Raw genomic sequence first — 57,058 nt, forward strand, 5'->3', positions numbered from 1 at the left:
TGGCGGAGATTTCCTTGGTGGTGCTGAGGATCTCGACGCTGGTCTGCGCCTGCTCGATGCCGGTCGCTTCCTGCTGCTTGGCGGAGGCGGCGATTTCGGTGGCCGAGGTGGTGACCTGGATGCCGGCCTTCTGCACGTTGTTGAGCAGCGCGCGCAGGTTCTCGAACATGCGGTCCAGGCCATGCGCCAGCTGGCCGATGGCGTCGCTGCCGGCCACCTCGATCTTGCCGGTCAAATCGCCGGCGGCGGCCTTGGAGACCACGCCGAGCAGCGAGTCGACCTTGGACTTGAGCAGGTTGGTGGCGGCTTGCTCGTTGGCCTGGCTATCCTGGATCGATTGGGCCATGCGATTGAACTCCGTCGTCACCCGGCCCAGTTCATCGGCCGACAACACCGCCGCCCGTGCCGACTGTTCGCCGGCGGCGATACGGCCCACCGCGTGCGTCAGGTTGTTCAAGGGCGTCAGCAGCGTCCTGGCCAGCAGCAGGCCGATCACGACGGACAGCACCACGCACAAGCTGCCGCCCAGGATCAGCACCAGGGTCATGAGCTGCTGCAAATCGGCCGAGGTGCGCGTGCGGCTGTCGAGCAGCCGGGCTTCCTCCGCGGTGGCTTCGTCGATCAGGGCGCGGATGGCGCCGATGCTGCGGGCGCCGTTGCGCAGCTCCACGCCATGCCCCAGCTGGTCGGCCGCATCGGCGCTCAGTCCCAACGCGCGGCGCTTGTCGAGCAGCGGATGGTAGACCTGCGCCAGCCAGTCCTTGACCAGCGTTTGCAGCCGGCGCAGGCGTTCCTGCTGCGCGGGGTTGTCCGAGGTGAGCGTCAGCAGTTTCTGAAGCCGGTGCTCCAGACTGGTCTCGGCATCGGCGCTGACGGAGAGCAGCTTGTCGTCGCCGCTGAGCACATAGCCGCGTTCCGCCGACTGCAGTTCCAGCACCGCGATCGAGGTGCGGTCGGCTTCGCGCAGCACTTCCAGCGTGTGCTTGTCCCACTGGCTGGCGTCGGACAGTTTGTTGAAATTGGTGTAGGCCATGGCCAGCAAGGCCAGGATGATGAGGACGACGGCGCCGAAGCCGGCGGCGAGTTTCGTCTTGATACCCAGATTTTTGAACATATGCGCTCCACGATGGGCTAGCTGTGGGAGCAATGTATCATTTTGTCGCCCGTCGTGGAGGACAAAAAAAAGGACCGCCAGCTAAGTTGGCGATCCCTTGGTTCCTACCTGTCGTGTTTACTGGCCGCGCTTCAGGCGCGCGTTGGCGGCGATGCGCATGCGCAGCGCGTTCAGCTTGATGAAGCCACCGGCGTCGGCCTGGTTGTAGGCGCCGCCGTCTTCGTCGAAGGTGGCGATGGTCATGTCAAACAGCGAGTCGGTCTTGGAGTCGCGCGAGACGACGATCACATTGCCCTTGTACAGTTTGACGCGCACCCAGCCGTTGACGGTCGCTTGCGTATGGTCGATCAGCGTCTGGATGGCGACGCGCTCCGGCGCCCACCAGTAGCCGTTGTAGATCATCGATGCGTAGCGCGGCATCAGGTCGTCCTTCAGGTGGGCCACTTCGCGGTCCAGCGTGATCGACTCGATGGCGCGGTGCGCCTTGAGCATGATGGTGCCGCCGGGGGTTTCGTAGCAGCCGCGCGACTTCATGCCGACGTAGCGGTTTTCCACCAGGTCCAGGCGGCCGATGCCATGCTTGCCGCCCAGGCGATTGAGTTCGGTCAGCACGGTGGCCGGCGACATGCGCACGCCGTTCAGGGCGACGATGTCGCCTTTTTCGTATTCGATGTCCAGGTATTCCGCCTGGTCCGGCGCCGCCTCAGGGCTGACGCTCCAGCGCCACATGGTTTCCTCGGCTTCGGCGCTCGGGTTTTCCAGGTGGCGGCCTTCGAAGGAGATGTGCAGCAGGTTGGCGTCCATCGAGTAGGGCGCGCCGCCGTTCTTGTGCTTCATATCGATGTCGATGCCGGCGTCTTCCGCGTACTTCAGCAGTTTTTCGCGCGACAGCAGGTCCCATTCGCGCCATGGCGCGATGATCTTCACGCCTGGCTTCAGCGCGTAGGCGCCCAGTTCGAAGCGCACCTGGTCGTTGCCCTTGCCGGTGGCGCCGTGCGAGATGGCGTCGGCGCCGGTCTCGTTGGCGATCTCGATCAGGCGCTTGGCGATCAGCGGACGGGCGATCGAAGTGCCCAGCAGGTATTCGCCTTCGTACACGGTGTTGGCGCGGAACATGGGGAACACGAAATCGCGCACGAATTCCTCGCGCACGTCGTCGATGTAGATGTTCTCAGGCTTGATGCCGAACTTGATCGCCTTGGCGCGCGCCGGCTCCAGTTCTTCGCCCTGGCCCAGATCGGCCGTGAAGGTGACGATCTCGCACTGGTAGTTATCCTGCAGCCATTTGAGGATGACGGAGGTATCGAGGCCGCCCGAGTAGGCGAGGACTACTTTTTTAATATCGCTCATGCTAGTTCCAATTGGTGGGTAGTGTTAGGTGTTGGTGGCGACGCGGCCGATCAGCAGGTACTCGATCAGCGCCTTCTGGATGTGCAGGCGGTTCTCCGCCTCGTCCCAGACCACCGACTGCGGGCCGTCGATGACGTCGGCCGAGACTTCCTCGCCGCGGTGGGCCGGCAGGCAGTGCATGAACAGCGCATCCGGCGCGGCGCGCGACATCTTGGCGCTGTCGACGATCCAGCCGTCGAAGGCTTTCAGGCGGGCGGCGTTTTCTTCCTCATAGCCCATGCTGGTCCAGACGTCGGTGTTGACCAGATGCGCGCCCTGGCAGGCGTCGGACGGGTTCTCGAAGAAGGTGTAGCGGTCGGTCGAGACCAGCGACATGTCCATGTCGTAGCCCTTGGGCGTGGACACGTTGACGTGGAAGCCGAACACCTCGGCCGCCTGCAGCCAGGAGTACAGCATGTTGTTGGCGTCGCCCACCCAGGCCACGGTCTTGCCGGTGATCGGCCCGCGGTGCTCGTAGTAGGTGAAGATGTCGGCGAACACCTGGCATGGATGGTGTTCGTTGGTCAGGCCATTAATCACCGGCACGCGCGAATTGGCGGCGAAACGTTCGATGATGTCCTGGCCGAAGGTACGCACCATGATGATGTCGCACATGCGGCTCATGACCTGGCCGGCGTCTTCCACCGGTTCGCCGCGGCCCAGTTGCGAGTCGCGCGTGTTCAGGTAGATCGCGGCGCCGCCCAGCTGGTGCATGCCGGCCTCGAAGGAGAGGCGGGTGCGGGTCGAGTTCTTCTCGAACACCATGACCAGGGTGCGGTCGATCAGCGGGTGATAGATCTCGTAGTTTTTGAACTTCCGTTTGATCAGGTGCGCGCGTTCGATGACGTATTCGTACTCGTCCAAGGTGAAGTCGGAAAACTGCAGGTAATGCTTGATCGGTTTTTGGATAGACATATTAACAACTGACAGGAGAGCAGGGCGTGGGGCGAGGTGCCTGGCCGGCTTAGCCGAACAATTATAAAGGCAATTCGGAAGATAGGGCGGATCGCCGCAGAATCTCCTGTCTATACAGGTATTGCGGCCCCGCCGTTGCTAAGTGTAGATCTGGCTGGCCGCCGCCGTCTGGTGTTCGGGCGCCGTCACAGGCAGGTCGAGCGCAAAGACGGTGCCGTCGCGCGAACTCTGGACGCTGATATGGCCGCCCAGTAGCGAAGTGATAATGTTGTAGCTGATCGACAGTCCCAGCCCGCTGCCGCCCTGTCCCAGCTTGGTGGTGAAGAAGGGATCGAAGATGCGCGACATGTGTTCCGGCGCGATGCCGCCGCCGTTGTCGCGGAAGGTGATCAGCACCCGGCCCTCGGTCGGCGTGGCCGCGTGCAGCCACATGCCGCCGCTGCGCTCGCGCGCGAAGGCGTGCAGCAGCGCGTTGTTGATGAAGTTGGCGATGACCTGGCCGAACGGCCCCGGATAGCTGTCCATCGCGATCAGTTCCGGCACCTCGATCTCGATGCGGTGGTTGGCGGCGCGGATGCGGTTCATCATCGTCGCGATCACCTCGTGCGACACCTGCTGCAGGTTGAACTCGCGGCGCTGCTCGGTGGTGCGGTCGACCGCCACCTGCTTGAAGCTGTTGACCAGGTCGGCCGCGCTGGTCAGGCCGCGCATCACCAGCTCGTGCGCCTTGCGGGCGTCGGCCAGGTAGGCGGCCAGCTCGGAGCGGCGCAGGCCGGCGCCGTTGACCTGCGTTTCCAGCTCCTCGGTTTTTTGGATCAACGTGCTGGCGATCAGCAGGCTGTTGCCGATCGGCGTATTCAGTTCGTGCGCCACGCCGGCCATCAGGGAGCCCAGCGCCGCCAGCTTCTCCTGCGACACCAGCTGGGTTTGCGCGTCCTTCAGCTGGCGGTAGGCTTCGGCGTTGTCGAGCGCGATGGCGCCGTAGGCGCACAGCGTGCGGAAGATCAGCCGTTCCCGTTCGCCGTAGGCGCGCGCGTGCATGGCCTGCACCGTCATCACGCCCAGCGCGCGTTCGCCCACCAGCAGCGGCGCGTACAGCGCGCTGACCATCAGCTGGGTGCCGGGCGCCAGGAAGATGTCGTCCGGTCCCGCCTCCTCGACATAGATCTCGCGCCGCTCGCGCACGCAGCGCGCCGAGTTGGCGCGCGGGTTGTCGATGGCGATGGTGTTGGTCGGCAGCGCGTGGCCGTTCTCGATGCCGAAGGCGCGGCTGACGGTTTCGCCGCCGGCGTCGCACAGGTAGATGGCGAAGCTGTTGGCCGGCAGCAGGCCCTGGACGTGACGGGTCAGCGCCTGGAACACGGCGGCGGCGTCGAGGTGGGTGGTGACCTCCTGGCCGATGGCCGACAGGCGCTCCAGCGTGGCGCTGGTCTGCTGCAGCACTTCGGCGCGGCGTGCTTCGGAGGCCGCCAGTTCGCGATGGTGGTAGCCTTCGGCGCGCGCGTGTTCGGTCTGGTGGTGCACCTGCATGGCGATGGCGCGGTTGGTGGCTTCCTGGCTGTGGGTCTTCTGGCGCGCGGCGGCCGCCGCCTGCGCCGAGGCGTAGGCCTTGGCGTAGTCGCCGACCCGCGCGTATTCGCGTCCCAGCGCGTCGTGCAGGTCGCCGGGCAGGGTGTAGCCGTCGATGGCGGACGCCACGTCGAGCGCCAGGTGCAGATAGTGCAGCGTGGCGTTTTGCTCGGTCATGCCGGCCGGCGGCGGCAGCGCATGGCGTTCGTGGATCACCGACAGCACGCGCAGCGCGGCGACGTGGTTGTCGCGGTTGGCCTGCTCGGCCGCCAGTTCCACCGCGCGTTCGGCCATCTGCAGCGCTTCCTGCGGACGGTCGAGGAAGCACAGCGCGTGCGCCTGGCCGCGCCGCGCGATCGATTGGAAGTCGGCCTGGCCCAGCGCGTCGGCGCGGCCCGCCATGCGGTGGAAGGCGTTCAGCGCGCCCGGGTAGTCGGCCTTGTCCAGCGCCAGGTCGCCCAGGTAGGACAGCGCATGCGCGTAGCTGCGCGCGCCCGGCAGCGGCGTCATGATCTGCAGGGCTTCGTGCAGCAGTTCCTCGGTGGCGTCGAGGCGGCCCAGGCGGCGCATGGTTTCGGCGGTGTGCATCAGGCAGGCGCCGATGCTGCGCGGCCAGCCGGTGGGACGCGCCAGATCGAGCGCGCTTTGCATCCATTCCAGCGCCGAGTGGTGGTCGTTGAGGATGGTGAAATTGAGGCCGATGTTGATCGCGGCGGTGACGGCCACGCGCACCTGGCCCGTCTCGAGCGCCGTTTCGTAGCAGTGGATGTAGTGGCGCGCGGCGGCGCCGTGGTCGCTGTGCTGGCTGGCCGACAGGCCGAAGAAATCGTACACCCAGGCCGCCACGCCAGGATGTTGCGGCGCCTGGTCGGCGGCGAAGCGCTGGCCCCAGCGGTGCTCGGCCGAGCGCTGGTCTTGCAGCACCGCCCAGCGGGCGATGGCCGCTTCGGCGATATCGGCGCGTTGTTCGTCGCCGGCCTGGCGGGCGGCGGCGGCCATCAGTTCCAGTTCGCTCTCGCCGGCGCGGTGGTCGCCGCGGTCGATGGCGATCCAGGCGCGCAGCCAGTGGGCGTCGGCGCAGCCCTGGTGGTCGCCCAGTTGGCACAGTTGTTCGTAGGCTTGTTCGGCCAGCACGGCGGCGTCATCGAGTTCGCCGGCCAGCCAGATGGCTTCGGCCTGCACCAGCAGCAGGCGGGCCGACACCAGGTGCATGTCGTCCTGCGACAGCGAGGTGGCGGGCAGCAGTTGGCGGCCCTCGGTGGCCAGGGCGACGGCGCGCACGGTGTCGCGCTGGCGCAGGTGCCAGGCCAGCGGCACCAGCACCGGCAAACGCGCAGGACCGCGCAGTGGCAGCAGGGCCGCTTCCCAGTGCGCTACGTCGTCGTCGACCGCAAACATGTCCATCGCTATCCTCGGGCCGGATTAATTGCCTTGGGGAATTATAGTCCTCAAATGCACGTTGTGCGTGAGCTACTACAATTGTTTTTTTTAGTAGAGGGTTTGCGACGATTCATGCAACAGCTGGCCGTACAAGGTGTGGCGCATTTTGGCAATCTTGCCTTCGGCCACGGCGGTCAGGATCGCGCATTGCGGCTCGATCAGGTGGCGGCAGTTGTAGAACTTGCACTGGCCCAGGTAGGGTTCGAAGTCGACGAAGGCGCGCTCCAGCATGCCTTCGCTCAGGTGGTACAGGCCGAACTCCTGGAAGCCGGGCGAGTCGATGATGGAAGAATCCGGTCCGAGTTCCGGCAGCTGGTACAGGCGGGTGAAGGTGGTGGTGTGCTTGCCGGTGTCGAGCGCGGCCGAGATTTCGCGCACGGCGATGTCGGCGTCCGGCACCAGCAGGTTGATCAGCGAGGACTTGCCCATGCCGGACTGGCCGATCAGGATCGACGACTGGCCGGCCAGCAGCGGCTTGAGCACGGCCAGCGCTTCGTCGGGCTTGGCCTTGGCCGACACCTCGTGCACCGGGTAGCCCAGCGAGGCGTACGGTTGCAGGCGCTCGCGGGTGCGCGCCAGCGATTCGGTGACGTCGGTCTTGTTGAGGATCAGGCGGGCGGTGATGCCGGCCGCCTCGGCCGCCACTAGCGAACGCGACACCAGGTCGTCGGCGAAGCCGGGCTCGGTGGCGACGACGATGAACAGCTGCGTCAGGTTGGCCGCCAGCAGCTTGGACTTGTACTGGTCCGAGCGGTAGAGCAGGGTCTTGCGTTCCTCGATCTGGTCGATCACGCCCTGGTCGGGCGAGGTCAGCGTGATGCGCACCTGGTCGCCGACGGCGACGTTGGTCTTCTTGCCGCGCGTGACGCATTGCAGCTTGACGCCGTCCGCCTCGGCCAGATAGTGGCGGCCGTGGGCGGCGATGATGATGGCGCTCAGTTGCGTATGGGTTTGGTTGCTCATTGCTTGACCGCCGTCGAGTGGAACAGCACGCCGGCCTTGGCCGCGCAGATGAAGTCGTTGTTCGACAGGCCGCCCTGGCCGTTGTTGACCGAGTGGGTGTCGTAGCGGACGATGCAGTTTTTATAAGTCACGGTCATTTCCGGGTGATGGTCTTCCGCGTGGCTCAGGTAGGCCAGCGCGTTGACGAAGGCCATGGTGCGATAGTAATTGGTGAAGCCGAAGGTGCGGACCAGCTTGCCGTTTTCCAGCGACCAGCCCGGCAGCAGCGCGACCAGGCGCGCGGCCTCGTCGGCGCTGAGCGCGTCCTTGGCCGGATGGCAGTTGCGGTTCAGCAGGTCGGCGTGGGTGGCGATCATGCGGCCGCCGCGTGCAGGTGACGGATGCGCACGCTGGCCGGCGGGTGCGAGTCGTAGAAGGCCGAGTGCAGCGGATCCGGCGTCAGGGTCGAGGCGTTGTCCTCGTACATCTTGACCAGCGCCGAGACCAGGTCGCGGGCGTCGGTGTGCCGGGCGGCGAAGGCGTCGGCTTCGAACTCGTGCTTGCGCGAGCTGATCGAGGTCAGCGGTCCGAACAGGAAGGTGAACACCGGCAGCACCAGCATGAACAGCAGCAGCACCATGGCGTCGTTGCCCTGGCCCGGCAGCAGCAGCGGATCGACGCCCAGGCCGGTGTAGAACCACAGCTGGTTCTTCAGGTAGCCCAGCAGCGCCAGGAAGGCCAGCGACAGCGCGAACATCATGCCGATGCGCTTGATGATGTGCTTGAGCTTGAAGTGGCCCAGCTCGTGCGCCAGCACCGCCTCGATCTCCTGCGGTTGCAGGCGCGACAGCAGGGTGTCGAAGAACACGATGCGCTTGTTGGCGCCGAAGCCGGAGAAGTAGGCGTTGCCGTGGGCGCTGCGCTTGGAGCCGTCCATCACGAACAGGCCCTTGGAGGCGAAGCCGACGCGGCTCATCAGGCCTTCGATGCGGGCTTTCAGCGACTGGTCTTCCAGCGGCGTGAACTTGTTGAACAGCGGCGCGATCACGGTCGGGAACAGCACCATCATCAACAGCTGGAAGCCGCTCCACACCAGCCAGGCGTACAGCCACCACAGGTTGCCGGATTTTTCCATCAGGGTCAGCATGACCCACACCAGCGGCAGGCCGATGGCCGCGCCCAGCAGCAGGCCCTTGACCATGTCGGCGAAGAACAGGCCGGGTGTCATCTTGTTGAAGCCGAAGCGCTGCTCCAGGCCGAACTGCTTGTAGTAGTCGAACGGCAGGTCGATGATGCCGGACACGGCGGCGAAGGCCGCCAGCAGCGCCAGCTGGTAGAGCATGCCGGGGCCGGTCAGCCTGAAGATCTCGACCGACAGCCATTGCAGGCCGCCCAGCAAGGTGAAGCCGACCAGCACCACGGTGTTGACCAGCAAGGTGAACAGGCCGAACTTGGTGCGGGCGACGGTGTAGTCGGCCGCCTTCTGGTGGGCGGCAAGGGGGATTTTCTCGGCGAATTCGGCCGGCACGGCGCTGCGGTGGGCCAGCACATGGCGGATATGGCGCGAGGCGAGCCAGAAGCGCACGATCAGCGTCAAAATGATGAAAGATACAAACAAAATCGAAAACGCGAGTGAATACATTCTATGCCTGTGAGAAAATGGCGGATTCGGATTAATGAAGCCAAGAGAGAATTATGTCACAAGCTAACGAATTGCCAGAAGGTTCCGCACCCGAGGCCATCACCCCGCGCCAGAATGAATTCAACCTGGTCTGGGTCGATATGGAAATGACCGGTCTGGAGCCGGACACCGACCGTATCATCGAAGTCGCCGTGGTGATCACCGACATGCACCTGAATGTGCTGGCCGAAGGCCCGGTGTTCGCGATCCACCAGAGCGACGAGACGCTGGACAAGATGGACGCCTGGAACAAGGGCACGCACGGCCGTTCGGGCCTGATCGAGCGCGTCAAGGCGTCGACCGTGACCGATGCGCAGGCGGAAGAGGAACTGATCAAGTTCATGAAGCAGTGGGTGCCGAAGGGCAAAGCGCCGATGTGCGGCAACACCATCGGCCAGGACCGCCGCTTCATGGTGCGCTACATGCCGAAGCTGGAAGCCTACTTCCACTACCGGAATATCGACGTGTCCACGCTCAAGGAGCTGTGCAAGCGCTGGAAACCGGAAATCGTCGGCGGCTTCAAGAAGCATCAGAAGCACACGGCGATGGCCGACATCATCGAGTCGATCGACGAGCTGAAATACTACCGCGAGCATTTCATCAAGCTGTAAGCTGCGCGCATCACCGAAACAGGTTCCGTCGAACCTGTTTTTTTTCGCCTGCGGGAAAAATCATGAGTAAATTGAAACTTGTTTTGATAACGGCGGCGTTGGCCGCCTCGGCTTCGGCCGGCGCGGTGAATTTCGGCGTCAAGGATTGGGAAATCGGCTGCGACAACACGCGCCGCTGCGAGGCGGCCGGTTTCCAGACCGACGAGTCGGAAAGCGCGCCGGTGGCCTTGTGGCTGGGGCGCGATGCCGGCGCCGCCGCCGCGCTGGAGGCCAAGCTGATCGTGGTCACCCCCGACGACAAGGACGCCGGCCCGCTGACCATCACCGTCGGCAAGCTGGCGCTGGGCGGCTTGAAGTCGGAAGCCGTGCTGACGGCGGAGCAGCTCGCGCGCCTGATGCCGCAGTTGCAGAACGCCGAGACGGCCAAGGTGTCGGACGGCAAGCATCAGTGGCTGCTGTCGCTGGCCGGCCTGAGGGCGGTCTTGCTGAAGATGGACGACCTGCAGGGGCGGGTGGGCACCGTCACCGCGCTGGTCAGGCCCGGCACGCGGCCGGCCAGCGCGGTGTTGCCGCCGCTGGCGCCGCCGACCGTGCGGGCGCTGGCGTTGCCGCCCGCGCAAAAGGGCGACGACCAGCTGCTGGCCGCCATCGTCAAGGTCATCGGCCTCGACGCTTGCGGCGCGGACCTCAAGGACTCGAACGCCGACCAGAGCATCTACCGCCTGCCTGGCGGGAAGATGTTGCTGGTGCTCGAGTGCGACCGCGCCGCCTATCAATCCTCCTACGGGCTGTGGATCGCGCGCGACAAGCCGCCTTACGACCCCAAGCCCGTGGATCCGGCGGGCATGGAGGGCGGCGGCGTGATGAACGCCTCGTTTGAAGATGGCAAGTTGAACAGCTATGCCAAGGGCCGGGGCATCTTCGACTGCGGCGGCTTCTGGAACTGGGTGTGGACGGCGCAGGGCTTCCAGCTGGTGGACATGGCCCAGTCCAATCTGTGCCGTGGCGTGCCTGGCGGCGTCCCGCTGCGCGAATGGGTGGCCACGGTGGTCAAGTGATGCCGCACGCCTATCGCGCGCGCGGTTTTTCTTTTTGGCATTACAATTCTGCAAATGTTAAAATAGCAACCTCCTTGCAGGAATTCCCATGTCTGATCTGATCGAACCCGGCGTCACCGAACCAACTCCCGTGCTCACCCCGCCGCCGCCCAAGCGTCGCAAGTGGAGCCGCTACGTGCTTTACACGCTGGCGGTGCTGGGCGTGCTGATGATCGCGCTGCTGGTGGCGGCGGTCATCAAGGCCAACTCGGAGCCGCAGCTGATCAAGATCGACGAGGCGGCCTCCATCGACGAGGCGATGACGCGCACCTACGGCAAATATTCGGCGGAGAAAAAGGGCTGGGTGTATGTGGACGAGTCCAACGAGCCCTTCCTGGTGCGGGTGATCCAGCAGGCGCGCATCGAGGCGGTGGGGGCGAGCGACGAGCTGTTCTTCGCCGCCAGCGGTGTGTCGCTGAAAGGCAATGGCCGGAATTTCTACGGCGTGTTCCAGATCCGTCCCGACACCAAACCCGGCGGCGGACTGGTCGAGATCAGCTCGGCGTTCCGTTACGAGAGTGATGTGCCGGTAACGCCGGAGAAGGTGCGCTTTGAAGCCTTGTCCGAGCGCACCTGGGGCTGGGTGTTGAAGGTGCAGACGGGCACCCGGCCGGTTTCCGAGCAGGTCATGGTCAGCAACGTGATGCTGGCGCCGCACGGCGAGGAGATCGCCTTGCTGGCCCGCTTCAAGGCGTCGGTGGACGCCGAGCCGGGCGATTGCGCCCAGGCCAATGCCGACCACGAGACCTGGCGCAAGGCGGTGGAAGCGATGGGCAGCCAGGAGCAGACCACCACCGAGCCGGCAGCGCAAGAAGCCGAGACGATGGACGATACCGAACCGATGCGCTGCGAGCACAGCCGCTGGACCTACCGCACCGCCGACGTCATCGGCCCGCAACCGGGGCCGTTGACGGTCAGCGTCAAGGGCACGCAATACGGCGCGCCGTTGGAGGCGAAGACCTGGAAGCTGATGTTCGACAGCAAAGCCTTCGTCTACAACATCCCCGAAGAACTGACGGTCGAGTAAGGAAATGTATCCTGAGACGATAAAAGCTAGCCCTGACGTCAGGTCATTCCCACGCCGGCGCCGTTGATCTGGCGCATCTATCCGGCAGTTTATTTTACCTACATCCTGCTCCGGTGTGAGCTTGTGAGCTGCTCGGCAGCTACCCTATCATTTTATCGATGTTGGCAGTATTTACTATGCCAATGTTCTGCAACGTGCCAGTAGTGGTTCAGTTTGAAACGACGAATGTTGCAAATAGAAAAACACTATTGAGCGATGTCCTCTACAAGAAAAGTTTGTGTTGCGCCGGCCAGCAATATATGCAATTGTTGATTCAGCGCAACCAACCTTTGGAGCGGCAGTGCCATCCGGAATATTGACAGGACACTCTATCAAGATGGCGGTGCTTCCTGCCGATCATACTTATGTCACTAGCAGTGCCGGCCATGTCTGGTCGTGTTTTGGCCGTAGTGCTGGCGGTGTGCTGATTTGTAGCGGAGTAGGAAATGTTGATAGAGCTGATTGTTTATCAAATCCTCAATCCCAAGCTGGAATAGTCTATGGGGTTACAGGGGTTTGCCATCAGACAGCCAACAGAATTCTTTACCCTGCAGGGCAGACTGTTTCCGCAGCGCGTGGATATCGATGATCAGTGTTTACATATGGAATTTACGGGAAGGACTCTGCAACACGCAGCAACTACTCTCCGCTCCACAATCCTTGGCCAGAGCTTGCCGCTTGTAATGGACACGTCCATCCTTAAAGATGGAGTATATTGAAATGAGAGCCCTTGAGATTTTTGATCTACGAATTGCTGCAATACATGGACTAGGCGGTGCTGGAGGTGATGTCATGGACGTGCGACACGAAGAATTCATGGCGATGGCGGATGCTTTTCTTGGCCACCGTTTTGACCGCGCGAAGTTGGCTAAGGTCGAGTTATTGCAGCTTGCTTTGCATGAGGCTCAGGCCGACTTACACAAGGCGTTGGAAGCTCATAGAATCGATCGCACTCGCTATGTGGACGAAGTGAACAAGATTCACAGCTTCATCGCGCGGCAATGCGAGGTAATCCTTGGTGCATCGGATTTCGTCAAGCTATTTGGCGCAACGCCTGCGGAAATTGGCGGTCATATCGACAAGGAAGTATTCTTGGCGCAAGCCTAGAAATTCGTCTCTACCATCTGCAAGATTTCCTTCAATTTCCAGGCATAATCTGCAATGCTGGCTTCCATAGTCGGCGTTATCCGCTGCGCGTTGTGGATGTTACAGAAGTTGTAGAGCATAAAGTGCTTGCTGACGGCGTACATGTGGTTTTCCAGCTACTTGCCGAATGCATTTGTCAGGCGCGTGAAGCGAGACATGTTTGTGCACATAGTCTCAGGCGTCATGCTTCCACGGCGGCAGGCAGTTCGTCATGGCGCGGGGCGACTAGCGGCAGGTGCAGCGCGAAGGTGGTGCCGCCGCCGACCTGGCTGGTGGCGCGGATTTTCCCGCCCAGCAGGCCGGTCACGATGTTGTGGCTGATGTTGAGCCCCAGCCCCGAACAGCCCGCGCCCAGCTTGGTGGTGAAGAAGGGATCGTAGATGCGGCCGAGGTGCTCCGGCGCGATGCCCACGCCGTCATCGCTGACGCGCAGCTCAAGCCAGCCATCCTCGGCCGCGCTGGCGGCGATCGTGATGGTGCCGTTGCTGCGTCCTGCAAAGCCATGCACGATGGCGTTGTTGATCAGGTTGATTAGCACCTGGCCGATCGGCCCGGGATAGCTATCCATCGCCAGTGCTTCCGGCACGGCCTGCTCGATGACGTAGGCGGTCTTGTTAATCGTCGGTAGCAGCGCCTTGATGTTTTCCGCGACCACCTCCGCCAGATGGAAGTGGCGCCGCTGCGAGCTGGTCTGGTCGACCGCCACCTGCTTGAAGCTGGTCACCAGGTCCGCCGAGCGGGCGATGTTGCGCACCACCAGCTCGGTGATCTGGGTCATGTCGCTGATGTAGGCTTCGGTGGTGCTGCGCGTCAGGCCGGTGCGGTAGTCGCTGGCGAACTGGCGCGTTTTGTCGGTCAGCACCGTGGCTGCCAGCAGGCCATTGCCGATCGGCGTATTCAACTCATGCGCGACGCCCGCCACCAGCGAGCCCAGCGCCGCCAGTTTCTCGCTGTTGACCAATTCCTCCTGCGCGATCCGCAAGGTGTCGATGGCCCTCGCCAAATCCTTGTTGGACGTGACCAGGTCGGCCGTGCGTTCGGCCACGCGGCGTTCCAGCGATTCGTTCAGTTGTCGGGTGGCGGTCTGCTCCACTTGCAGCTGGCGATACAGCTGCTCATTCTCCGCCACCGAAGCCTTGATGTTGGCGATCATTTCATTGAGCTTGTTGGTCAGCAGGTGCAGCTCGTGGTGGCCGCGGTCGTTCAGCACGAACACGCGGTCGCCCAGGTTGTCAATGTTCAGCTGGCCGACGAACTCGCTCAACTGGCGCAGCGGCTGGCCCAGGTAGCGCCGCACCACGAACAGGAAGATGAACCACAAGGCGCAGGTCTTGATGACCGAGTTGACCAGGATGAGGAAGAAGCCGTACTCGACCTGCTTGATGATGATGCGCTGGTTCGAATACACGGTCCAGGTGCCGATCACGCGCGCCTGGCCGTTCTCGTCGTTGTAGATGATGGGGAAGTCCTGGCTGAAGATTTCCGCGAACAAGCCGACACTGGCCGGCTCCGGTTTCAGATGGCCATCGGCTTCTGCGTGCACTTTGACGCCGCCGTCGAGCACGGTGCCGACGGCGCGCACCAGCTTGCCGTGATCGTCGGCCACTTTGATGCCGGCCACCACCGGCAGCTCGTTCATGCCGGTCAGGATGCCGCGCAGGATGTCGTCGTTGAAGCGCCACATGGCGTCGGCGATGCCGGGGCCGAAGGTTTGCTGCATCGCGCGGATCTCAAGCACCAGGCGTTCCTTGGTGTGCTTGTATTCGGCCGCCAGCTGCACCAGCGTGACCACCACGGTCACGATGAAGTAGCAGCAGAAAATAATCCGCAACAGGCGCGCGGCGATGGAGTCGCCGGACAACAGCGGTGCGGCGGGCGGACCGCCGCCTTTACCCGAAGGCGATTGTAGACCGAGCTTGGCTGGTACCGCTTGCACATGGCCTCCGTTGGCGACTTAAAACCAGATGGCCTCAATCGCCTTGTAGCGGCCATTGTCCCGAATGATCGTGTAACCGCGGTTGAATTGAGCGAGATATTTGGCGCCGTCCGCCCCCGTTTTGCTGAAGGCGATGAACAGGCCGGGCGTGGCGACCGTGCCCACCAGCTTGAACTTGCCGCCGAATTCCGCCGCCTCCTTGAGGAACAGGGCTTTCGCGATGCGTTCTTCCGCGGCCATGTATTGGATGCGCCTGGCCAGCAGCATCCTGAATCCCTGCACGTTCTTGTCGACGATGCGGCGCACGATTTTGTTGTTCAGGTCGAACTCGTCGCCGTATTCATAGCCGCGCTCGACGCCCACGGTCTTGCCTTCCAGTTGACGGGCGGTCAAGCCGCTTTCCGGCGAGTCGCTCAGCGCGTAGACGTTCATGTGGGTGGTGAACAGCGGATGTGTGTGCCACAGGAAGCTGCCGCCTATCATGGCGTTGGGGACGGCGTCGAAGCAGCCGACCAGGCGGCCGCGCTTGGTGTCGTCCAGGCAGCGGGCGTAGGGCAGCACTTCGAAGTTGACCGTGACGCCGACGGCGGCAAAGGCCTCGCGGATCACGTCGACCGCGAAGCCGCGCGCGCTGCGCTCCACCGCCGACGAATACGGCGCCCAGTCGTCTTCCGCGCCCAGCGTGATGGTTTCGGCCGAGGCCGAGGCCAGACCGCAGGCCAGGACGAGGCAGCAAAGCAGGTATTTCATACATCCCTCCGGCCGGCGCGCGTCGACGACATGCAACTCCCTAATTGATAGCACCAATTCACTATAGCAGGGTTGTTTTGCTGACGGGAACGAAGTTTTTGCGCCGGACAGGAATGTTAAAAATACGCCACAGATTGTGGCGTCAGCTCAGCATAAATCCCAGGTCGGCCTGCGGGAAACTCGCCAATTCATTCTTGAAGACCTGGTTCTGCAGCATGTCCGCATCGGCGCCGAACCAGCGGCCCAGCGTGGCGCCGTATTGCTGGTTGGAGAACTGCGGTATCCACGCGCCGCGTCCGGTGGCGTCGTCCTTGCCGCCCAGCGTGAAGTCGGGGAACTGGCCGTACAGCCCGCCCTTGACCGCCGCGCCGACCACCAGGTGGTGATTGCCCCAGGCGTGATCGGTGCCGCCGCTGTTGGGCTGCAAGGTGCGGCCGAATTCGGACATCGTGAAGCTGGTCACCTGCTGGGCGGCGTGGATCTCCGCCAGCGCCAGCTGGAACGCGGCCAGCGCCTGCGATACCTGGCGCAGCATGTCGAACTGCTGGTAGGCCTGGCCGCCGTGGGTGTCGAAGCCGCCCTGCGAGACGAAGTACACCTGCCGTCCCGGCCCTTGCTGCGAGCGGATGCGGATCAGCTGCGCGACCGTCTTCAGTTGCTGGCCCAGCGAGGTGCCGGGGAACACGGTGGACAGCGGTGCGCCGGCATTGGCGTTCTTCAGATCGGCCACCAGGTCCATGCCGTTCAGCAGCGCCTTGTTGGCGGCGCCGGCGATCAGGTTGGGATGTTGCGCCGAGAGGATTTGCACCAGCGCCGCGCGCCGCGCGTCGGCTTCCTTCTGCGGCCAGAAATTCATGCCGGCGAGATCGAGCTGGCCGTTGCCCGGCAGCAGATTGCCGTGGGTGCTGGCGCCCTCGACAAATAGGCCGCCGGCGCCGACCGCGATCGCGTCCAGGTGGCCGCCGGTGCCGAGCACATCGAGCAGACGTCCGCCCCAGCCGGTGGCGGCGGAGGAGGGCGTGCCGGCCTGGTTCTGGATGGTCTGGTCCGGATGCGAGAACAGCTGCGACGGCACACCGGCGCCGGCCAGGTATTGCGCCTTGCTCAGCGGCTGGCGCAGATTGCCGACGTTGAGGATGGCGGCCACCTGGCCTTGTCCATACAGCGCGTCCAGCTCCGGCATGCCGTAGTGGAAGCCGAACGCTTGCGTCACCGGATTCGCGGTCGCCTGCACGGTGGCGCTGCGCGCGGCCAGCAGCGTCTTGGCCGCGCTCGACAAGGCCAGGCCGTGGCTGGCGCGGATGGCGTTGTATTGCGCGTAGCGGGTGCTGTCGAGCGGCACGATCATATTGTTGCCGTCATTGCCGCCGAACATGTAGAGGCAGACCAGCGCCTTGTAGTCGGTGACGGCGGCGCTGGCCGGCGTGGCCACGCCGGCCAGGCCCAGTGCGGAGAGCGCGCCCATCAAGCCGGTCTGCGCGCTGGCGCCGAGGAAGCGGCGGCGGGAGTGTGAATGCTGGTTCATGGTCGTGTCCTTATTGTGCGACGGCGAATTCGGCGCTGATGGCGGCCAGGTAGAGCGCGGTGATGGCGCGCTGGCGCGGGTCGGCGGAGGCATTGACGGCCGTGGCTATCGCCTGCCGCGCGGTGGCCGACATGCGGCCCGCCAGCAAGGTGGCGTCGACCAGGTTGATCAAGGTGGTGGCGTTGCCGGCCGCGCTGACAAACGGCGTGATGTCGACGGTGACCATGCCCTTGTATTCGCCGGAGATGAACTTGTACAGGAAGTTGGCGCGCGCCACGGCCAGGCTGGGCGCGTACAGCTGGAACTCGGGGCCGTAGTATTGCGGCGAGCCGGGCAGGCGCGTCATCGGCGAGTAGAAGTTGAACACGCTGGGCGCGGCGGTGATCTTCTGGCCCAGCAGGAAGTAGTCCCAGAACAGGTTGGTCGGATCGGTGACGCTGGCGCCCAGCGTGCGGAACAGGCCGATCGATTGCAGCATCGGGTCCTTCAGGTGGCCTTGCGCGGCGCCAGGGTGGTCCTGGCGCGCTTCGGGATCGGTCAGCACGGCGGTCAGCGTGGCTTGCAGGTCGCCGCGTCCGGCCGCGCCGTAGGCGAACACGTCGGCCACGCGGGTGATGTAGGCGGGGCTGGGGTTGCTGGTGACGAAGGCGCGTATCAGCCGCGTGGCGATGAAGGGCGGCAGGTTGGGATGCTGGAACAGGTTCTGCATCACGCCGTCCATGTCCTGCGTGGCGGTCTGGCCGGCCGGCAGCACGGCGCCCAGCAGCAGCGTCTTGCCGCCTTTGTCGTGGAACTTGTCGCGCGCTTGCAGCGGGCCGGTGAAGCTTTCCCAGTTGATGCCGGTGGCGCTGCTGCCCGCATAGGTCCAGCCGCTCAGGGCGCGCGCGAAATCGCTGATGCGGGCCTGGTCGTAGGTGGGGATGGGATCGCCGTTGCGGTCGGTCTGCACGCTGCCGTCCTGGTTCAGCAGGACCGGGCCCAGCGTGAACAACTGCATCACTTCGCGCGCGTAGTTTTCGTTTGGCGACGGCGTGATGCTGTTGCCGAGGTCGAGGTATTTGCCCATCGACGGATTGAGCGTCATCTCGCGCAGCAGCGTGTTGAAGTTGCCGAAGGCGTTGTTGGAGATGGTGGTCAGCCAAGGCTGGATTTCATTGGCGTAGGGGTTCTTGTCGGCGGAGACGACGAACAGTTGCGACAGCGCGAAGATCATGCGCTGGCGCAGCTGGTCCGGGCCGGAGGCCATGTTTTTGTACCAGGTGTTTTGCAGCAGCTTCATGTCGGTGGTGACGGGGACGGCGCTGGCCGGCATCGCGAATTGCTGCTTGAGCCAGGCGGCCTGGCCGTTGGCCTTGATCGCGGCCACGTCGGCAGGCGTGGCGCCGAAGGTGGCTTGCTCCAACAGGCGCACGGCGCTGATCTTGGCGGCGTCCGGTGCGGGTTGCTGGCCGATCGGCGGCGGGACTGGCGCCGGTGCCGGTGTTGGCGTTGGCGTTGGCGTTGGCGTTGGCGCAGGCGTGGGCGTTGGGCTCGGCGTCGGTTCAGGTGTGGGCTTTGGGCTCGGTGTCGGCGTGGCCGCCTTCTTCAAGGTCAGCGTGGTGCTGGCCGACAGGTTCGCGCCCAGCTTGGCATCCTTGGTGGTGGTGCCGGTGATCGTGATGGTGACATTGGCCGGCAGCACAGACGGCGCGATGTACTCGCCGTTCTGCGAATTGAGCTTGCCGTAGGTGGCATTGCCGCCGGGGACGCCATTGACGGCGAAATTCATGTAGACGCCCTGGCCATCGACCCTGCCGAGGAACCAGACCTTGCTGCCCAGCGCGACAGGACCCTTGGCGGTGCTCTCCACTGTGGCGGTGGCGGCCCACACCGAGCCGCTCAGGCTCAGCAGGCAGGCCACCGGCCAGATACGTGTTGGTAAAAATGACATCGACTTCTCCCATTGTTATTTTCAGGCGACGGATGTCATCTGGCAACATCTGTGCCAGCCGCTAAGTGCTTGATTTGGAGAGGGAGTCGACAAAATTTGCCAATGGCGGACAAAAAATGTCAGGCGGATGCTGACAATTTGCGTCAGCCGGGCAACTTAAGGTTTTGCTTTCCGGAAGTTTTCTTGTAACTTTTTATAATTACCAATGTTATAATTAAAATGCTTTTATGAAAATATATTTTAACAAGTAATTATTTGATAAAAGGAATACACCATGATGAAAATACTTGTCAAAGTCGCCGTCGTCACCGGACTGTTGGCGGCAGGTGGCGCCCACGCGGCCGCCGATTTGATCGTCAACGGCAGCTTTGAGAATTTGGGCTTCGGTCAATCTGTGGCCGACCATCAAGCGGAGAACTTCAGCAAAATCGAGGGCTGGTTCAGTCAGACCCACGGCATCGAAGTGCAAAATAACGTCTACGGAATGGGCGCCGACGGTCATAACGTCGTCGAACTTGATACCAACCAGAACAGCTCGATGTCACAGCTGGTCACCGGCACCCAGGAAAACCAGAGCTACAACCTGAGCTTTGTCCTGCAAGACCGCCCCGGCGTCGATGCCGCGTCGCAAGGCATGCAGGTGCTGTGGGATGGCGAGGTTGTCGGCACCTACGGCGCCGGCTACAGCACGTGGACCAAGCAGACGCTGACCGTCAACGGCAGCATGTTCGGCGCAGACTTGCTGACCTTCAAGGCCGTCGGCAGATCCGATTCGCTGGGTACCTTTTTGGACAATGTCTCGCTGACCTCGGCTGTGCCGGAACCAGAAACCTATGGCATGCTGCTGGCCGGCTTGGGCATGATAGCTTTCATCGCTCGTCGCCGCAAAGCCTCAAACTAATCGCGTCACGCGCCCATGTAACAATGCCCGGTTGACCCGGGCATTGTTTATGGTTCATGCAGGGGAGGGGCTTACTCCGCCGAATCCGCGCCGTGGCACTTCTTGTACTTCTTGCCGCTGCCGCAAGGGCAGTCGTCGTTGCGGCCGACTTTAGGTTCTTCGCGCACCAGGGTGGTCACGGCCGGCTTGCGGCGCGGTACCCAGAACTTGTAGATGGCCGGCAGGTTCGCTTCCAGTTCCTGGCCCAGCTTGTGCGCCTTGACCGGATCTTCCACCAGCGGCAGTTCCTCTTCCTCGATCTCGTCGGCGCCCAGCAGGTAGATCGGCTTCATCAGTTCCTGGATGTCCGATTCCCAGATCTCGTCCCACGAACCCGGACGCAGCTCCATGCCTTCCCAGAAGCCCCAGCACCAGGCTTCGGCGTCGATCAGGGTCTGGCCTTCGTGCTCGTGCTCGACGAACAGCGGTTCGAATTCCTTCGGCGCCACTTCGAACGTCACCAGCACTTCGTTCATGAAGCGCATGATCAGGTTGAGGATGCGTTCCTCTTCCTTGTCGTTCTTGAATTTCGGGACGTCGGTGTCTTCCTGGCCCCACACGCGTTTCAGCCACTCCACCGGCATGATGGGTTCCGGGCCGATGGCGATGGCGGTCAGATAGCCGTGCAGCATATCCATCGTCATGGCATCTTCAGGGCTGCGGTCGGACAACAGGAAGTTGTCTAATTCGTCGAATTCTTTTTCGCTCAGTGGCTGGTCGAGTTGCATGGCTTGCTCTTTTTATTGGATTGAAGCCGACAGTATACACGCCGCGCCCCGTACAATGCGGGGATGAACCAAGATCATTTCGACGACGAAGAAGAAGACGCCCGCGCCGCGGCCCTGGCCGCCAGCATGGCCGACCCGCTCACCGGGGCGGCCGACAGCCAGCAGGAACAGGCGCCGCATCCTTATTCGGCGCTCAATCCCGAGTGCGTGCTCGATGCGCTCGACAGCATCGGCCTGCGCGGCGACGGCCGCCTGCTGGGACTGAACAGTTATGAAAACCGGGTCTACCAGGTCGGCATCGAGGACGACAAGCCGCTGGTGGTGAAGTTTTACCGTCCCGGCCGCTGGAGCGACGCGGCCATCCTGGAAGAACACGCTTTCACCGATGAACTGGCCGCGCGCGAGATCCCGGTGGTGCCGGCGCTGGCGCTGGGACCGGACCGGGCCACGCTGCATCATTTCAACGGCTTCCGCTTTGCCGTGTTCACCCGCCACGGCGGCCGCGCGCCCGAGCTGAGCGATCCGTCGGTGCTGGAGTGGACCGGGCGTTTCATCGCCCGCATTCACGCCGTCGGCGCGATCAAGCCGTATCGGGAGCGGCCGGCGATCGATATCGCCACCTTCGGCGTCGAGCCTTGCGAGTTCTTGCAGGGCAGCCAGTTCATTCCGGCCGATTTGCGTGAGGCTTACGCCAGCGTCGCGGCGCAGGCGCTGGACGGCGTGCGCCGCAGCTACGAGCGCGCCGGCGAGCTGCCGCAGCTGCGCCTGCACGGCGATTGCCACGGCGGCAATGTTCTGTGGACCGACGCCGGCCCGCACTTCGTCGACTTCGACGACAGCCGCATGGGCCCGGCGATCCAGGATCTGTGGATGATGCTGTCCGGCGAACGCGCCGACCAGGTGCGCCAGATGTGCGACATCCTGGCCGGCTACGAGGACTTCTGTGAGTTCGATCCGCGCCAGCTGCATCTGGTCGAGGCGCTGCGCACCTTGCGGCTGATCCATTACTCGGCCTGGCTGGCGCGGCGCTGGGACGATCCGGCCTTCCCGGTGGCTTTCCCGTGGTTTAACACCCAGCGCTACTGGCAGGACCGCATCCTGGAGCTGAAGGAGCAGATCTCGCTGATGGACGAGCCGCCGCTGCCGATCTAGCGAATTGACGGGTTTTTCCCGCTCTCCTTGCGGTTCGGTTCGCCAGCTCCTTGCATGATAATGAGACCTTAGAAGTCCCGGTTGGTGCCGGGACATATCGTCTAGCGAGAACCCTCATGCAAGCACAACTGGCCAAACAAGACAGCGCACAAGACAGCGTCACACGGCTCCCCATGATGTCGCTGCTTGAATCGGACGAACCGACCCACACTCCGCGCGCCGCGATGGAAATGAAGGCGATCCAGGAAGCGATCGCCCGCGTCGAAGCCGACGCCAAGGCCGCCTGCGCCGCCGAGAACCGCGCCCACGCCGAAGCCCGCGCCCGCTCGTTGGCCGAGGACCGCGCCGCGATGGACGCCGCCGCCGCCGCCGTCGCACTGCAAAATGCGCAAGCGTCGGAAGAGGCGATCGCCGCCAACCGCGAGCGCCTCGAATCGCTGCGCGCCGCCGCCCAGGCCAGCGTGGCCCGCCTGGACGCCGTCAAGCAAGAGACCGCCGAACTGCGCGCCCGGGTCGAAGCCGACACCCAGATCCGCGTGGCCGCCGAACAGCGCGCCAAGGCCGAGAGCGAAAGCCGCAAGCGCGCGCACGAACAGATCGCCGCCGAATCCGAACTGGCCGAGCAAGCCTCGCGCGCCGCCGAGGAACTGGCGACCCAGACCGAACAAGCCCGCCTGCAAGCGGTGGAGCGCGTGGCCGCCGTGCAGGCCGCCAAGGAAGAAGTGGTCGGCATCGCCTCCGCCGATGCGCGTGTGGCGACCATGGCGCGCGAACGCGAACGCCACGCCTACGCCGCCCGCCAGACCGCACAGATGCTGGTGCAGGCCGAAGCCGAAGCGCTGGACCTGACCGTGCAGCGCGAACGCGCCGACCAGATCGCGTTGGAATCGGCCTTCAACCGCGCCGCCGCCGAAGTGCGCGCGCTGGAAGAAGCCCGCGCGCTGGCGCACCTGGAGCAGGAGCGCGAGCAGATCGCGCTGGCCAAGGCCGAGTCCGAGCGCAGCGCCGCGCAGTCGCTGCATCTGCGCCTGCAAACCGAAAAAGAAATCCGCGACGCCGCGATCCAGCGCGAACGCCTTGAGATGGTGGCCGCCGCCAGCGCCCAGGCGCGCCGCGACGCCGACGCCAGCATCCTGGCCGCGACCGAAGCGCGTATCGAAGTGGACAGCCAGCTGCGCGCCGTGGCGCTGGCCCGTGTGCAGGCCGAGCAGGAAGCCGAACTGAAGACCCACACCAAGGTCGAAGCCGAGGCGCTGGCGCTGGAGCAAGCCAAGCTGCGCCAGGCCGCCGATGAAGCCGCCGCCGAAGCCGCCCACGCCGACAGCCTGGAACAACAGCGCGCCGCCGAGCTGGCCGAACAACGCGCCGCCTTGTCGCGCGCCGCCGCCGAGCTGGGCGCCAGCCAGAACGCCGCCGAACAGCAGGAAGTCGCCATGCTGGCGCTGCACGTCGAAGCGCAGAACCACGCCAACGCCGTCGCCACGCAAAAGGCAGAGCAGGCGCAGGCATTGCTGCAAGCCGAACAGGCCCGCGCCGCCGCCGAGCAGCAAGCCATCGCCGCGCTGAAGGAAAAGCTCGATGCCGAGCAGGACGCCAGCGACGCCGCGCAACACCGCATCGCCGCCGAGCGCGCGCAGACCGAGGCCTATCGCCAGCAGCAGGAAGCCGAGCAGCGCCTGGCCGCCGCCGCCGAAAAAGAAGCCGAAGCCGCGCGCCTGATGGCCGCGCAGGTGTCGCTGGAAGCCGAACAGAAAGCCATCGCCGGACAGGCCTTGGCGGCGCAGGCGCGCCTGGCGGTCGAGCTGGGCGTGGTGCATGCCGAGCGCGCCCGCGTCGAGCAGGAGAAGGCCGCCACCGCCGAAGCGCTGTTGCTGGCCGAACGTGAATTCATCGAAACCGAACGTCAATCGCTGGCGCTGATCGACCAGAAGCTGACCCAGCAACGCCTGACCACCGCCTCGGAAATCCGCGCATCGAAAGCGATCGCCGGCCGCCTGGAAGCGGAACGCAATGTGGCCACCTGCGCACGCCAGCGCGCCGACGCCGAGCAGGCCGAAGCCGATGCCATGCAGCAGCGCGAGCTGGCCGAACAAGCCACCGTGCAAGCCGTGGCCGACAAGGCTGCAGCACAACGGGCCTTGCTGGAAACCGCCCAGGCGCACGCCGCGATGCAGCGCAAGGTGGCCGACACCACCGCCGCGATGACCGCCGCCAAACAGAAATTGCTGGAACTGGAAACCCGCCGTCACGCCGCCGCGCAAAAAGCGCTGGCGGCGGTGCAGGCCAAGGTGGCCGTGGCCGCCGGCGAGTGCAAGCAAGCGGAAGAGGGCGCAGTCGTCGCCACGCTGGACGCCGCCCGCGCCCGCAAGGAAGCAGCCCGCCTGGCCCCGCCAGCCGAAGCCGGCCAAGCCGTCTGGCGCGCCCGCTAAAATCCGGGATTAGTAGCTGTAGCCGAGGCCGACCAGCAGCAGGTCGGCGTCGCGGTGGTAGTCGGTGACGACGCGGTTCAGCGACAGCGTGCCGACGACCCGCTTGCTGAAGTGGTAGCGGCTCGCGACCGACACCAAGCCCGCCTTGTGCGAACGCGTGCCCGGCACGTCATGCACTTCCAAGGCCAGGTATGGCCCCACACCCATCCCCAACTCCACTTCGCGGTTCAATGAACGGATCAGCCACAGCTGCGTCGCCACGCCGCTGCGGTGCGTGGGGGCCGAGGTGCCTTCCCTGAGCCCGGTCACGGTCCAGTCCACATAGCGCCCGATCGCGCGCCGGTATTCGATGCTGGTGGCCTTGGAACGCTCCGACTCCAGGCTGTTGACGATGCTTTGTCCGGCCAGCACCGTCACCGTGTCGTCGGTCGAGGTGCCGCCGTCCAGGTGCAGCTTGTCGCCGCGCACGCTGTCGAAGCGGTAGCCGACACCCACTAGCAGCGACGTGGTCGGATCCTTGGCGCCGGTCGGGATGACGCGGTTCAGCTGCACCTGCGTGTACCAGCGGTTGGGGTGGTGCCAGGTGGCCTGCACGCTGTAGATGGGCGCCCAGCCGTGGTCGTTGACGTAGGCCTCGCCGCCGCCACTCGGACGGGACGTGTCGAAGTAGAAGTACTGGCCCACGCCCACGCCCCAGGACAGGCCCTGTTCGTTGATGTGCGAGCGCAGCCACAGCTGGCCGGATACGCCATCTCGGTGGTGGTTGGTCGGGTGGCCTTCGTTCAGGTAGCCCAGGCTCAGGGCCAGGTAGTCGCCGACCGGCTGGGCGTAGTTGACGCCGACCGCGAACGAGTTCTGGTTGCTGCCGCTGACGCGCAAGGCGCCGCCTTGCATCGACAGGTCCTGGCCATGGGCGGCGGTCGCCAACAGGGCGGCGAGCAGGAGGGGGAGACGTTTGGACATAGGTGGTTTCGGTTTCTGTCAGGAATACTGTTGAGATTACCGGAAACTCAGGATGTGCCGCGCCATGTTGCTGGCGCGGCAATAATCACGGCTGAATTTGAACCTTGGTGATGTAGTACTCGGTCTCGCCGAAGCACTGGCTGGGCACGCCCTTGTGCTGGGCGTAGCTCAACACCACGCGCTTGCCGGTGGCCGCCATCAGCTGCTGGGCGACGGCGTCGTCGCGCACGCTGAATTCGAATTTCTCGGGGATGGCGCCAGGCATCGAGGTCAGCAGGATCTCGCCTTCCCAGGTCTTGCAGACCCAGCCCCGGCTGGAGAATTTCTGCAGGTAGCCGGCCCGCTCGCCGTCCGAGTAGGACACGTGCAGCATGACCCAGGTGTAGGCCATGAAGATCAGCAGGGCGGCAACCAGCAGGCCGACGAGGTAGAGCGTTACGCGTTTGGAAGTGGTCATGGATCGCTTGGGTTGAGTGCAATGTTTTTAATCTTATCACGCGGCCAGCCGGCGTTTGTAGCGTATCGATGACCACAGCGCCACCGCGATGAACGCCACCCCGGACAAACCGGTGAACCATTCCGGGATGTGGTATTTGACGCTGGCCAGCATGATCAGCGCCAGGATGCCGATGGCGTAGTGGGCGCCGTGTTCCAGGTAGACGTACTCGTCCAGCGTACCCTTGTGCACCAGGAACACCGTCAGCGAGCGCACGAACATGGCGCCGATGGCCAGCCCCAGCATGATGATGACGACGTCGCTGGTGATGGCGAAGGCGCCGATCACGCCGTCAAAGCTGAACGAGGCGTCCAGCACCTCCAGGTAGAGGAAGCCGCCGAAGCTGCCGCGCGCCACCGTCGCCACCACCGCGCCGACGCCGGCCTCGGTGATGTCGTCATCGTCCTCCGGCGGGTCTTCTTCCAGCAGCGTGCTGATCCAGCCGACCGCCAGATACACCGCCACGCCGACCACGCCGGCCGTCAGCACCGTGTACTTTTCCGCCACCGGCACCAGGCCGACGCAGGCGAACACCGCGCCCAGCGTCACCAGCACGGCCAAGGTCTCGGTGCCGTGCTGGCCCAGTTTCTTTTCCATCCAGCCCAGCCAGTGCAGCTCTTTTTCCTCGTCGAACAGGAAGTTCAGGAACACCAGCAGCAGGAAGGCGCCGCCGAAGGCCGCCACCTGGGCATGGGCGCCGGTCAGGTGGCGGGCGTATTCGGCCGGGTTGGCGGTGGCCATGCGCCACACGTCCATCAGCCCCAGGCCGGTGGCCAGCGAGACGATCAGCAGCGGAAACAGCAGCCGCATGCCGAACACCGCCACGACGATGCCGACCGTCAGGAACAGCTTTTGCCAGAAAGTGTCCCAGTGCCGCAGCACCGAGGCGTTGACCACCGCGTTGTCGAAGGACAGCGACACTTCCATCACGCCCAGCACGGCGGCCACCCACACCGCCTGCAGCAGGCCGGTGGCGCCGCCGTGCGCGTAGCCCCACCAGGCGGCCAGCGCCATCAGGACGAAGGTGATGGCAAATGAGATTCTGAAGTGTTGCATCGTTATATTTATTGAAAGGGAACAATGGCCTGAATTTTATATTACTTGCTTCCGTCGCTGTGGGGCCATCTGCGATAATTGCGGCACAAAAATGCAAAGGAACCACCGATGGACATCGCTTACCTCGTCACCCCGCTGATTACCTGGATCACGGTCGGGCCGCTCAAGTTTCTGATTAATAGCGCCAAGGCGCGCAAATGGGCGTTCAACCTGGTCGGCAACGGCGGCTTTCCCAGCAATCACAGCGCCGTGGTGTCCAGCATGGCGACCCTGATCGCGCTGCGCGAGGGCATCGGCCATCCGGCGTTCGGCGTGGCGGTCACGCTGTGCTTCATCGTCATCATCGACGCCAACAGCCTGCGCCAGCACGTCGGCAAGCAGGCGGCGGCGATCAACCGGCTGGCCAAGGAAGACGGCGGCCACACCTGGCTGCGCGAGCGCATGGGCCACACGCTGGTGGAAATCGGCGGCGGCCTGTGCACCGGCATCGCCATCGCCCACGCCATCCACGCCATCTTCGGCCGCGGCTGATCCGGCGGGTTGCCGGTGCGCCGTCCTGGCGTGCCGGTTCTTCTGTTCTTTTGGCCGCTCCCGGCTATCCTGAGATTTCACCGTTTATCCCAGCATTTGGCAATTCAGCCACGATTTTTGCCGTCCAGTCGCACGTCGATTGACCGATACCGGACAGTCGGAGATACTCTGCGCCCTGTAGTCTGGCTAAAATTTTAATAAGTAGTCGAGCACCCACGTGCCACTTTCTCGGAGAACTGTATGTTGCGCAAAACCCTTCTAGCTCTCGCCGTCGCTTCAGCCCTGGTTGCCTGCGGCAAGTCCTCCAAGGAGCCTGAAAAGGCAGGCGCCAGCGCCTCGGCCACCGCGTCCAAGGACGGCAAGGATGGCAAGTCCGCCCCCCCGGCCGTGCTGTCGCTGGCCCCGGAAGACATGCTGACCATCGAAACCAACGCGCTGGCCTCCGGTCCGGTGATCACCGGTTCGGTCCAGCCTGAGCGCAAGGCCGACCTGCGCGCCGAAGTGAGCGCCGTGGTGTTGCAAGTAATGAAGGAAAACGGCGAAACCGTCAAGAAGGGCGACATCCTGGTGCGCCTGGACGAAACCTCGATCCGCGACGCCCTGAACTCGGCCGACGAAGCCACCCGCGCCGCCCAGCAGACGCTGGAGCAGGCCACCCGCATGTTCGAGCGCCAGAAAACGTTGCGTTCGTCCGGCATGGTGTCGACCCAGGCGCTGGAGGATTCCGAGATCCGCCGCAACAATGCCCAGAGCGAGCTGGCCGGCGCCAAGTCGCGCTCGGTGGCCGCCCACCAGCAACTGACCCGCACCCTGGTGCGCGCACCGTTCGACGGCATCGTCAGCGAGCGCAAGGTCTCCAACGGCGACACCGCCGCCATCGGCAAGGAACTGATCAAGGTGATCGATCCGGCCAGCATGCGCTTCGAAGGCCTGGTGTCGGCCGACAAGATCGGCGAGGTCAAGGTCGGCCAGCAGGTCAGCTTCCGCATCAACGGCTACCAGAGCCGCGACTTCAGCGGCCGCGTCAAGCGGGTCGATCCGTCGGCCAACGCGGTCACGCGCCAGGTTGAAGTGCTGGTCGAGTTCGCAGGCAAGGACATGCCGGGCGTGGCCGGCCTGTACGCCGAAGGCCGCGTCGAATCGAACGTCGCCAACGCCCTGATGATCCCCGATTCGGCGCTGGTGACCAGCGGCGACCATACCTACACCTGGCGCGTCAACGGCAAGGCCTTGGGCAAGGTGGCGCTGAACATGGGCGTGCGCGATCCGCGCACCGGCCAGTGGGAAGTGCGCAGCGGCCTGGCCGCCGGCGACCGCGTGCTGCGCGTGCCGAACTCCGGCTACAAGGATGGCCAGGGCGTCGAGCTGAGCGCGCCGAAAGTGGCGGCGGCCGGCAACGGCGCGGCCCAGGCGTCGGCGGCGCCGGCCCAAAGCACCGCAACGAAAGGGAACTGATCCATGTTCTTATCCGATTTCAGTATCAAACGGCCGATCGCGACCATCGTCCTGCTTGTCGCCATGATGTGCCTGGGCTTGCTGGCGCTGAAGAAGTTGCGCGTCAACCAGAACCCGGACGTCGAGGTGCCGTTCATCATCGTCAGCGTGCCGTATCCGGGCGCCTCGCCCGACACGGTCGAGCGCGAGATCGTCAACCGGCTGGAGAAGCCGCTGCAAGCGATTTCCGGCGTGACCAAGCTGGAGAGCGCGGCCAACGAAGGCTCGGCGCAGATCTTCATCGAGTTCAGCTTCAAGAAGAACCTGATCGAAGCGTCCGACGAGATCCGCAACGCGATCGCCTCGGTGCGCTACAAGCTGCCGCTGGAGATGCGCGAACCGGTCTTGCAGCGCATCGATCCGGCCATGGATCCGGTGATGCAGATTTCCTTGTCGTCGACCAGCCAGAGCCATGCCGAAATTTCGCGCCTGGCCGAGGACATGTTGTCGGACCGCTTCCGCGCGGTGGACGGCGTATCGCAGGTGCAGGTCAACGGTTCGCTCAAGCGCGAACTGTCGGTGCTGCTGCATGCGGAAAAGCTGCGTGAATATAACGTCTCGGTCAGCGACGTGGTCAACGCGCTGCGCAACCAGAACACCAACGCACCGGTGGGCAAGGTGCGCGGCGTACTGGACGAGAAGAGCATCCGCCTGGTGGGCCGCATCATCACCCCACGCGAGTTCGAGGGCGTGGTGGTCAAGCGCCGCGGCGACGAAGTGGTGCGCCTGGCGCAACTGGCCACCATCGAGGACGGCTTCGCCGAAATCAACGGCCTGAGCATCCGCAGCGGCAAGCCCAACGTCGGTATCGCCATCTCCCGCTCGCGCGACGCCAGCGCGGTGTCGGTGGCGGCCAAGCTGCGCGAGGAAATCAAGGCGGTCAACGCCACGCTGCCGCAAGGCACCAAGCTGGAAATCACCCGCGACGGCGGCGACGATTCGCAGCGCAGCCTGAACAACGTGATCGACACGCTGGTGCTGGGCGCGGTGCTGACCATCTTCGTGGTGTATGCCTTCCTGAACTCGTGGCGCTCGACCCTGATCACCGCGCTGAGCCTGCCCACCTCGGTGGTGGCGGCCTTCATCGCGGTGTGGCTGTGCGGCTTCACCCTGAACTTCATGACCCTGCTGGGCCTGTCGTTGGCGATCGGCGTGCTGATCGACGACGCCATCGTGGTGCGGGAAAACATCGTGCGCCACATGCAGATGGGCTCGGACCGCCGCACGGCGGCGCTGAACGGCACCGCCGAGATCGGCATGGCCGTGGCCGCGACCACCTTCTCGATCATCGCGGTGTTCATTCCGGTGGCCTTCATGCCGGGCATTTCCGGCGAATGGTTCCGTCCGTTCGCGCTGACCGTGACCTGCTCGGTGCTGGTCAGCCTGGGCATCTCGTTCACGCTCGATCCGATGCTGTCGGCCTACTGGGGCGACCCGGTCGACCACCACACGGCGCCGAAAAAAGGCCTGGGCAAGATGCTGCAGAAGTTCAACGACTGGTTCGACCACCAGTCCGACCGCTACGGCCGCGTGATCGCCTGGGCGCTGCATCACCGCCGCTGGATGGCCATGATCGCCTTCGGCACCTTCGTCGGCGCCATCGGCTTGCATATCAAGTGGGGCGGTTCGAGCTTCCTGCCGGCGGCCGACCGCAGCACCATCGCCATCGACGTGCGCATGCCGCCTTCGGGCAGCGTGGAGATCGCGCGCCGCAAGATGGAAACCATCGCCGCGATCGCCCGCACGATTCCTGAAACCAAGGACACCAACTCCAACATCAACGCCGGCGGCGGCCGTATCTACCTGGACATCGGCAAGCGCCAGTTCCGCAAGCGCACCGCCTTCGACATCGGCGCCGAGCTGCGCGACAAGATGAGCCATATCGCCGGCGCCGAGATCTCGGTGATCGACGACCTGGGCAACCAGGGCAAGCCGGTACAGATCGAATTCACCGGCCCGGATTCGCGTCGCCTGATGGAGATCACCAACGCCTATATGGACAAGCTGCGCCAGATCCCCGGCGCGGTGGACGTCGGCCTGTCGCAGCAGGACCCGAAGAACGAGCTGCAGATCGAGCTCAATCGCGGCCTGGCCAACTCGATGGGCATTTCCGTCAACGATGCGGCGCAATCGCTGCGGGTGGCGTTTGCCGGCGTCGAAGTGGGCGACTGGGTCGATCCGACCGGCGAATCGCGCGACGTCGCGGTGCGCCTGGCGCCGGAAGACCGCGTCAGCGCGGAAAACATCGAGCGCCTGCCGATCTCGGTGACCGGCACCAACCAGATGGTGCCGCTGGACCAGATCGCCACGATCACGATGGGCAAGGGGCCGTCCACCATCGAGCACAAGAACGGCAAGCGTACTGTGACCGTGTCGGCCAACGTGCAGGGCCGCTCGCCGGGTGAAGTGACGGCCGACGCCATGAAACTGGCCCAAGCCATCGACTTCCCGCCGGGCTACGGCCTGGACTTGGGCGGCGACGGCAAGAACCAGAGCGAGCTGTTCACGGAAATGGCGATCGCGCTGGTCATGGGCATCGGCCTGATGTACCTGATCCTGGTCATCCAGTTCGGTTCGTTCACGGCGCCGGTGGCGGTGATGCTGTCGCTGCCGCTGTCGCTGATCGGCGTGGTGCTGGCGCTGTTGATCACCAAGAGCACGCTGAACCTGATGAGCTTTATCGGCGTCATCATGCTGATGGGCCTGGTCGCCAAGAACGCCATCCTGCTGCTCGACGCGGCGCGCAAGCGCGAGGAAGAGGGCTACGGCCGCGAGGACGCGCTGATGTATGCGGGCCGCATGCGCCTGCGTCCCATCCTGATGACCACCTTCGCGCTGATCGCCGGCATGTTCCCGGTCGCGCTGGGGCTGGGCGAGGGCGGCGAGTTCTACCGTCCGCTGGCGATCGCCATCATCGGCGGCACCATCACCTCGACCATCCTGACCTTGCTGGTGGTGCCGACTTTCTACGACAGCATCGAGATCGCCAAGGATCGCGCCATCGCCAAGTTCCACCGCCGCGCCGTGCGCTGGACGGCTGCTCCGGCCCTGGTCATGACCCTGGTTGAAGGCCTGCTGACGCTGATCTTCGTGCGCTTTGTGTTCCGCATGGTGATGTGGGTGGTGTACAAAGTCACCGGCAAAGGTGGTCGCACCATCCCGGCCGGCGCGCTGGACCCGCACTAAGCTGAATTGAAACAGGCTCCTGAACGGAGTCTGTTTTTTTTGAGGAGGTGAGGACTACGCCGCCTTGCGCCGGCGGGCCATCCATCCGATCAGTCCCAAGCCGGCCAGCAGCATGGCGTAGCTATCGGCCTCGGGTACTGGACTTAGCAGGAAAGCCTGGCTTGCATATTTGCCGTTGGAGGCGATGCCGACGATCTGACCCCGGTCGTTAATGCCCGTCGCCCTTTGCAAAACCCAGCCGTCACTAGCCAGTTCGGGGCTGAGGAAGCTATTCAAGTCGATCGCGGTGTCGCCGTTCCACAGCGTGGCGTGGTAAATCGTCGATGTGGCGTTGCGCGTGTACCCCACTGTTTGGCCGATATTGTTGATGCCAGTTGCGATGGCGCTGTCCATGCTGCCGGTGCCGAGATCATGCAGCGCTCCGCCGTTCCACAGGACGGCGTGATTGCTCAGATTGCCACTGATGCTGGCCCATCCGGCTATGACGCCCGCGTCATTGATGGAGGTTGCCCAGCTATTCGGCCCACCCAGGGTGCCGAGGTCGGTGATCGTGTCCGAATCAGCGTTCCAGCTGACTGCGTGTCTCATACCGCCGCGGCTGTTGACAAAAGAGCCACCCGCTATGGTCCCGGCGTTGTTGATGGCGATGGCTTCGCTGGTGTTTTTGCCGCCGCTGAGGGAAGCGAGCACGGTCGCCTGGTTGCCGTTCCACATGATGGCCTGCGCCGCAAGCTGGCCGGGCAACGATCCATAGCCGACCACCGCTCCTGCGTGGTTGATGCCGAACGCCATCGTGTCGGCGCCGTCGGGTGCCAAGGCGGACGGCTGGCCGCCGGTCCATCGGGTCGCCTGTGATAGGGGGCCGAGCTGAGCATTGCCTGCGACTTGCCCCAGATCGTTGATGGCTGTGCCATTGGTGGGCGCGGCGGCCCAGTTCAGGTAGCTTACCGTTGATCCGCTCCAGACGGCAGCTTGACCGTCGATATTGCCGGTGATCTGGCCGGCGTTGTTGATTGCCGCCGCGGTCGAGCCGAAGCCGCCGCTGAATGGCGTCAGTTGCTGCAGCCTGTATTGTGAGGTTGTTGCCGCAGCGTCGCAGGCGAACGCCAGCAGTATTGCTCCGTTCAGTGTTGCCATTACGGGTACTCTGGCTTGCATAGTTACTCCATGGTCTACAGGGATGGTTGTAAAAATAACAATTGTAATCATTGCTTTGCATTTTATGCAAAACATTCGACGCCATATGACCATATTGCTGCTTGCAGGCTGTAAGTCGTTGTTTTTGCGACGCTAAAAAGGAACGGTCTGGTTTGTTTTTTACTTTTGGTATGCAGAGCAAGTGCTCGGTTTCAAGACTTTAATTAGAGCTTTAACTCTAACGACTTGCCTTTTGCATAGTTTTATAAATGTAGTATGCTGCTGCCCTTCCTGCACCGGTTTTGGCGCAAGAATCCAGAAAAACCTGGCGCAGTGCCGCCACTTATAAAAGCGAGACCACCATGCAACACAAATACCTCCCCCTGATCATTGCCGCCGCGCTCAGCGCCATGTCCGCCGGCGCCAACGCGTCCGGCTACCGTTTCGGCTCGCAGAGCGTGTCGGCCCAAGGCACGGCTGATTCCAACGCCGCCGAAGCCAACGACGCAACCACCATCTTCTACAATCCGGCCGGCATGTCCCGCCTGGATGGCATGCAGATCAGCGCCGGCGCCACCATGGTCGTGCCGCACTCCACCTTTACCGACAGCGGCTCGACCCGTTTCACCCACACCCCGACCGGCGGCACCGCCGCCAGCGACTACGTGCCTAGCCAGGTCACCGCGCCATCGTTCTACCTGAGCAAAAAACTGAACGACCAGTGGGCCGTCGGCGTCGGCATGTTCGTGCCATACGGTACCAAGATCACTTACGGTAACACCTGGACCGGCCGCTACGCGCTGTCCGACGTCAAGCTGGAATCAGTCACCTTGAACCCGTCGGCTTCGTTCAAGCTGAACGAACACCACGCCTTCGGCTTCGGCATCGACGCCGAATTCATGAAAGCCAACCTGGGCCAGGCAGTCGATGTGCCGGGTTCGATGATGGCGCTGGCGGGCACGCCGCAGGGTGCGGCGCTGAAGAACAAGATCGGGGCGATCGGCGGCAACACGCAACTGCTGGACAGCGTCAAAGACGCCCACGGCGCCAACGACGGCAAGGACTGGGGCTGGGGTTTCAACCTGGGCTATCTGTACACCCTGGACCAGAACACCCGCTTCGGCCTGACCTACCGCTCGTCGATCTCGCACCAGCTGCGCGGCAGCACCGTGTGGGACTTCTCGAAAGTGACCACCGATCCTATCGTCAACGGCGTACTGCAAGCCGCATCGCACAAGGCCAACTCGGCCGCGCTGGTCGCGCTGCGTACGCCTGAGACGCTGTCGGCCAACGTGTTCCACCAGTTCGACTCGAAGTGGGCCGGCATGGCGGACGTGACCTTCGTGCGCCACAATCGTCTGGGCGACCTGGACATCCAGTTCCCAGGCACCGCCGAAGGCGCCGAAGTGATCCGCCAGCAGTGGAAAAACACCGTGCGCGTTTCGCTGGGCGGCAACTACGTCTACAACGAAAACCTGACCCTGCGCGCCGGCCTGGCCTACGACGAATCGCCCGTCAAGAACGCCGAGCTGACCCATCCAGCGCTGCCGGATAGCGACCGCATGCAGTACTCCTTCGGCGCCAACTGGAAGCTGAACGCCCGCTCGTCGATCGACCTGGCCTACAGCTTCCTGGACTTCAAGGATGCGCAGATCAACTACACCAACGCCTGCAACCCGCTGGCGACCGCTTGCACGGGTAACGGCGAAACCACCCGCGGCACGTTCAAGACCCACCTGTCGCTGATCGGCATCGCCTACAACTACAAGTTCTAAGCCGGAACGTCGTAGCGAAAAGGACCTTCGGGTCCTTTTTTTACGCCTATTGGTTGGTGGTGGGCGGTGGTGCGCTGCTTTGCTGCGCCGGCGGCGGCGTGGTGGCCGGTGCGGCCGGTTCAGGCGTGGTCACGCTGGGTGTGGGCGGCTGGTCCGCCGGGCGCTTGTTGCAGCCGCCCAGCAGGGCGACCGACATGGCCGCGCCCAGTAAAAGTCGGGAGGTAAGGGGTAGGGAAGTCATCATTTTTTCCTTTCAACTAAGGGAGAAAATTAGACCGCTCCGCCGGCTGGCGGTTCCCTCGATGTTGGTTATTATTGAATAGATTTTGCGTATGGCAACAATGGTAGGCTGTCATGGTATTCCAACCAACTGAGGCGAAACACATGATTGTGAATGTATCGAAAAAGGCAGCGCCAGCGGCGCTGCTGGCAATGACCTTGGCCGCCTGCGGCGGCGGCGGTGGCGGTGGCGGCACATCCGCCCCGAACACTAGCGCGCCGGTGGTGATCACCAGCTTCCCTGTGCAGCAAGCGCTGGGCTACGCTTACACCCATGGTCTGCAGTCGAGTCTGACGATAACGGGCACCAGCAGCAATGGCTCCACCGTCATTCCGTTGACAGGCACGCTCACCTACACGCTCGGCGCCGCAGTCAACGCCACGTTCAACGGCGTAGCCGCGCTGCAAGCGACGGAAACCATCAACGGAACATTGACCGGTGCCGGCACTACGCAACCGCTGACCATTTCCGGCCAGTTGTATGTGACCCCCCAGTACGCGCCGATCGGTTCGACCGAGTCGGGCGCGTATTGCGCGGCGACCAGCTCGGCGGGCTATCCGGCCAACGCGACCGCCGGGCAGGCCGGCGACATCGCGTCCTTCAGCTGCTACACGGACAGCACCAAGCGCACGCTGACCAGCACGCAAAAAATCACCTATGCCACCACGGCCGGCAGCGACAGCGGCAGCCTGAATTTTCAAATGCTGAGCACGGTGTTCGACGCCAGCAACAAGGCGGCGGCCACCACCACCACCACGTACTCGGTCTCGGCGGCGGGCATACCGAAACTGGTCCGGGTACAGCTGACCGGCATCGAAAACGGCATCAGCGTCGACCTCGACGCCAAATAAGCGCCGGCGGTTCGGCCGTTCAGGCGGCCTTGCGGTCGCTGTCGATGGGCAGCTCGGCGTCGCTGTTGAAGACGGCCAGGTCGGTCTCGCCCAGCACCCGGCTGGTGACGGTGCCGGCGGCGATCGAGCCGCTGACGTTGAGCGCGGTGCGGCCCATGTCGATCAGCGGTTCGATCGAGATCAGCAGGCCGGCCAGCGCCACCGGCAGGTTCATCGACGACAGCACGATCAGCGCGGCGAAGGTGGCGCCGCCGCCGACCCCGGCCACGCCCACCGAACCGATGGTGATGATCGCCAGCAGCGGGGCGATAAAGGCCAGCGTGAACGGATCGATGCCGACGGTGGGCGCGATCATCACCGCCAGCATGGCCGGGTAGATGCCGGCGCAGCCGTTCTGGCCGATGGTGGCGCCGAACGAGGCCGCGAAGTTGGCGATGCCTTCCGAGGTGCCCAGGCGCAGCGTCTGCGTCTGCACGCTCATCGGGATGGCGCCGGCGCTGCTGCGCGAGGTGAAGGCGAAGGTCAGCAGCGGCAGGATTTTCCTGACGTAGCGCGCCGGGTTGAGGCCGGCGCCGGCGACGAGCGCCAGGTGCACGCAGAACATCAGGATCAGCGCGCTGTACGAGGCCAGCACGAAGTCGATCAGGTGCAGGATGTCGGTGTAGCTGGAGGTCGACACCACCTGCGCCATCAAGGCGAACACGCCGTAGGGCGTCAGGCGCAGCACCAGCGTGACGATGCGCATGACGATGGCGTGCGCGACCTGGATGAAGCGCTCGAACGCGGCGAACACGTCCGGCTTCTTGTCGTGGATGCCGGTGGCGGCGATGCCGATGAACACCGAGAAGATCACCACCGCGATGGTCGAGGTCTTGCGCCCGCCGGTCATGTCGAGGAAGGGATTGGCCGGGATGAAGCTCAACAGCATGCTCGGCAGCGAGATCGCCTGCGCCGCCTCGACCTTGCCTTGCAGGTAGACGCCGCGCGCGACGTCGGCGGCGGAGGCGGTCAGGCCGACCGCGCTCAGCTGGAACAGCTTGGCCATCAGGATGCCGAGGCCGGCCGCGATCAGCGTGGTCAGCATCAGCAGGCCGATGGTCAGCGCGCTGATCTTGCCCAGCGAGTTGATGCCCTTGAGCTTGATGATGGCGGAAATGATGGACACCATAATCAGCGGCATGACGATCATTTGCAGCAGCTTGACGTAGCCGGAGCCGACGATGTCGAGGTAGTCGCCGGTGGTCTTCAGTTCGGTCGCGCTGGCGCCGTACAGTGCTTGCAGCGCGGCGCCCAGCAGCACGCCCAGCCCCATGCCGGTGAACACCCGCACCGAAAAGGACGCATGGCGGCGCTGCTGCGCATACAGCGCGCCGAGCAAGGCCAGCGCCGCCAGCAGGTTGAGAATTACGTTGATCGTCATGGATGGCCCTTTGCTGCCCGAATGAAGCGCTTATTCTATATGCGAATGCCGATCAGTACGCCAGCGCCATCCGCTAAAAGACGAATATTTGGCGATATCCTTATGCAGTTTTCATTCCAGCTCCGGGGGCGGCCAACCTGAAGAGGCCGTTTCGCTTATATAATCGCAACACACACAATTCATGGAAGCGCTGCGATGAAATCCTTGTTGGCCCTGATGTTAGTCTCGAGTGCGGCCATGGCCGATGATGGCGCCATGCTGCGTTGCCGCCAGTTGACTGAGGCTCCGGCCCGCTTGAGCTGCTACGACGCGATCCAGCTGGGCGCGCCGGTCCCGGCAATGGCAGCGGCAACGGCAGCGGTGACGGTAGCGGCGCCGCCGACCAAGGTGGACCTGGAGCGCAATTTCGGCGCGGAAAACGCGTCGCCGGCGATCAAGCTCGATTCGATCGAGAGCAGCATCGTTGGCAATTTCGACGGTTGGGTGCCCAAGCAGCGCATCCGCCTGGCCAACGGCCAGGTGTGGATGGTCAACGACGACAGCCAGGAAGACCTGAGCCTGGTCAATCCCAAGGTCAAGGTCGAGCGCGGCCTGATGGGCGCGATCTACATGGACATCGACGGCGCCCGCACCGCCCCGCGCGTCAAGCGCATCAAATAAACCACGGGGGTCAGTCTGACATTCGGACACGGCCTCTGCCGTAGCGGCCGCTACGGCAGAGGCCGTGTCCGAATGTCAGACTTGACCCCCGCTTAGCCAGATGTCGAAGCGGGTCGTGCCTTGGCCGGTGGCGGCCAGGCGATAGGTGTAGCCGTGACGGTTCAGCACTTCCCGCACAAACAGCAGGCCGATGCCCTGGCCGCCTTTCTTGGTGGTGAAGAAGGGCGTGAACAACTGCCGCGCCGGCACGTCGCCCAGTAGGTCGCCGGAGTCGATCACCGACAGCCGCACGCCGTCGGCCTCGCTGGCCAGCACGAACTCGATCGTCTTCTCGCCGGCCGCATCGGCCGCCCGCGCTTCCACCGCTTCCATCGCGTTCTTGACCACGTTCAGCAGCGCCTGCTCCATCAGGTGGCGGTCGAGGGCGATGGCCGGCACCTCGTCGCAGCGCTGCCAGGCGATGCGGATGCCGCGGCTACGGCACGGCTCGCGGTACAGGTAGAGGATGTCGTCCATGATGGCGCGCACGGCGTTGGGCCGCAGCTCCGGCGCCGGCATCTTGACCACCCGCGTGAAGCGTTCGATGAACTCGCCCAGGCTGACGTTGCGGCGCTTGACGGCGACGATGGCGGTGCTGAAATCTTCGCCGTCGCGCTCGGCTAGCTGGCTGCGGTAGTACAGCAGCGAATCGAGCACCGAACCGGTGGCCGCCACCGTGTTGTTGACCTCGTGCGCCAATACGCGGATCAGCTTGTCGTAAGTGGCTTTCTCCGAACTCTCCAGTTCGGCCGTCAGCTCCTCGATCAGCAGGAAGTGGCGGGCGAAGCCGCGGTCGTAGAAATGGCCGCGCTGGCCCCGGTAACGGCGGCCGTCGGTGTCGGTCAGCAGCTGGCTGTCGCCCAGCGGCAGCGCGTCGAGCTGGGCCAGCAGGCCGGGATGGTGAGGGTCGGCGTCCGCCGGCAGGCAGGCCGACAGCGGCTTGCCCTTGGCGTCGTCCCGCTTGAGCAGCGTGTGCGCGCTGGCGTTGAGCAGGCTGATGCGGCCGTCGAAATCGAATACGATGACCGCGCTCGGCGTCGCCTCCAGCAGGCGGTCGAGGAAGCCTTGCTGTTCGCCCAGCTGCAAACGCTCCTGGTACAGCGCGCCCAGCATGGTGTTGAACAGCTGGACCAGCTCGTTCAATTGCGGATCGCCGCTTTGCTGCAGGCGCGCCGCGTAGTGCTGGTCTTGCAGCAGGTCGTGGAAGTGGCGGGTGTAGCCCAGCGGCTCGAGCGCGCGGCGGATCAGCAGCACGCCCAGCGCAAAGCTCAGCAGCACCACCGCCTCCAGCCCCAGCATCAGCAGCGGCGACTGGTGGAACAGGCTGATGGTCAGGCCCAGGAACAGCAGGTGGGCGGCGCCCAGGTAGCCGTACAGGCTGCGGCGCAGGCTCATGCGCGCGCTTCGTGGTCGGACTCGGACCCGGCGTCGCCGCCCAGGCCGTGCCGCTCCAGCCGCCGGTATAGCGCGGTGCGGCTCAGGCCCAGCGCCTTGGCCACGCGCGAGATATTGCCCTGGTGCTGCTCCAGCGCCTTGGCGATCATGTGGCGCTCCACCTGTTCCAGGGTCATGCCGTCCACGCCCAGGCTGGACGAGCGCGGCACGCCGCCGCCGCCGTTCTGATGCTGCTCGGCGGCGATGAAGTCGGCCTGTTTCAGTTCGCTCTTGCCGACCAGTAGCAGCGTGCGCTCCAGCGTCTGCTTGAGCTGGCGGATATTGCCTGGCCACGGCTGTGCGCTCAGCCACTCCAGCGCGGCCGGCGCGATGCTGGCCGACCCCAGGCCATAGCTGTCCGCTACCTGGACGATGATATGACGCGCCAGCAGCGCGATGTCGCTGCGCCGTTCGCGCAGCGGCGGCAGGCGGATGGTGATCAGGTTGAGGCGGTAGAACAGGTCTTCGCGGAACTCGCCGCTGGCCACCAGCTCGGCCAGCTCGCGGTTGGTGGCCGACACCACGCGGATGTCGGCCCGTTCCATGCGGCTGGCGCCGACCGCCTGGTAGGTCTGGTCCTGCAGCACGCGCAGCAGCTTGACCTGGTCGGCGCGGTTCAGCTCGCCGATCTCGTCGAGGAACAAGGTGCCTTCGTGCGCGCTGGCGACGTGGCCCTTGCGGTCGGTCTTGGCGTCGGTGAAGGCGCCGCGCACGTGGCCGAACATCTCGCTCTCGAACAGCGACGGCGTGATCGCCCCCATGTTGATCTTGACGATGGGCCGCGCCGCGCGCGGGCTGTTGCGGTGCAGGGCGTCGGCGATCAGCTCCTTGCCGCAGCCGCTCTCGCCCAGGATCAGCACCGGCGCCCTGGTGGCGGCGACTTGTCCGATGGTCGACAACACCTTCAGCAGCCGCGGATGCTCGCCGACGATGCCGCTGAAATCGAACTGGGCGTCGAGCGCGGCGCGCGTCGGACAGCCGGCAGGGGCGGGCGCGGCGGTGTCGAGCGTGGTGCGGATCAGCTCCATCAGCTGGGCGTTGTCCCAGGGCTTGGTGAAGAAGTTGGCGGCGCCCGCCTGCACGCCCTTGACCGCCAGCGCGATCGAGCCCCAGGCCGTCATCAGCAGCACCGGCAACGCCGCTTGCAACTGCTTGATCTCGGCCAGCAGCTGCAGGCCTTCCTCGCCGCTGGTGCGCAGCGAGAAGTTCATGTCCTGCAGCACCAGGTCGACCGGCTGGCGCGCCAGCTGCGCCAGCGCCTGCTGCGGATCGTCGCAGCACACGGTGTCGAAGCCGGACTGCTTGAGCAGCAGCGCCAGCGACACCTGTACCGCGCTGTCGTCGTCGACAATGAGTATGCGTTGCTTTAGGGATGATTCCATCGATTCAAACAGCCTTATTCATAGTGCAGCGCCTGGGTCGGGCTCAGGCGCGCGGCGCGCCAGCCCGGATAGAGCGAACAGAGCAAGGATAGCAGATAGATCACGCTGGCCGATAGCGCGGTCGCCATCAAAAACACCGCCCAGTTCAAGCTGTCGCCCAGCACGCCGGTCAACGGCAGCTGCACCAGCAACAGCAGCGCGATCAAGATGGCGCCCGAACTGAGCAGCATCTGCTCGACGATGATCTGGCTGTAGATATGGCCGGAATCGGCGCCGATGGCGCGCCGCAGGCCGATCTCCGGGATGCGCTGGGTGGTGTTTTGCCACAGCACGCCGAACAGGCCGAACGCCACCATCACCAGCAGGAAGGCGGCGATCACCGCCAGCACCGTCAGCGGAATGGTCAGCGCCTTGAGCATCGTGGTGCGCATGTCGACCGTCGGCGAAATGGTGTAGCTCCAGTCGTTGCGCACCAGCTTGAGCTGGCGGTTGAGCGCCGCCTCGAAGGTGCGTGGCGTGCCGGGCCGCACCTTGAGCTGGATCGCATCGAGCGAACCGCCCTCGGCGCCGATCTGATGGCGCACCAGCATGAAGTTGGTCGGTGACATGAACTCGCCCTGGCTGCGGAATTCCTCGACGATGCCGACCACCTTGTACTGCTTGAGCGCCTTCTTGGGCTTGTCCTCATCCTCGCTGAACACCTGGCCTAGCACCGGCTTGCCGCCGGAGAGTTTCTGCGCCAGGCGGCGGTTGATGACCACCGGCTGCTCGGCCGCGCCATCGTCCGCCCGCGAGAACCAGCGGCCCTCGGCCAGCGTCATGTGGGCCACGGCGGGAAATTCATCGCTCATCTGGAACAGGTTGGAGACAAATTTGCGCTTGCCTTCGCGCAGCGTGAATTCGCTGGTCCAGTTCGACATCTCGTAGACCGGGAAGCTGGTGAAGCTCACTTCCTCCACTTCCGGCAAGGCCTTCAGGCTCTGGCGCAGCTTGTCGTAGATCTGCGGATCGGCTTCGATGCCGCCCTCGGTGCGGGCGTTGAGCGCGACCGACCACAGGTCCTGGTAGCTGAAGCCGGTCGGCATCTGGTACAACTGGTAGCTGCGCAGGGCGAACGCGCTGATGGCGAACACCACCACGAAGGCCAGCAGGATCTCCAGCGACAGCATCATATTGCGCGACTTGCGCTTCCAGATCAATTTCAGTAAGTGGCGCAGCATTATGCGGCTCCTTTCAAGGCGTGGACGGGGTCGAGGCGGGACATCTTCCAGGCCGGCAGCACGCCGGACAGCAGGCCGAACACGGTCGCCAGCAGCAAGCCCATGCCGAACACGGCCAGGTTCAGTTCCACCTGCAGATAGGGGATCAGGCCCGAGCCTTCCAGCCACCACAGCACCACGCGCGCGCAGACCAGGCCGATCAGGCCGCCGGCCAGGCACAGCAGCACATTCTCCAGCACCAGCTGGCGCACCAGGTGGCCGCTGGTGGCGCCGAAGGCCTTGCGCACGCCGATCTCGCTGCTGCGTTCGAGGATGCGGCCGGTGTTCAGGTTGACCAGGTTGAGCGCCGGCAGCGCCATGAACAGCAGCATCAGGCCGCCGATGATGAGCAGCAGCGTGGCGGCGCCGGAATCGGCCCCCTCCCGCTGCAACAGCATGCGGGCGAACAAGTCGAGCTTGCTGTCGCCCCAGATGCGGGCGATGTTGTATTGCTTGGGATCGTCGAACACCACGGTCTTGGCGGCGGCCTCGATGTCGCGCTTGATGCGCGGCAGGTCGGCGGCCGTGTGCGCCAGCACCATGAAGGAGAAGTTGCCGAACAGCTGGTTGCGGTAGTCGGTCGACGGGAAGGTGGTGATGGGTGCCCAGATATCGGCGAAGGCGTTCAGGTGCATGGCGTCTTCGACCACGCCGATGACGGTGAAGTACTGGCCGCCGATGCTGATCTTCTGCGCCAGCGCCGGCAGGCCGGGGAACAGCTTGCGCGCGGTGCTGGCGTTGATCACGGCGACGAAGCGGCCCTGGTCGACGTCGGCCTGGTCCGGCACGCGGCCTTGCAGCAGCTTGAAGTCGAGGATTTTCCAGTACTCGGCGTCGGTGCGGCGCATCATCAGCTCGCTGACTCGGCCCTCCTGATAGACCGACACGGTTTCCGGCATGGTGACGGCCGATACCGCCTCCACGCCCGGCAGCGGCTTGATGTATTTGTCGATCAGCTTGAAGCCGAGCGGGCTGCGGCGCACGCCCTTGCCCTCGGTGTGGCGGGCCTCGATCAAGATGGCCTGTACGAAGCGCTCGCTCTTGCCTTCCACCCCGGACGGATAAAAAGCGTTCTGCAGCAGCGCCGTGACCACCAGCAGCACCACCAGGGTCAGCACGATGCACAGCAGGTTGATGGCGGTGAACAGCTTGCGGCGCATGAAGACCTTCCACGCGGTCAGCAGATAATTCCTGAACATGGCCTCTCCTTAAGCGACCAGCTGGCCGTCGAACACGCGCACGATGCGGCTGGCGAGTTTGGCTTCCTGCTCGTCGTGGGTGACCATCACCACGGTCGTGCCTTCGCTGTTGAGCTTGAGCAGGATGTCCATCACTTCCTGGCCCATCTTGCTGTCCAGGTTGCCGGTCGGCTCGTCGGCCAGCAACACCTGCGGCTGGCCGACGATGGCGCGGGCGATCGCCACGCGCTGCTGCTGGCCGCCCGACAGCTGGTTGGGGTAGTGGTCCATGCGGGCGCCCAGGCCGACTTTTTCCAGCGCCTCGCGCGCCAGCCGCTGGCGCTTCTTGGCCGACAGGTCGCGGTACAGCAGCGGCAGCTCGACGTTGTCGATCACGCGCAGGTCGTTGATCAGGTGGAAGCTCTGGAAGATGAAGCCGAAGGTGTTGTTGCGCAGCTTGGCCACATGCTTGTCCTTGTACGAGGCCACCGGCGCGCCGCCCACGTGGATGGCGCCGCTGCCTGGACGGTCCAGCAGGCCGATCAGGTTCAGCAGCGTGCTCTTGCCGCAACCGCTGGGGCCCATGATGCAGACGAATTCCGATTTCTCGACATGCAGGTCGATGTCTTTCAGGGCCAGGGTTTCGACTTTGTCGGTCTGGTAGGTTTTGCTGACTTTGCTCAGGCGTATCATGATGTGGTCCTTTCGATGACGTTATTGGGCGACGCGTATGCTGTCGCGTTCCTTGTAGCGGGTGGTGTCTGAAATGATGAGGCGGTCGCCGGCGCGGGCGCCGGCCAGGATCTCCACGGCCTTGCCGTCGCTGGCGCCGATGTTGAGCGTGGTCTTGCGGGCCACGCCGTCGCGCACCACGAAGATGTCTTGCGGGCCGCGGCCGTTGAAGGCGGGGCCGTAGTCGGCCAGCAGGGTGTGCTGTTTTTGCTCGGTGACGATGTTCACCTCCACCCGCAGCTTGTTGCGCAGCATCGGATGGTTGGGCTGGGCCAGGGTGACCAGCAGCTTGACGGTGCCGTTCTGGATTTCCGGCAGGATGGTCTGCACCACGCCGTCCAGCCGCACATTGCCTTGCTCGACGCGCACCGCCTGGCCGGCGTTGAGCGCGCGGGCGTGGAAGTCGGACAGCGAGGCTTCGACCTTGTAGTTGCTCAGCTCGGAGACCTTGGCCACCAGCTGGCCGGTGGCCAGGCTGGCGCCTTCGTCGGCCAGCAGCCAGCTCAGCATGCCGGCGAACGGTGCGCGCACCTGGGTTTGCGCCAGCAGCTCCTGTTGCTGTTGCAGCTGCTTTTGCAGGATGTTCTTTTGCAGCCGCGCGCCCTCGATGCTGGACGAGGTGACGCGCTTGCCGTCGTCGATCTGCTCGTGCTGCTGGCGCAGCTGGATCTCGGTGCGCTTGACGTTCAGCTCGGCCGTCAGCAGATCCTCGGCCGAGACGCCGCCGGCCTTGCGCAGCGTCTGGTAGCGGCCCAGCTTGACGCGGGTGGCCTGCAGGTCCAGCTCCAGCAGCTCGATGGCGCTGACGATCTGCTTGCGTTTCTGCTCCATTTCCAGGGTCAGCGCCAGGATGCGGTTTTCCTGCTGGGCCAGTTGCTCGCGGATGCTGTCGATCGCCAGCACGATGGTGCGGTTGTCCAGTTCCAGCAGCAGCTCGCCGGCCTTGACTTGCTGGCCCAGCTTGGCGTGGACCTTGGCGACGTGGGTCTGGATCGGACTGGACACCAGTTCCTCGTGGACCGGGATGACGATGCCGGAGGCGTTGATGGTGTTGGCGATATTGCCGACGCGGACCTCGGCCAGCAGCACGCTGCCGGCGTCGACGCTGGGGCTGACCGCGCGGTTGATGCCCCACGCGGCGGCGCACAGCGTGGCCAGCGCGGCGGCCAGGACCATGACGGTCTTGCGCCGGCGGCCGGAGATGATAGCAGGGTTGAGCGCCTGGTCCATGGGGTGCAATAAAGAGCTGAAGGTGTGCTCACTATTGCAATTGCCATGCCACATGGCGGGAATGGCCGCAAAGCCAGTCAAATCAAGGCTCTGGCGCGCGGCCGCCGGCCGGGCCGGTGGAGCGCGCCTGCCCGTCTCCGTTCAACACCGTCCGGTAACGGACACTTGCGGTCTAAGGACGGTGTCCATCCAGGCGCTTGCTCATGCCGGTGTAGGCGAAGCTGTGGCCGTCGATGCGGAACAGGTCGGGAGTCTCGCCGGTGTGCTCGAAGCCCTGGCTTTGGTAGAGCCGGATCGCGGGGGCGTTCACGGACAGCACTTGCAGGTCGATCCAGGCGAGTTGCGCCGACGTGCGCGCCCATTGCGCGGCGTGCTCGATCAGGCGTCTGCCCAGTCCCTGCTGGCGGAAGGCGCGGTCCACGCCCATGCCCAGCAGGCAGCGGTGGGCGGCGTAGCGTTCGGGATGGGCGCGCAGGTCGATGTGGCCGGCGATGCGGCCGTCGGCGGCGCGCGCCAGCCAGACGCGGCGCCAGCCTGGCGTGCCCAGTGGTGTTTGCATGCCGGCGCGGAAGGCGTCGGCCTTGTCGGCCGGGAAGCGCGAGTCGGCGCACGGCAGCGGCTGGAAGTAGGCGGTGTCGCCCTGGCCGTTGTCGGACAGGTGATCGTTGAGGTAGCGGAGAAAATCGTCGAAGCCGGCAGGCTCCAGCAGGTCGATGTGTAGTTGGCTCATAGGCCAATTGTAGCTGGCGGACGCGCGGTCCGCCAGCGGCCGGCTTAGGCGGCTAAGCGGTCGCGCCGGTTGCGCGGCGCGCCCAACGCCAGCGGCGATGGCTTGCGCTGGCCGGCCTTGTGGACCGACGCCGCGCGGCGGTCCGAGGCCAGCTTGAACACGCCCACCAGCTGCACCAGGTGATGCGCCTGGTCCTGCTGCGCCTCGGCGGCGGCGGCGGCTTGTTCGACCAGCGCGGCGTTCTGCTGCGTCACCGTGTCCATCTCGGCGATGGCCTGGTTGATCTGCTCGATGCCGGCTTCCTGCTCGTGGCTGGCGATGCTGATTTCGCCCATGATCGCCGTCACCGACTTGACGGCGGAGACGATGTCCTCCATGGTCGCGCCGGCTTCACCGACCAGCTCGGTACCGGCGGCGACCTTGCTCACCGAATCGTCGATCAGCGTCTTGATTTCCTTGGCTGCCGCCGCCGAGCGCTGCGCCAGCGTGCGCACCTCGGTGGCGACCACGGCAAAGCCGCGTCCCTGTTCGCCGGCGCGCGCCGCTTCGACCGCCGCGTTCAAGGCCAGGATGTTGGTCTGGAAGGCGATGCCGTCGATAACCGAGATGATGTCGACGATCTTGCGCGCCGAGTCGTTGATCTCGCCCATGGTGTGCACCACCTTGGCCACCACCACGCCGCCCTCGACCGCGATCTGCGAGGCGTTGGCGGCCAGCGTGTTGGCCTGGCGCGCGCTCTCGGAGTTCTGCTTGACGGTGGCGGTCAGCTCTTCCATCGACGAGGCGGTTTCCTCCAGCGAGCTGGCCTGCTGCTCGGTGCGCGAGGACAGGTCCAGGTTGCCGGCGGCGATTTCGGTGGCGGCGCTGACGATGGCGTCGGCGCCGCCGCGCACCTGGCCGACGATGCCGGCCAGGCTGTCGCGCATGGCCTGGATTGCGAACAGCAGGCTGCGCTGGTCGCCGCTGCGGGTGGCGATGGCAACGGCCAGGTCGCCGGCGGCGATCTGGCTGGCGATGCCGGCCACGTGGTCCGGTTCGCCGCCCAGCTGGCGCAGCAGCTGGCGCGAGATCAGCGCGGCCGCCGCCACGCCGATGACCAGCGACAGCAGGCCCAGCACGATGGCGACGTTGCGCGCCTCGCTGTAGGTGGCGTCCGCTTTCAGGCGGCCTTTTTCCATCGCTTCGCTCTGGTGGGCGATCAGCGCGTCCAGGCTGTTCATATAGGCCAGTTGCAGGTCGCGCATGTGCGTCAGCATGGTGTCGACGGCGCCGTCGAGGTCGTCGGCCTGGCGCTTGCGCATCACCTCGTCGAGCGCCGCCTCGTAGGGCGCGCGCGTCGCTTGCACGGCGGCGAACAGCTGGCGTCCGGTCGCGGACTTGACCATGGTCGCCAGCGTTTGCGTGGTGGCCTCGATCTCCTTGCGCTGGGCGGCGATCACCGCCAGTTCCTTGGCAGCCTTGGCGTCGTCGCGTATCAGCAGCGCGTTGCGCAGCGAGCGGGCGATCTGGTTGCTGTGGTTGAGGATGGCCTGCGCCTGCACCACCTTGGCGTAGTTTTCCGTGACGATGGCGTCGGTGCCGTCATTGAGCTTGCCGAGGCTGGCAATATTTTGCACGCTGGCGATGGCCAGCATCAGCAGGATGGCGCCGAAGCCCAGGCCCAGCCGGGTACTTACTTTGAGATTGTTGAGGTTCATTTGCGATTCATGGGGCGGTCGGCCGCGCTTGTGTTTGCGGGCCGTGAATATACATTAAGATTTGTTGCGTTGCAATAAATTGACTGGATGGCGAAGGCGCCATGCTATGATCGAAACTCCTATTTCTTGCGAAATAAACTATTCATGGCCCATCGATCACGCCGTTGGCTGGGTGCCGGATTGTTGATGTTGACGCTGGCCGGGGCGGTCTCGGCGCAGCAGACCAGCTACACCTTCGGCGTGGTGCCGCAGGAGTCGGCGTCGCAGCTGGCCGCCAACTGGACGCCGGTACTGACGGCCTTGTCCGACCAGGCCGGCATCAGGATCAGCTTTGCGACGGCGCCCGACATCCCTACCTTCGAGCGCCGCCTGGCGGCCGGCGAATACGATTTCGCCTACATGAATCCCTACCATTTCGTGGTCTACAACGCCAAGCCCGGCTATCACGCGCTGGCGCGCGCCAAGGGCGAACGTTTGCGGGCCGTGGTGGTGGTGCGCAAGGACAGCCCGCTGCGCGAGCTCAAGGACCTGGCGGGCGCCACGCTGGCCTTCCCGACGCCGGCCGCGTTCGGCGCGACGCTGCTGGTGCAGGCCGAATTGCGGCGCCAGGGCGTGCCGCACAAGGCCGCCTTCGTCAAGTCGCACAATTCGGTGTACCTGGATGTGGCCAAGGGCTTGTATCCGGCCGGCGGCGGCGTGCCGCGCACGCTGGATCTGCTCGACAGCCGCGTCTCCAGGGAGTTGCGGGTGTTGTGGGCCAGCCCGCCCTTCACCACGCACGCCATTGCCACCCGTCCCAAGCTGGACCCGGCCGTGCGCCAGCGCGTGCTGGCGGCGATGATGCAGATGAACCTGGAACCGCTGCAACTGAAGCTGCTGGCCGGGATCGGCTTCGACGGTTTCGAGCCGGCCCAGGACCAGGATTGGGACGATGTGCGCCGGCTGGCGATTTCGCCGGCGGATGCCCGGATACAGGAATAGGGTATGCGCCTGGCCCTGAGCTTCCGCGCCAAGACCATCCTCGGCATTGCGTTGATCGAAGCGCTGCTGCTCGGCGTGCTGGTGTTCAGCGTGCTGCATTTTCTGCGCGAGTCCAACGAACAGCAGGTGTTGCGCCACGCGCGCGTGACGGCGGAGACCTTTGCCGCCATGTCGCGCGACGCGGTGATCAGCCACGACCTGGAAAGCTTGCAGTCGTTCGCGCGCCAGCTCAGCAGCACCGAGGGCACCTTGTATGCGCAGGTGCTCGACGCCGACCAGCGCGTGCTGGTGGAAGCGGGTCAGCCGGCGGCGCTGGCCAAGGCCTTCGTGCCGCACGCCTCGCTGGCCGAGGCCAGCGACGGCATGTTCGCCATCGGCAGTCCGGTGGCGGTGGCCGGCGTCAATTACGGCAGCGTGCGGCTGGGTCTGGATGTCGCCAGCCTGGAGCAGACGCTGGCGGCGGCGCAGCGCTGGAGCCTGGGCCTGGCCGCGCTGGAAATGGCGCTGGTGGCGCTGTTCTCGCTGCTGCTGGGGCGTTATCTGATCCGGCAGATCGCGCAGTTCACGCGCGGCGCGCAGATGATCGCGGCCGGCCAGCTGGGCGGCCAGCTGGAGGTGGTGGGCGACGATGAAATCGCCCAGGCCACGCGCGCCTTCAACCACATGTCGCAAGTGATCTTGCAGGGGCGCGAGACGCTGGAGGCGCGCGTGCGCGAGCGCACCGAGGAGCTGTTGCGCGAGCGTGACGCGGTGCTGGTCGAGCGCAACCGGGCCGAGACCGCCACGCGCGTCAAGAGCCAGTTCCTGGCCACCATGAGCCATGAGATCCGCACGCCGATGAACGGCATCCTCGGCATGCAGCACCTGCTGCGGCTGACGGAGCTGAGCGCGCAGCAGCGCGACTATGTCGACAAGACCTACGCGGCGGCCCATTCGCTGCTGGGCATCCTCAACGACATCCTGGATTTTTCCAAGGTCGAAACCGGCAACCTGGTGCTGGAGCGGGTGCCGTTCAACCTGGAGCAGATGCTGCGCAACCTGGCGCTGATCCTGGGCGCCAGCGTGCAGGACAAGCCGGTGGAGGTGCTGTTCGACCTCGATCCGGCGCTGCCGTCCGATGTGCTGGGCGACCAGCTGCGGCTCAACCAGGTGCTGGTGAACCTGGCCGGCAACGCCATCAAGTTCACCGAGCGCGGCTCGGTGGTGGTGGGCGTGCAGCTGCAATATTGCGACGCCAGCCAGGTGCGGCTGTATTTTTCCGTGCGCGACACCGGCATCGGCATCGCGCCGGAGCAGCAGGGCAGCATCTTCGATTCCTTCACCCAGGCGGAAAGCTCGACCACGCGGCGCTTCGGCGGCACCGGCCTGGGCCTGGCCATCAGCCGGCGGCTGGTGCGTCTGATGGGGGGCGAACTGCGGGTCGACAGCGCGCCCGGTGTCGGCAGCACCTTCTCGTTCGCGGTGGCGTACGGGCGGATGGCGACGGGCGCGCCTCGGGCGCCGCTGCCGCTGAAGGCGCTGGTGGTCAGCGCCAGTGAGCAGTCGCGGCAGCTGCTGCAGGCGATGATCGCAGGTTTTGGCGGCCAGGCGGACGGGGTCGCCGACATGGCGGCGGCGCAAGCCTTGCTGGACGCCCAGCCCGCGTATGAGCTGGTCCTGCTCGACGGCGTGGACAGCTGGGACCATGCGGCGCGCCTGCGCCGGCAGCGGGCGGTGGCCTTGGTCGCGCTGGCCAACGCCGAGGCCACGCATGACCTGCATCAGCGCATGCGCCAGGACACCGGCGTGCTGGACCAGGTTCTGATGAAACCGCTGACGCCGGCCATGCTGTACGAAGCGCTGCGCCGCATTGCGCCGGCGGACGGCAGTGGCGACGCGCCGCCGGCCGCAGTGGCGGCGCCGACGTGCCGCCTGGCCGGGCTGCGGCTGTTGCTGGTGGAGGACAATCCGCTCAACCAACAGGTGGCCAGCGCGCTGCTGCAACTGGAGGGGGCTGAGGTGGACGTGGCCAACAACGGCCGCGAAGGCGTGGACCAGGTGTTGAACGGCCCGTCCTACGACGCGGTGTTGATGGATATGCAAATGCCGGTCATGGACGGCAACGAGGCCACCCGTCTGCTGCGGGCGCAGGGCTACACCGGCCTGCCCATCCTGGCGCTGACCGCCAACGTGCTGGAAGCAGAACGCGACGAATGCCGCGCCGCCGGCGTCGACGACTTCATCGCCAAGCCGATCGAGTTCGAAAACATGGTCGCCATGGTGGCCAGATACTGCGCTCCGGCGGTCCAGCGCGCCTGAAAATTTTGCGGGCGATGCGCCACTGGGAGCGATTCCACTCTACACTTGGCATTCTGTTCACTTTGCCAAGGTTGATGGAATCCCATGAACGCCAACTCTTCCCGCCTGGACGTGATCGATGCATTGCGCGGCTTTGCCATCGTCTCGATCATGCTTCTGCACAATATCGAACACTTCGATTTCTACTTTTCCCCGTCCGGATTGCCGCCCTGGCTGATGGCGGTGGACAAAATAATCTGGGATAGCCTGTTTTTCCTGTTTGGAGGCAAGTCCTACGCGATCTTCGCGCTATTGTTCGGAATGACGTTCTACATCCAGGATCACAACCGTTCCCTGCGCGGCCAGGACTTTCGCGGCCGTTTTGCCTGGCGCATGGTGTTATTGCTCGGTTTCGGCCTGTTCAATTCCATGTTTTATCACGGCGATATACTCAGTATTTACGCCGTGCTGGGATTGGCCCTGATACCGGTGGCGCGCCTGCGCAATGGCGTGGTATTGGGCATCGCGCTGTGCTTATTGCTGTTGCCGCACGCATGGGTGGAATTCTTGCTGGCCTTGCCAAATCCCGATGAAAAACTCGCCGATCCCGCTTCCTGGGCCTATTTCGGCCGCGCCGAAAAATATATGGCGCACGGTTCGGCATTCGACGTATGGCGAGGGAATTTAACGAACGGGAAAATCGGCGTCATCCGCTGGAGTTGGGAAAACGGCCGCATATTCCAGATACCGGCATTATTCATGCTGGGTATGCTTGCCGGCCGGTTATCGCTGTTTATTCAATCGGAATCAAACCGTATATTCTGGCGTAAAACATTGCTTGCTGCCGCGCTGGTGTTTATTCCACTGTATCTGTTGAAAAGCTCTCCCGATGCCTGGCATATCGGCGCGGCGGTGCGCCGTCCATTATTGGTGATGGTCACCTCATGGTCGAACGTGGCGTTCACGCTGGTGCTGGTATCCGGCTTTACGCTGCTGTCTTATTCCGGCAATTGGTTGCAGATATTCTCGCCGCTGGGCCGCATGAGTTTAACCAGTTATGTGGTGCAATCCATCATCGGCACGTCGATTTATTATGGCTACGGCCTGGGCCTGTATCAATACACCGGCGCCAGTTTCGCGCTGGGGATAGGATTGACGCTGGCTCTGCTGCAAAGACAGTTCAGCGTGTGGTGGCTGGGCCGTCACAAGCAGGGCCCGCTTGAAACGCTGTGGCACAAAGCCACGTGGATAGGCGCTCATAGTGATGGTGTGCCAAATATTGGCGTGAATATACCAAAAAGCAGCTTGTGAAGGGCGGCCGGCGGAGACGGCCATTCTAGGTCTTATTCGTCGTCGGGAGCGATCCATTGAATGCGGCCATGGCCGGCCTCATTCAATCGGTGGATCAGTTGCGCGGCTGCGCTATCGGCAAGGCTGAATTCAAACTGCACGTGGTCGGAATGGGCGACATGGTCGAGGCTGGCGCCGGCCAATTCTATTTCACGCCGCACCATGCCCTCCATCGCATAGGGTGCGGTGCAGATCAGGCATTGCAGCTTGATAATCGCGATTTTCTCGGACTTTAATAATGCCTGGGCGACGCTGTCGGTATAAGCGCGCACCAGTCCGCCGGCGCCCAATTTAACCCCGCCGAAATAGCGGACCACGGTGGCCAATACCCCTTCGAGGTCTTGGTGGCGTAAAACATCGAGCATGGGGCGGCCGGCGGTACCGCTGGGTTCGCCGTCATCGACTGCCGCCGATTGGCCGCCGGCTAATAATGCCCAGCAGACGTGGGTGGCGCCCGGATGCTGCGCCCATAACTCGGCCACCACTTTTTGCGCGGCGCTCCGATCCGTCATCGGCTGAACGCAGGCTATAAAGCGGCTTTTTTTAATCAGCAATTCGTGGTGAACGGCGGCGGCGAGGGAGAAGGGCATGGCGGGATTTCTGGCACGGCGGCGGTATAAACCGGCCTATGGTGCCAGAAATCCGGGGGAAATACAAAAACGCGCTCAGCGGTTGCTGATTTTCAGGCCGTCGCTATCGGTGAAATTGCCGAGGATGACCATAATAAAATCGATCAGCGCCCAGATACCAAAGCCGCCGAAGGTGAACAGCATTAAAATGCCGGTACCGATCTTGCCGACGTAGAAGCGATGCACGCCCAACACGCCGAGGAAGAAGCACAGCAGTACGGTGACGACGTAGTCTTTTTCCGAACGCGGGCCGGAGGCGGCGGCATGTTGCGGCGCGCCGCAATGTGGACACGTTGGTGCTGTTTCGTGAATTTCTTTACCGCAACCGCGGCAGAATACCATGCCCATGTTTTCCCTTTTGTTTTGTCTAATTGTTGTTGTAGGCTGATTGCCTAGGCGGAAGATTATAGGTGGGGAGCCGGCTTAGCTTTCTCACCAACTGTAACGATCTGCTAAAATTCCTGCCCACTTACCCGAGTATCCCACATGAGCAACTCCTCCGCCGCGCCGCAAAACAACGCCACCGATAGCGACCAGGGGGAAGACGACGACCTGATGCGCAAGCTCGGGCTGAGCGCCAAGGGCGTGCTGCTGGCGCGCCAGGAAGGCCGCGTGTTCCTGCGCCTGAGCGGGGTGGTCGATTATGCAGGATTGCGGGTCGCTTATGACCTGGTGCCGGCGCAGGGCGTGCTGGCCAAGGCATCCAAATGGCGCAAGATGGACGCCGATACGCGCTCCCAGCTGCTGCTGGAACGCGCCAGCGACGCCGTCGGCGCCGAGTTGCGCGGCTACGTCAGCGCCTTTGTGCAGGAAATGGCCGACGCCTGCGACGACTGCGGGCTGGACGCCCAACCCTTCCTCGGCGCGCTGGCGGACATGCAGATCTCCGAGCCGGCCGGCGTCGTGTTCGACCGCATCCGGCAGCGCCTGGAGCACGCGGTCGAGCGCGACATGGAAGAACAACATGCCGAGCGCACGCGCCAGAGCATCAACCTGGCCGAATATCCGGCCTCGTTCGACGTGGCGCGGCGCATGAAGCGCCGCTTCATCGCGCTGCTGGGGCCGACCAATTCCGGCAAGACCCACCAGGCCATCGAAGCGCTGGCCAAGGCGCCCAGCGGTGTCTACCTGGCGCCCTTGCGCCTGCTGGCGCTGGAAAACTACGAGCGCCTGCAAGCCATGGAAGCGCACGGCAAGCCGCTGGCGGTCAGCCTGGTGACGGGCGAAGAGCGGCGCCTGGTGGCCGGCGCCACCCACGTGGCCAGCACGGTCGAGATGCTCGACACGCGCACCCCGGTCGATGTGGCCGTGATCGATGAAATCCAGATGCTGGCCGACCGCGACCGCGGCTCGGCCTGGACCGCCGCCGTCTGCGGCGCGCCGGCGCAGGTGGTCTACCTGGTGGGCGCGCCGGAAGCGCGGCGCGCCATCGAGGTGCTGGCGGAGCGCCTGGAGTGCGAGCTGGAAGTGCACGTGCTCAAGCGCAAAGGCCCGCTGTCGGTGGAGCCGAGCGCCGTGCGCAAGCTGAGCAATCTGCGGCGTGGCGACGCCGTGATCTGCTTCTCGCGCCGCGAGGTGCTGATGTGGCGCGACATGGTGACCGAGCTGGGCCTGTCGGTGGCCACCGTCTACGGCAATCTGTCGCCGGAGGTGCGGCGGGCGCAGGCGCAGCGCTTCCGCGACGGCCTGGCCGACGTGGTGGTGGGCACGGATGCGATCGCCATGGGCTTGAACATGCCGATCGCGCGCATCGTGCTGACCACCTCGGTCAAGTACAACGGCTATGAAGAGGAAGAGATCCCGGCCGCGCTGGCGCGCCAGATCGCCGGCCGGGCAGGGCGCTTCGGCGTGCACGAGGAAGGCCTGGTGGCCGGCTACGACAACGAGACCCACAATGTGATCCGCTCGCTGCTGAGGGAAAAGCCGATGCCGCTGAAGACCACCGGCTTCGCCGTGGCGCCGACGCTGGAGCATCTGCACCGGATTTCGTCGGTGACCAACGAGCACGCGCTGGCCAAGTTGTTGAAGCGCTTCGTGCACAACATCGATGTGCCGGACGGTTTCTTCTACCCGCGCATCACCGAGGACCAGTTCGAGCGCGCGGCCTGGCTCGATACGCTGGAGCTGACGGTGGCGGAGAAGTTCGCGCTGTCGCTGGTGCCGATCTCGTCCAAGGTGCCGTCCCTGCAGCGCGCATGGGAGCACTGGGCGACCGCGCTGGCCGCCAAGAAGATCACGCCGATCAAGGCGGAGCAGGCGCCGCTGCACTACCTGTCCTTGCAAGAGGTGGAGGACGCCTGCCGCCTGTATTCGGCCTACGCGTGGCTGGCCTACCGGCAGCCGGAATACTTCCCCGATACCGAGCGGGCGCAGTTGCTGTCGCGCCAGGCCTCCGAGCGTGTGGACGCGCTGCTGCAGGACCAGAACTCCGCGCTGCGCAAACGCCAGCCGAAGAAGTTCCGCCGGTGAAGCAGCAGTACGGTTAAAACTTGCCTTTTAGCAAACTAGTTGATACTATTTGTGCAATAAAAATTCGATTAATAAATAATGAATATTGTACATTTGGATAAAATTAAACGTTTGGGCGTGCACACGCTGGTGCTTGGATTGCTGGCGGTGGCCGGCTGTGGTGGTGGTGGCGGTTCGTCGCCGTCCGCGCCGCCGCCCGCGCCGGCACCTGCACCGCCACCAGTCAATGTCGCGCCGCGCGCGGTGCTGGCGTTGGCGGCGGACGCGGGTACGCCGACGCTGAATACCGAAGTCGCACTTAGCGCGCTTGGCAGCAGCGATCCCGAGGGCAGCGCGCTGACCTATACCTGGAATTTGCAAAGCAAACCCGTCGACAGTGCGCTTTCGCTGCAGGCCGGCAATGTCGCCACCGTCAAGTTTGTACCGGACCGCATGGGTGCCTATGTGGTGCGGCTGCGCGTTGCCGATCCAGCCGGCCTGTATACCGAGCAGGACCTGACGGTCCAGGTCAACAATCGGCTGCCGGTGGCGGTCATCGACAAGACCGCCGCGACGATCTTGGCCGGCGCCAAATTCACGGCGTCCGCCGCATCGAGTTACGATCTCGACGGCGACAAGCTGACCTATGCCTGGACGTTGGACAGCAAACCGGCCGATTCGGCCGCAACGATTGCCCAGTCGGATAGCTCCGATATGTCGCTGACGCCTGACCTCGCAGGCACTTATGTGGCCATGCTCAAGCTCAGTGACGGTAAGTCCTCGCTTAGCACCCGTGTGGTGATGAAGGTGCTGACGCAGGTCACGGGGGCGGTGAAGTTGCCGTTCACGCCGCTGGCCGCAGCCTACAGCAAGGCGATCGACAAGGCGGTGCTGGCGTCGGATGCGCCGAATGCGTTGCGCATCGTCGATCCGTTCAGCGGCGTGATCGCCACGGTGCTGACCCCAGCGCCGTACAAGAGCCTGGCATTGAGCGCCGATGGCAAACTGGCGGGCGTGTTGCATGAAGGCTTGTTGACGCTGATTGATCTGAGCACCGCCACCGTGCTGCATACCACTGCCACGGGCGGCTCACACACCGAAGTGTTCCTGACCAATGCAGGCTTCGCCTTTCTGGTGGGGCAGACCGGCGGGCAGTGGGTGACGCCGTCAGTGACGGTTGTCAACGCGCGCACCGGAGAAGTGTTGCCGCAGGATTGGCAGGGCTCGGGCGGCTTCTTCTACGGTACGATGCGCGGCGTGTATTCGGAAACCAACCATAAGGGCTTTGCGGTGGCGGCCGGACTGTCGCCGTCCGATATCTCTTACTTCACCGTGGACGCCACGACGAACAAGGTGCTTGGACTAGGCGACTCGCCGTACCATGGCGATTACCCGATCTACAGTCCGCTGTTCCTGTCGAACCGGCAGGACCTGGTCTTCACTTCTGCCGGCAATTACTTCCGCGCCGACACCTTGCGTTATT

At 64.4% G+C, this 57,058-nt stretch carries 47 protein-coding genes (1 of these 47 cut by a window edge); 18 read left to right on the forward strand and 29 right to left on the reverse strand.

Annotated features, from left to right (window positions below):
- From AC07OK_RS11170 to AC07OK_RS11200, 7 genes are all read right to left on the reverse strand, one after another.
- Nucleotides 1–1,114 (reverse strand): CHASE3 domain-containing protein (locus tag AC07OK_RS11170; RefSeq protein WP_494690374.1); only part of this gene is annotated, 1,114 nt, incomplete at its 3' end.
- Nucleotides 1,115–1,231: 117 nt separating this feature from the next.
- Nucleotides 1,232–2,464, reverse strand: coding sequence for an argininosuccinate synthase (locus AC07OK_RS11175; RefSeq protein ID WP_020705696.1), 1,233 nt, complete (start codon nt 2,462–2,464; stop codon nt 1,232–1,234).
- A gap of 24 nt (nt 2,465–2,488) precedes the next feature.
- Nucleotides 2,489–3,418 (reverse strand): ornithine carbamoyltransferase, encoded by a 930-nt coding sequence (gene argF / locus AC07OK_RS11180; RefSeq protein ID WP_217946198.1) that lies wholly within the window; start codon nt 3,416–3,418, stop codon nt 2,489–2,491.
- Nucleotides 3,419–3,556: 138 nt separating this feature from the next.
- Nucleotides 3,557–6,391 carry a sensor histidine kinase gene (locus AC07OK_RS11185; protein WP_494690375.1) on the reverse strand — a complete coding sequence of 945 codons (2,835 nt, stop codon included), beginning with the start codon at nt 6,389–6,391 and terminating at the stop codon, nt 3,557–3,559.
- A gap of 84 nt (nt 6,392–6,475) precedes the next feature.
- Nucleotides 6,476–7,390, reverse strand: a complete 915-nt coding sequence (rsgA, locus tag AC07OK_RS11190; RefSeq protein ID WP_494690376.1) for a ribosome small subunit-dependent GTPase A — start codon at nt 7,388–7,390, stop codon at nt 6,476–6,478.
- A complete protein-coding gene (locus tag AC07OK_RS11195; RefSeq protein WP_494690377.1) occupies nt 7,387–7,746 on the reverse strand; it encodes a 4a-hydroxytetrahydrobiopterin dehydratase in 360 nt (119 codons plus the stop codon). Before AC07OK_RS11195 ends, rsgA begins: the two co-directional genes overlap by 4 nt.
- Entirely contained in the window at nt 7,743–9,011 is a 1,269-nt protein-coding gene (locus AC07OK_RS11200) for a M48 family metallopeptidase (RefSeq protein WP_494690378.1), read from the reverse strand. Before AC07OK_RS11200 ends, AC07OK_RS11195 begins: the two co-directional genes overlap by 4 nt.
- Before the next feature lie 53 nt (nt 9,012–9,064).
- Here AC07OK_RS11200 and orn point away from each other — a divergent pair, with 53 nt between their 5' ends.
- The 4 genes from orn (at nt 9,065) to AC07OK_RS11220 (ending at nt 12,931) form a co-directional block, all read left to right on the forward strand.
- Nucleotides 9,065–9,661: an oligoribonuclease gene (gene orn / locus AC07OK_RS11205; RefSeq protein WP_217946193.1), complete on the forward strand. Its 597-nt coding sequence runs from the start codon at nt 9,065–9,067 to the stop codon at nt 9,659–9,661.
- A gap of 62 nt (nt 9,662–9,723) precedes the next feature.
- On the forward strand, nt 9,724–10,719 hold the full coding sequence (locus AC07OK_RS11210; RefSeq protein ID WP_494690379.1) for a DUF1176 domain-containing protein: 996 nt from the start codon (nt 9,724–9,726) through the stop codon (nt 10,717–10,719).
- A gap of 88 nt (nt 10,720–10,807) precedes the next feature.
- On the forward strand, nt 10,808–11,785 hold the full coding sequence (locus AC07OK_RS11215; protein ID WP_494690380.1) for a hypothetical protein: 978 nt from the start codon (nt 10,808–10,810) through the stop codon (nt 11,783–11,785).
- Nucleotides 11,786–12,616: 831 nt separating this feature from the next.
- Complete coding sequence (locus AC07OK_RS11220; protein WP_494690381.1) at nt 12,617–12,931, forward strand: hypothetical protein; 315 nt, start codon at nt 12,617–12,619, stop codon at nt 12,929–12,931.
- Here the strand turns inward: AC07OK_RS11220 and AC07OK_RS11225 are convergent.
- The 5 genes from AC07OK_RS11225 to AC07OK_RS11245 all read right to left on the reverse strand — a co-directional run bounded on the left by AC07OK_RS11225 (nt 12,928) and on the right by AC07OK_RS11245 (nt 19,111).
- Complete coding sequence (locus AC07OK_RS11225; protein ID WP_494690382.1) at nt 12,928–13,074, reverse strand: hypothetical protein; 147 nt, start codon at nt 13,072–13,074, stop codon at nt 12,928–12,930. The two genes, AC07OK_RS11220 and AC07OK_RS11225, sit on opposite strands and share 4 nt — an antisense overlap.
- A gap of 77 nt (nt 13,075–13,151) precedes the next feature.
- The gene (locus tag AC07OK_RS11230) at nt 13,152–14,906 is read right to left on the reverse strand and encodes a sensor histidine kinase (protein ID WP_494690383.1); all 1,755 of its coding nucleotides are present in this window, start codon (nt 14,904–14,906) and stop codon (nt 13,152–13,154) included.
- 18 nt (nt 14,907–14,924) lie between these two features.
- The gene (locus tag AC07OK_RS11235) at nt 14,925–15,656 is read right to left on the reverse strand and encodes a substrate-binding periplasmic protein (protein WP_494690384.1); all 732 of its coding nucleotides are present in this window, start codon (nt 15,654–15,656) and stop codon (nt 14,925–14,927) included.
- Between the two features lie 142 nt (nt 15,657–15,798).
- Complete coding sequence (locus AC07OK_RS11240) at nt 15,799–17,181, reverse strand: DUF1501 domain-containing protein (protein WP_494690385.1); 1,383 nt, start codon at nt 17,179–17,181, stop codon at nt 15,799–15,801.
- Nucleotides 17,182–17,191: 10 nt separating this feature from the next.
- Nucleotides 17,192–19,111 (reverse strand): DUF1800 domain-containing protein, encoded by a 1,920-nt coding sequence (locus AC07OK_RS11245; protein WP_494690386.1) that lies wholly within the window; start codon nt 19,109–19,111, stop codon nt 17,192–17,194.
- 274 nt (nt 19,112–19,385) lie between these two features.
- Here AC07OK_RS11245 and AC07OK_RS11250 point away from each other — a divergent pair, with 274 nt between their 5' ends.
- Nucleotides 19,386–20,012, forward strand: a complete 627-nt coding sequence (locus tag AC07OK_RS11250) for an FxDxF family PEP-CTERM protein (protein ID WP_494690387.1) — start codon at nt 19,386–19,388, stop codon at nt 20,010–20,012.
- 71 nt (nt 20,013–20,083) lie between these two features.
- Here the strand turns inward: AC07OK_RS11250 and AC07OK_RS11255 are convergent, their stop codons facing one another.
- Nucleotides 20,084–20,779: a UPF0149 family protein gene (locus AC07OK_RS11255; protein ID WP_494690388.1), complete on the reverse strand. Its 696-nt coding sequence runs from the start codon at nt 20,777–20,779 to the stop codon at nt 20,084–20,086.
- Nucleotides 20,780–20,842: 63 nt separating this feature from the next.
- Between AC07OK_RS11255 and AC07OK_RS11260 the strand changes: the two genes are divergently transcribed.
- Together AC07OK_RS11260 and AC07OK_RS11265 are read left to right on the forward strand one after the other, a co-directional pair.
- Entirely contained in the window at nt 20,843–21,931 is a 1,089-nt protein-coding gene (locus AC07OK_RS11260) for a serine/threonine protein kinase (RefSeq protein ID WP_494690389.1), read from the forward strand.
- Between the two features lie 116 nt (nt 21,932–22,047).
- The gene (locus AC07OK_RS11265; protein ID WP_494690390.1) at nt 22,048–24,360 is read left to right on the forward strand and encodes a coiled-coil domain-containing protein; all 2,313 of its coding nucleotides are present in this window, start codon (nt 22,048–22,050) and stop codon (nt 24,358–24,360) included.
- Between the two features lie 9 nt (nt 24,361–24,369).
- On the opposite strand, the gene AC07OK_RS11270 is transcribed toward AC07OK_RS11265, so the two are convergent.
- The 3 genes from AC07OK_RS11270 to AC07OK_RS11280 all read right to left on the reverse strand — a co-directional run bounded on the left by AC07OK_RS11270 (nt 24,370) and on the right by AC07OK_RS11280 (nt 26,875).
- On the reverse strand, nt 24,370–25,323 hold the full coding sequence (locus AC07OK_RS11270; protein WP_494690391.1) for a hypothetical protein: 954 nt from the start codon (nt 25,321–25,323) through the stop codon (nt 24,370–24,372).
- Between the two features lie 85 nt (nt 25,324–25,408).
- The gene (locus tag AC07OK_RS11275; RefSeq protein WP_494690392.1) at nt 25,409–25,780 is read right to left on the reverse strand and encodes a DUF8785 domain-containing protein; all 372 of its coding nucleotides are present in this window, start codon (nt 25,778–25,780) and stop codon (nt 25,409–25,411) included.
- Nucleotides 25,781–25,816: 36 nt separating this feature from the next.
- Nucleotides 25,817–26,875: a DUF475 domain-containing protein gene (locus AC07OK_RS11280; protein WP_494690393.1), complete on the reverse strand. Its 1,059-nt coding sequence runs from the start codon at nt 26,873–26,875 to the stop codon at nt 25,817–25,819.
- Between the two features lie 108 nt (nt 26,876–26,983).
- On the opposite strand from AC07OK_RS11280, the gene AC07OK_RS11285 reads away from it, so the two are divergent.
- The 3 genes from AC07OK_RS11285 (at nt 26,984) to AC07OK_RS11295 (ending at nt 32,086) form a co-directional block, all read left to right on the forward strand.
- Nucleotides 26,984–27,406, forward strand: coding sequence for a divergent PAP2 family protein (locus tag AC07OK_RS11285; RefSeq protein WP_494690394.1), 423 nt, complete (start codon nt 26,984–26,986; stop codon nt 27,404–27,406).
- Nucleotides 27,407–27,646: 240 nt separating this feature from the next.
- Entirely contained in the window at nt 27,647–28,861 is a 1,215-nt protein-coding gene (locus AC07OK_RS11290) for an efflux RND transporter periplasmic adaptor subunit (protein ID WP_494690395.1), read from the forward strand.
- A gap of 3 nt (nt 28,862–28,864) precedes the next feature.
- Nucleotides 28,865–32,086: an efflux RND transporter permease subunit gene (locus AC07OK_RS11295; protein ID WP_494690396.1), complete on the forward strand. Its 3,222-nt coding sequence runs from the start codon at nt 28,865–28,867 to the stop codon at nt 32,084–32,086.
- A 54-nt stretch (nt 32,087–32,140) separates the two neighbouring features.
- Here the strand turns inward: AC07OK_RS11295 and AC07OK_RS11300 are convergent, their stop codons facing one another.
- Nucleotides 32,141–33,223, reverse strand: coding sequence for an FxDxF family PEP-CTERM protein (locus tag AC07OK_RS11300; protein ID WP_494690397.1), 1,083 nt, complete (start codon nt 33,221–33,223; stop codon nt 32,141–32,143).
- A 362-nt stretch (nt 33,224–33,585) separates the two neighbouring features.
- Here AC07OK_RS11300 and AC07OK_RS11305 point away from each other — a divergent pair, with 362 nt between their 5' ends.
- Entirely contained in the window at nt 33,586–34,998 is a 1,413-nt protein-coding gene (locus tag AC07OK_RS11305; RefSeq protein ID WP_494690398.1) for an OmpP1/FadL family transporter, read from the forward strand.
- A 46-nt stretch (nt 34,999–35,044) separates the two neighbouring features.
- Here the strand turns inward: AC07OK_RS11305 and AC07OK_RS11310 are convergent, their stop codons facing one another.
- Complete coding sequence (locus AC07OK_RS11310; protein ID WP_494690399.1) at nt 35,045–35,242, reverse strand: hypothetical protein; 198 nt, start codon at nt 35,240–35,242, stop codon at nt 35,045–35,047.
- A 140-nt stretch (nt 35,243–35,382) separates the two neighbouring features.
- Between AC07OK_RS11310 and AC07OK_RS11315 the strand changes: the two genes are divergently transcribed.
- Complete coding sequence (locus AC07OK_RS11315; protein ID WP_494690400.1) at nt 35,383–36,129, forward strand: hypothetical protein; 747 nt, start codon at nt 35,383–35,385, stop codon at nt 36,127–36,129.
- 19 nt (nt 36,130–36,148) lie between these two features.
- On the opposite strand, the gene AC07OK_RS11320 is transcribed toward AC07OK_RS11315, so the two are convergent.
- A complete protein-coding gene (locus tag AC07OK_RS11320) occupies nt 36,149–37,549 on the reverse strand; it encodes an L-cystine transporter (protein WP_494690401.1) in 1,401 nt (466 codons plus the stop codon).
- Nucleotides 37,550–37,744: 195 nt separating this feature from the next.
- On the opposite strand from AC07OK_RS11320, the gene AC07OK_RS11325 reads away from it, so the two are divergent.
- Complete coding sequence (locus tag AC07OK_RS11325; protein WP_494690402.1) at nt 37,745–38,209, forward strand: hypothetical protein; 465 nt, start codon at nt 37,745–37,747, stop codon at nt 38,207–38,209.
- A 75-nt stretch (nt 38,210–38,284) separates the two neighbouring features.
- Here AC07OK_RS11325 and AC07OK_RS11330 read toward each other — a convergent pair whose 3' ends face one another.
- The 8 genes from AC07OK_RS11330 to AC07OK_RS11365 form a co-directional block, all read right to left on the reverse strand.
- Nucleotides 38,285–39,643: a sensor histidine kinase gene (locus AC07OK_RS11330; protein ID WP_494690403.1), complete on the reverse strand. Its 1,359-nt coding sequence runs from the start codon at nt 39,641–39,643 to the stop codon at nt 38,285–38,287.
- The gene (locus tag AC07OK_RS11335) at nt 39,640–41,064 is read right to left on the reverse strand and encodes a sigma-54-dependent transcriptional regulator (RefSeq protein ID WP_494690404.1); all 1,425 of its coding nucleotides are present in this window, start codon (nt 41,062–41,064) and stop codon (nt 39,640–39,642) included. The genes AC07OK_RS11330 and AC07OK_RS11335 overlap by 4 nt, the downstream gene beginning before the upstream one ends.
- 14 nt (nt 41,065–41,078) lie before the next feature.
- Entirely contained in the window at nt 41,079–42,284 is a 1,206-nt protein-coding gene (locus AC07OK_RS11340; RefSeq protein ID WP_494690405.1) for an ABC transporter permease, read from the reverse strand.
- Nucleotides 42,284–43,522 carry an ABC transporter permease gene (locus AC07OK_RS11345; protein WP_494690406.1) on the reverse strand — a complete coding sequence of 413 codons (1,239 nt, stop codon included), beginning with the start codon at nt 43,520–43,522 and terminating at the stop codon, nt 42,284–42,286. The genes AC07OK_RS11340 and AC07OK_RS11345 overlap by 1 nt, the downstream gene beginning before the upstream one ends.
- Before the next feature lie 9 nt (nt 43,523–43,531).
- A complete protein-coding gene (locus AC07OK_RS11350; protein ID WP_445232357.1) occupies nt 43,532–44,194 on the reverse strand; it encodes an ABC transporter ATP-binding protein in 663 nt (220 codons plus the stop codon).
- Between the two features lie 21 nt (nt 44,195–44,215).
- Nucleotides 44,216–45,463, reverse strand: a complete 1,248-nt coding sequence (locus AC07OK_RS11355) for an efflux RND transporter periplasmic adaptor subunit (protein WP_494690407.1) — start codon at nt 45,461–45,463, stop codon at nt 44,216–44,218.
- Between the two features lie 172 nt (nt 45,464–45,635).
- Nucleotides 45,636–46,193, reverse strand: coding sequence for a GNAT family N-acetyltransferase (locus AC07OK_RS11360; RefSeq protein WP_494690408.1), 558 nt, complete (start codon nt 46,191–46,193; stop codon nt 45,636–45,638).
- A gap of 44 nt (nt 46,194–46,237) precedes the next feature.
- Nucleotides 46,238–47,890: a methyl-accepting chemotaxis protein gene (locus tag AC07OK_RS11365; RefSeq protein ID WP_494690409.1), complete on the reverse strand. Its 1,653-nt coding sequence runs from the start codon at nt 47,888–47,890 to the stop codon at nt 46,238–46,240.
- A gap of 186 nt (nt 47,891–48,076) precedes the next feature.
- On the opposite strand from AC07OK_RS11365, the gene AC07OK_RS11370 reads away from it, so the two are divergent.
- The 3 genes from AC07OK_RS11370 to AC07OK_RS11380 all read left to right on the forward strand — a co-directional run bounded on the left by AC07OK_RS11370 (nt 48,077) and on the right by AC07OK_RS11380 (nt 52,459).
- A complete protein-coding gene (locus AC07OK_RS11370; protein WP_494690410.1) occupies nt 48,077–48,871 on the forward strand; it encodes a phosphate/phosphite/phosphonate ABC transporter substrate-binding protein in 795 nt (264 codons plus the stop codon).
- A gap of 3 nt (nt 48,872–48,874) precedes the next feature.
- A complete protein-coding gene (locus AC07OK_RS11375; RefSeq protein ID WP_494690411.1) occupies nt 48,875–51,169 on the forward strand; it encodes a hybrid sensor histidine kinase/response regulator in 2,295 nt (764 codons plus the stop codon).
- Nucleotides 51,170–51,253: 84 nt separating this feature from the next.
- Nucleotides 51,254–52,459: a DUF418 domain-containing protein gene (locus AC07OK_RS11380; RefSeq protein WP_494690412.1), complete on the forward strand. Its 1,206-nt coding sequence runs from the start codon at nt 51,254–51,256 to the stop codon at nt 52,457–52,459.
- A 32-nt stretch (nt 52,460–52,491) separates the two neighbouring features.
- On the opposite strand, the gene AC07OK_RS11385 is transcribed toward AC07OK_RS11380, so the two are convergent.
- Complete coding sequence (locus tag AC07OK_RS11385) at nt 52,492–53,088, reverse strand: IMPACT family protein (protein ID WP_494690413.1); 597 nt, start codon at nt 53,086–53,088, stop codon at nt 52,492–52,494.
- Between the two features lie 75 nt (nt 53,089–53,163).
- The gene (locus tag AC07OK_RS11390; RefSeq protein ID WP_494690414.1) at nt 53,164–53,475 is read right to left on the reverse strand and encodes a TM2 domain-containing protein; all 312 of its coding nucleotides are present in this window, start codon (nt 53,473–53,475) and stop codon (nt 53,164–53,166) included.
- A 138-nt stretch (nt 53,476–53,613) separates the two neighbouring features.
- Here AC07OK_RS11390 and AC07OK_RS11395 point away from each other — a divergent pair, with 138 nt between their 5' ends.
- Both AC07OK_RS11395 and AC07OK_RS11400 read left to right on the forward strand, forming a co-directional pair.
- Nucleotides 53,614–55,596 (forward strand): helicase-related protein, encoded by a 1,983-nt coding sequence (locus AC07OK_RS11395; RefSeq protein ID WP_494690415.1) that lies wholly within the window; start codon nt 53,614–53,616, stop codon nt 55,594–55,596.
- A 78-nt stretch (nt 55,597–55,674) separates the two neighbouring features.
- Nucleotides 55,675–57,058 carry the 5' portion of a YncE family protein gene (locus AC07OK_RS11400; RefSeq protein ID WP_494690416.1) on the forward strand. It continues 308 nt past the right edge of the window, so only the first 1,384 of its 1,692 coding nucleotides appear in the window; its start codon is at nt 55,675–55,677; its stop codon lies beyond the right edge, outside the window.

It is taken from the genome of Duganella sp. GW821-FHT07G03, from assembly GCF_059418605.1.

What these genes read in the sequence shown, in the direction of transcription:
- AC07OK_RS11350 (WP_445232357.1), bottom strand. Translation starts at nt 44,194, where the DNA reads ATGATACGCCTGAGCAAAGTCAGCAAAACCTACCAGACCGACAAAGTC.
- AC07OK_RS11330 (WP_494690403.1), bottom strand. Translation starts at nt 39,643, where the DNA reads ATGAGCCTGCGCCGCAGCCTGTACGGCTACCTGGGCGCCGCCCACCTG.
- AC07OK_RS11240 (WP_494690385.1), bottom strand. Translation starts at nt 17,181, where the DNA reads ATGAACCAGCATTCACACTCCCGCCGCCGCTTCCTCGGCGCCAGCGCG.
- AC07OK_RS11390 (WP_494690414.1), bottom strand. Translation starts at nt 53,475, where the DNA reads ATGGGCATGGTATTCTGCCGCGGTTGCGGTAAAGAAATTCACGAAACA.
- AC07OK_RS11275 (WP_494690392.1), bottom strand. Translation starts at nt 25,780, where the DNA reads ATGACCACTTCCAAACGCGTAACGCTCTACCTCGTCGGCCTGCTGGTT.
- AC07OK_RS11215 (WP_494690380.1), top strand. Translation starts at nt 10,808, where the DNA reads ATGTCTGATCTGATCGAACCCGGCGTCACCGAACCAACTCCCGTGCTC.
- AC07OK_RS11280 (WP_494690393.1), bottom strand. Translation starts at nt 26,875, where the DNA reads ATGCAACACTTCAGAATCTCATTTGCCATCACCTTCGTCCTGATGGCG.
- AC07OK_RS11315 (WP_494690400.1), top strand. Translation starts at nt 35,383, where the DNA reads ATGATTGTGAATGTATCGAAAAAGGCAGCGCCAGCGGCGCTGCTGGCA.
- AC07OK_RS11295 (WP_494690396.1), top strand. Translation starts at nt 28,865, where the DNA reads ATGTTCTTATCCGATTTCAGTATCAAACGGCCGATCGCGACCATCGTC.
- AC07OK_RS11365 (WP_494690409.1), bottom strand. Translation starts at nt 47,890, where the DNA reads ATGAACCTCAACAATCTCAAAGTAAGTACCCGGCTGGGCCTGGGCTTC.
- AC07OK_RS11200 (WP_494690378.1), bottom strand. Translation starts at nt 9,011, where the DNA reads ATGTATTCACTCGCGTTTTCGATTTTGTTTGTATCTTTCATCATTTTG.
- AC07OK_RS11290 (WP_494690395.1), top strand. Translation starts at nt 27,647, where the DNA reads ATGTTGCGCAAAACCCTTCTAGCTCTCGCCGTCGCTTCAGCCCTGGTT.
- AC07OK_RS11370 (WP_494690410.1), top strand. Translation starts at nt 48,077, where the DNA reads ATGTTGACGCTGGCCGGGGCGGTCTCGGCGCAGCAGACCAGCTACACC.
- AC07OK_RS11385 (WP_494690413.1), bottom strand. Translation starts at nt 53,088, where the DNA reads ATGCCCTTCTCCCTCGCCGCCGCCGTTCACCACGAATTGCTGATTAAA.
- AC07OK_RS11360 (WP_494690408.1), bottom strand. Translation starts at nt 46,193, where the DNA reads ATGAGCCAACTACACATCGACCTGCTGGAGCCTGCCGGCTTCGACGAT.
- AC07OK_RS11395 (WP_494690415.1), top strand. Translation starts at nt 53,614, where the DNA reads ATGAGCAACTCCTCCGCCGCGCCGCAAAACAACGCCACCGATAGCGAC.
- AC07OK_RS11225 (WP_494690382.1), bottom strand. Translation starts at nt 13,074, where the DNA reads ATGTACGCCGTCAGCAAGCACTTTATGCTCTACAACTTCTGTAACATC.
- AC07OK_RS11320 (WP_494690401.1), bottom strand. Translation starts at nt 37,549, where the DNA reads ATGACGATCAACGTAATTCTCAACCTGCTGGCGGCGCTGGCCTTGCTC.
- AC07OK_RS11210 (WP_494690379.1), top strand. Translation starts at nt 9,724, where the DNA reads ATGAGTAAATTGAAACTTGTTTTGATAACGGCGGCGTTGGCCGCCTCG.
- AC07OK_RS11355 (WP_494690407.1), bottom strand. Translation starts at nt 45,463, where the DNA reads ATGGACCAGGCGCTCAACCCTGCTATCATCTCCGGCCGCCGGCGCAAG.
- AC07OK_RS11260 (WP_494690389.1), top strand. Translation starts at nt 20,843, where the DNA reads ATGAACCAAGATCATTTCGACGACGAAGAAGAAGACGCCCGCGCCGCG.
- AC07OK_RS11310 (WP_494690399.1), bottom strand. Translation starts at nt 35,242, where the DNA reads ATGATGACTTCCCTACCCCTTACCTCCCGACTTTTACTGGGCGCGGCC.
- AC07OK_RS11265 (WP_494690390.1), top strand. Translation starts at nt 22,048, where the DNA reads ATGCAAGCACAACTGGCCAAACAAGACAGCGCACAAGACAGCGTCACA.
- AC07OK_RS11305 (WP_494690398.1), top strand. Translation starts at nt 33,586, where the DNA reads ATGCAACACAAATACCTCCCCCTGATCATTGCCGCCGCGCTCAGCGCC.
- orn (WP_217946193.1), top strand. Translation starts at nt 9,065, where the DNA reads ATGTCACAAGCTAACGAATTGCCAGAAGGTTCCGCACCCGAGGCCATC.
- AC07OK_RS11245 (WP_494690386.1), bottom strand. Translation starts at nt 19,111, where the DNA reads ATGTCATTTTTACCAACACGTATCTGGCCGGTGGCCTGCCTGCTGAGC.
- AC07OK_RS11175 (WP_020705696.1), bottom strand. Translation starts at nt 2,464, where the DNA reads ATGAGCGATATTAAAAAAGTAGTCCTCGCCTACTCGGGCGGCCTCGAT.
- AC07OK_RS11325 (WP_494690402.1), top strand. Translation starts at nt 37,745, where the DNA reads ATGAAATCCTTGTTGGCCCTGATGTTAGTCTCGAGTGCGGCCATGGCC.
- AC07OK_RS11335 (WP_494690404.1), bottom strand. Translation starts at nt 41,064, where the DNA reads ATGGAATCATCCCTAAAGCAACGCATACTCATTGTCGACGACGACAGC.
- argF (WP_217946198.1), bottom strand. Translation starts at nt 3,418, where the DNA reads ATGTCTATCCAAAAACCGATCAAGCATTACCTGCAGTTTTCCGACTTC.
- AC07OK_RS11340 (WP_494690405.1), bottom strand. Translation starts at nt 42,284, where the DNA reads ATGCTGCGCCACTTACTGAAATTGATCTGGAAGCGCAAGTCGCGCAAT.
- AC07OK_RS11270 (WP_494690391.1), bottom strand. Translation starts at nt 25,323, where the DNA reads ATGTCCAAACGTCTCCCCCTCCTGCTCGCCGCCCTGTTGGCGACCGCC.
- AC07OK_RS11195 (WP_494690377.1), bottom strand. Translation starts at nt 7,746, where the DNA reads ATGATCGCCACCCACGCCGACCTGCTGAACCGCAACTGCCATCCGGCC.
- rsgA (WP_494690376.1), bottom strand. Translation starts at nt 7,390, where the DNA reads ATGAGCAACCAAACCCATACGCAACTGAGCGCCATCATCATCGCCGCC.
- AC07OK_RS11345 (WP_494690406.1), bottom strand. Translation starts at nt 43,522, where the DNA reads ATGTTCAGGAATTATCTGCTGACCGCGTGGAAGGTCTTCATGCGCCGC.
- AC07OK_RS11250 (WP_494690387.1), top strand. Translation starts at nt 19,386, where the DNA reads ATGATGAAAATACTTGTCAAAGTCGCCGTCGTCACCGGACTGTTGGCG.
- AC07OK_RS11285 (WP_494690394.1), top strand. Translation starts at nt 26,984, where the DNA reads ATGGACATCGCTTACCTCGTCACCCCGCTGATTACCTGGATCACGGTC.
- AC07OK_RS11235 (WP_494690384.1), bottom strand. Translation starts at nt 15,656, where the DNA reads ATGAAATACCTGCTTTGCTGCCTCGTCCTGGCCTGCGGTCTGGCCTCG.
- AC07OK_RS11380 (WP_494690412.1), top strand. Translation starts at nt 51,254, where the DNA reads ATGAACGCCAACTCTTCCCGCCTGGACGTGATCGATGCATTGCGCGGC.
- AC07OK_RS11185 (WP_494690375.1), bottom strand. Translation starts at nt 6,391, where the DNA reads ATGGACATGTTTGCGGTCGACGACGACGTAGCGCACTGGGAAGCGGCC.
- AC07OK_RS11375 (WP_494690411.1), top strand. Translation starts at nt 48,875, where the DNA reads ATGCGCCTGGCCCTGAGCTTCCGCGCCAAGACCATCCTCGGCATTGCG.
- AC07OK_RS11255 (WP_494690388.1), bottom strand. Translation starts at nt 20,779, where the DNA reads ATGCAACTCGACCAGCCACTGAGCGAAAAAGAATTCGACGAATTAGAC.
- AC07OK_RS11300 (WP_494690397.1), bottom strand. Translation starts at nt 33,223, where the DNA reads ATGGCAACACTGAACGGAGCAATACTGCTGGCGTTCGCCTGCGACGCT.
- AC07OK_RS11220 (WP_494690381.1), top strand. Translation starts at nt 12,617, where the DNA reads ATGGACGTGCGACACGAAGAATTCATGGCGATGGCGGATGCTTTTCTT.